Genomic DNA, 57671 nt, shown 5'->3' on the forward strand with positions numbered 1-57671 from the left:
CAGCGACCCGCGCGCCACTTACCGCGCCATCCGCACCGAATCGAGTGGTTCTCGCGTGTTCTCCACGGCGGCCACGCTAGGCCCGGCGGCCGCGCGCCGCGTGGGCCACGTTCACCCTCCACTGGTCGATTCTCACCACGGTGGCCGGCACGCGGGGTGGGAGGGTGGTGGTCCTGGAACGGCTCACGGACGCGGTGGTAGGAAAGGTGACCATGCACACGGCACTCGCCCACCTTGACGAGCCGCCCACTCTCGCCGCCGTCGGCATCGGCATGCACGGCCCGGCCGGCCACGTGGACATGTTCTCCCTGCCGAACCTCTGGCAGCTCCATCTGTACGACTACGAGGCCGACTTGACGGTGGACGGCACCGAGTACGCGATCCGCCCCGGCCGGGTCAGCCTCGTACCGCCCGGCGCCGAGGTTCGCTACCGCCACCGGGGCCGGTCCTCACACCTTTACGTCCACCTCCGCCTGGGCTCAGGTGGAACTCCCCGCAGCATCCCGGTGATCCAGCACGCTGGCCCCGAACTCACGTGGCTGACCGCCCAGTTGCGGCAGGGCACTGGCCGCCTGGCCGAACACCCCGGCACGGGCCGCGGCCGAGGTGTGGGCCGCCCTGTGGCGGGTCGCCCAGCTCGCGCCCGCGAGGGAGCGAAGCGCACAGGCCGCTCATCCGGCGGTCAGGGCCGCCGTGGCCCTGACCGAGGCGCGGCTGGGGCAGCCTCTCACGGTGCCGGACATCGCGGCGGCGGCCGGTGTCTCCCACAACCACCTGACGCGGCTCTTCCGCGCCGCGACGGGGGAGACGGTCGTCGGCTACATCCGGGCTCGGCGGATGGAACGGGCGCGCCACTTCCTGCAGGCCACCACACTCTCCGTCCCCGCCGTCGCCGCATCGGTCGGCATTCCCGACCTCCAGGCGTTCAACAAGGCTTGCCGCCGCGCGCTCGGAACTTCTCCGCGCGGCATCCGTGCCGCCCAGCCCGTTTCCCCGCACTCCCCCGCTCAGTGAGCGGACCGGTATGGGACCCCGCTGTCCGGCCGCCCTGAAGGACCCGCCGCGCGCCCGCTTCCTACCGTCGGCAACCTTTTCGCGTCCTGCGGCGACCAGGCAGTGCTCCTCGACTCGAATCTTCGAACGGACCGACATGCAGACTGCACGGCAGGCCGCGCGGCAGCGCAGGCGTAGACACAGGCTGATGCTGGGGACGGCAGGGATACTGACCGCCGCGGGCGTCCTCTTCTGCCTGGTGACAGCCATGCTCCCCGGCCCCAAGGCCGAGGCCGGCGCTGGGGCCGACGTGGCCGCCCCGGCCGCCACCCATGCGCGAGCCACACCCTCGGCCCCGACGAGCCCAGCGCCCCCGGCGGACAGCTCGCCTGCCGCGGCAACCCCGAGCGCGGCCGGCGCGACGGCCACCGCGCAGACGCCACAGCCTTCGGCGAAGGAAACCCCATCGGCGGCGTCCACCCCGGCACCGTCGGCAGGACGCATCCAGCCCGGGACCACCTACGAGGGCATCGCCACCGCCTACGCCGCCGCCGACGGCAACGGCGCCTGCCTGTTCGGCCCGAGCGACGACCTCATGATCGCGGCGATGAACACCACCGACTACGAGTCGTCCAGGGCGTGCGGCGCGTACGTGCGCGTCCGCGCCGCAAACGGCACTTCGATCACGGTCCGGATCACCAACGAATGTCCACTGCCCTGCGCACCCGGACAACTGGACCTCAGCGAACAGGCCTTCGCGAAACTGGCCGATCCCAAGCTCGGCCGTATCCCGATCACCTGGAGCCTGCTGAGCCCCCACACGTCCGGCGCGCTCTCCATCCGGTACAAAACCGGGTCCAGCCCCCACTGGTGCGGCATCCAGGTGATCGACCACCGAAATCCGGTCGCGCGGCTGGAGGTACGCACCGAGAAGGGCTGGCGGAGACTGCCTCGTACCGACTACAACTACTTCCTCTCCGCCGACGGCAGCGGGTGCGGCAGCGCGATGAGGATCACCGATATCTACGGAGAGCAGCTGACGGTCGAGGGGACCGCGCTACTGCCGAACGTCGCACAACCGACCCGGGTCCAGTTCGCCCCGCACTGAAACCACCCCGCGACCGGGTGGCGGATCCGGTGGGGCGGATCGGGTGCCCTGAGTCGTACCGGGCGCTGATACGCTGCCGCCCGGATGTTAGCGCACACATTTTGCGGAAGGGACGACCGACGGACATGGTCCCCGATGACGCGTCCGCGGAGTTCCACGACTTCTTCGAACGCCACTACGCCGAACTCGCCCGGTTCGCCCATCTCCTGACGGGCGATGCGCACGGCGGCGACGATCTGGCCGCGGACGCCCTGCTCGCCCTGTGGCAGCGCTGGGACCGGCTGCGCCAGGCCGAGTACCCGCTCGCCTACGCCCGCGGCGTGGTCGCCAACCTGGCACGGTCACGGATCCGCAGCGCGGTGCGCGAGCGCCGCCGGATCGCCCTGTTCTGGTCCCGCGGTGCGGAGCCGATGCACGGTCCGGACGTGGCCGCCGTGGTGGACGTGCGGACCGCTCTCGCCCGGTTGCCGTTCCGGAAGCGGACGTGCGTGGTCCTGCGGTACGCCTTCGACCTGTCGGAGAAGGACACCGCGCTGGCGCTCGGAATATCGGTCGGTACGGTGAAGAGCCAGACCTCGAAGGGAATGGCCGAACTGGAACGGATGCTGGACAGCACGGGATCAGCCGGGGAACTGTTCGTGGGGAGGAGGAGTCGTTGAACGAGGAGCTCACCGAGCGGCTGCGCGCAGCCGCCGAGGCCCACCAGCCCGACCGCGCCCGGATCCTGGCACGCGTGGAACGCGGCATGTCCGGCGCCCCTGCCCGCCACCGCGAGCGGTCCGGCGCGAGGCCCTGGCCCAGGGTCGCGCTCGCCTCCCTCACCGCGGTCGGCACTCTGGCGGTCGGTGGTTTCGCCGTCGCCGCCATCGTCCAGTCACCGCCGGCCCGGCCGGACATCTCGGCCACCCCCGCCGCGCCGTCCGCGCCGTCCGTGCCGTCCGCGTCCGAGACTCCCAGCCCGGCGCCGTCGGCGCCCGCCACCGGCGGCCCGACCACGCCGGACCGCTCGTCCTCGACGAGCCCCGGCCCTGCGGCGTCAGGCGGCGCGAGCTCGGCCCGGCCCGGCGGCGCACACGTTCAGGACGGCCCTCTGTCGTCGACCGGCTCCTTGGACGCGCACAGCAACGCCTACTGGGCGCAGAGCAACATCACCCTCAAGGCCACCCAGCCGCTCACCGCACTCACCGTGGAACTGCGCATCGTGCAGACCGGCGCAGTGCAGAGCACCGGCAGCTGGCGGACGCTGCCCGCCGACGACTTCACCGTCACCGTGCAGCAGGAGGGCGGAGCAGTGGTCTACCGCTGGATCCTCAAACCGGGCCGCACGGTCCCGGCCGGACAGCACGTCTTCGCCGGCCAGTACAACCACGCCGCCGGCGAGCGCGAGGTCAAACAGGACGGCTACCGCATCGACGCCAACGCTCTCCGCGGCGCCCTCTCGGTCTGGGGCGACTTCGCCCAGACACGATGAGGACGTGGCCGTAGCCGGGTCGAAGCCGCCCACGCAGCCGGCCATGCACCTGGCCATGCACCTGCGCGCCGCCTGCCTCACCCTCGCCGAGCGCCGTGTGGTACCGCTACCCCGGCCCGTGGGTGGAACGGCGCTGACCGCCGCACGCCCACGGGCCGAGGCGATCAGGACAGGTCGCCGTACACCACGCCACGGCCGTAGCCGCCCAGGTAGACCCGCCCGTACACGTCGGGGTCGCCACTGATGACGTTGATGGCGCTGCCGCCGAACTGGTGCTGGTCGTCGTTGATCCGCACCCAGGCCGAGCCGCCGTCGGTGGAACGGAACAGCCCGGCGACGCCCTTCACCTTCCCACTGAGGTAGAGCGCCTGGTACCCGGCTCCCGGGGCCGGCTTGCCGAAGCCGACGGCGGTCGCCTGCTCCACGCCGCCCAGCTTGCCGAAGCTCTTCCCCCCGTCGGTGGAGTGCAGCAGTCCGTTGCCCGCGCCGGCGATCCACAGGTCACCGGCGATGCCCGGAACCGCCTTGAGCTGCCCGTCGCCCAGGCCGGTGGCCCGGGCGCTGAAGTGCTTCCCGCCGTCGGTGCTGGCGTACAAGGTGCCGCCGCGTAGGGCGTAGAAGGTGTTCGCCGCCGACCGGTCGGCCACCACGGCCGTGTCCTTGGGCAGACCGGAGGCCGCCGCCCAGGCCGAGCCACGGTTGGTCGAGTAGAACGGAACCTGGCCCGCCGGGGTCCACACCACGGCGGCGCCGTCCGCCGAGACGGCCGCGGAACCGCCGCCCGCGTCGCGCACCGGCGCCGCGGCGAAGGGTTCCCAGTCGGCTCCGCCGTCGGTCGAATAGGCGCCGTGCTGCTCGCCACCGAGACCGACCCGCACCATGAACTGCGGCTTCGACTGGGCGAAGTCGATACCCGTGGTGTTGGTGAACAGCGGTCCGGACAACGCCTTGGCGGGCACCTTGGTGAGGTCCTCGTGCCGGAACCCGCTGACATCGCCGAGCGCACTGATCAGGGGAAGGCCGGGAGGCTTGATCAGTCCGAGCGTCGCGGTCTCCTCCAGGCCCTTGGCCGGGATCGTCCAGTGCGTCGCCCGCCCGCTGTCCGCCGCGGTCACGTCGCGGCTGCCCCACATCCCCGATCCCGTGCCGTACAGCACGTGCCCGGAGTCGAAGGGGTCGATGGCCAGGGCGCCCATCCAGTGACCGATGCCGGTGCCCACGTAGGGCGCTGCGGAGTTGTCCCGCACCGAGGTCGCGCCGAGCGCCTTCCAGGAGGCGCCGCCGTCGGCCGACCGGTAGATCTCGTCCGAGGGCCACCAGCGGTCCAGCGTGGTGACCATGACCGTGGACGGGTGCTGCGGATCGACCGCCAGGCCGGCGAAGCCGTAACCGCCGCTGGAGGGCGAGATGTTCTTCCAGCTCCCGGTGGACGGCGTGTACTTCCACACCGAGCCGGCCGTCACGCCGTTCGGGCCCGGCGCATTGGTGTACGTCAGGTAGAGCGAGCCGTCGCCGGACAGCAGACCGTGCTGCGGCAGCTGGCCCTTCGGCTGGCCGGGCACGGCCTGCCAGGTGCTGCCGCCGTCGGTGGACCGGTACAGCGAGGTGGTCTTGTCGGCCACCCCGACGTAGATCGTCCGGCTGCCGGACGGGCCGAAGGTCACGAAGGAGAGGCCGACTCCGCTGCTCGCACCGTCCTTCACGGGGAAGCCGCCGACCTGGCTCCACGTCACGCCGTAGTCGGTGCTGCGCCAGAGCCCGTTCTTGCGGGTGCCCAGGTAGAGCGTGCCGTGGTTGGACGGGTCCACCACCAGCCGCTCGCCCATGGACCGGCCGTCCTCGTTGCCGCCCAGTTTGAACGGCAGGTCGGTGCGCTGGAACGTCCTGCCCTGGTCGGTGGAGCGCAGGATCGCGCCGTTGCCCGCCCAGTCGTTGGTGTAGGTGCCGCTCGCGAGGTACAGGCGGTTCGGGTCGACCGGGTCGGTCGCCAGGCTCTCTATCCCCAGCAGGTTCCAGTCGGCTCCGCCGATCCAGTCGGTCAAGGAGGTCCAGCGGGCGGCGGTCGCGTCCCAACGGTAGGCGCCGCCGATATCGGTCCGGGCGTACAGCAGGTCCTTGCGGGCGGGGTTGAAGACCAGCCCGGTGACGAAGCCGCCCCCGACGATCTGGGCGTTGTGCCAGGCGTACCTGCCCGAGCCGCCCACCTTCACCAGCTTCCACTGCTGGTTGGTGCTGCCCCGGTCGGCGTACTGGATGAGCGGGACCCCTTCGCCAGTGGAGCCACCCCACACGTCCAGCACCATGCCGCTGCTCCGGGAGACGACTTTGACCGCCGCACCGCCGACGTCCTCGATCTTCCACTGCTGCGCGGCGGCGCCCTGGTCGCACTGCTGCTCGACGGCGGCCGCCGACTGTCTGGAGGCACCCCGCACACCGAGGACCTTCTTGCTGCTGCGGTTCTCCAGCTCGTAGTAGCCGTCCCCCGTCGGCCTCAGCCGCCATTGCTGACTCGCGGCACCGGGCACGCGGCTCTGCTGCCGTGTCCAGGCGCCGTCCGACGTGTCCTCCCCGGGCACGTCCAGCACCTTGTCGCTGCGCACGGACACCACTTCGTAGTAGGCGTCGGAATCCAACGTCGCGGCCTCCGAGTCGGCCTGTACGAACAGCAGGTAGGGGCCGAGCACACCGGGCACGCCCAGCGCCAATCCCATCGTCGTCCAGCGCCGGCGATGGCGTCCACGTGTACGTCGCTCGCCACCGGCGTGCGTGCGCCGACCGCGACCGTGCGCGGTGGGATCCGTCTCGTTCATGGGGGGTTGCTCCTTGCTCCGAGCCTGCCTCGCCCGCCCGCTCAGGTCAGCGGTGCGCAGCAGCACGCGGCGGTGTTGATCGGACGATCCCTAGGTGTGATCGTCTTCGGGTCGCCCGTCAGTCGCCACAGCTCCGCAAAAGGTTGCCGCCCGCCGAAGTCCTCCTTGGACCACTGACCGCCTGGCCCGGCGCGCGCAGATCGTGCTGGCGTACGCACGAGAGCGGTACAACACCGTGGTGGCCGCGCGCCTGGACACAGAGCGCAAGACATGAACCCCGGTCGGGCGTGCCGGATCGGCCCCTTCCCCTCAGCGGCGACAAACAGTCGCTGGTTCTACCCTGTACGCTCGCTCATCGCGAAGGTGCACCTGTTCGTGCGGCGGATCCGACCTAGACGCTCGTCCTCGCAGCTCAGGGGCGCCTTCTCCTCACTTGTCGTCAGATCACCCAGCCCGGTTGAATACCCGAGGCCAAGGTGTGGCGCCGTACTCGGCGGATCGCTCCCCTGAGGGAGGTGGGAATGGGGCTCATGGATGCGGACCACGCGGGGCTGGTCGTCGCGGCGCAGGCCGGTGACGATCTTGCGCGCGAGAAGCTGATCGCCGCGTACCTGCCGTTGCTCTACAACATCGTCGGACGAGCGCTGAGCGGACATGCCGACGTCGACGACGTCGTCCAGGAAACCCTGCTTCGCGTGGTGCGCGACCTGCCTGCCCTGCGTGCCCCGGAAAGCTTCCGGTCCTGGCTGGTGTCGATCACACTCCGTCAGATCAATGCCCACTGGCAGCGGCAACGCGCCTTCGCCGACCGGACCACGGTCATCGACGAGGCACTCCAGATACCGGACGCCGGCGCCGAACCCGAGGACGTGACGATCCTGCGTCTGCACGTATCGGATGAGCGCCGTCAGGTTGTCGAAGCCCGCCGGTGGCTCGACCCGGACCATCGGGTGCTGCTGTCGCTGTGGTGGCAGGAATGCGCAGGCTTGCTGAGCCGTGACGACATCGCCGCCGCGATGGGGCTCACTGTCGCCCACGTCGGAGTACGCCTGCAACGCATGCGCGAGCAGCTGGAACTGAGCCGGACGATCGTCGCCGCGCTGGAGGCCGACCCGCGCTGTCCCCGGTTGGACGAGACCGTCGTCGGCTGGGACGGTCTGCGTGCATCGGTGTGGCGCAAGCGGATCGCGCGGCACACCCGCGGCTGCCCGGTCTGCACGGCGACGACGACGACACGGGTGCCGGCCGAACTACTGCTCCTCAGGCTCACGCCGCTGGCCGTCCCGGCCGGACTCATCGCCGCGCTGGCCGCCAAGGGCCTGCTGTCGGGTACGGCCGCGAACGCCGCCGGGCTGGCCACGGCACACGCGGCCGTCGGCACGGCGACGGGGGGAGGCGGTCTGCACAGCGCGCTGGGCGGCAAACTCCACGCGGTGACCGCTCATCCGCTGGTGACCCTCGCCACCGGCGCGGTGCTCATCGCCGGGACCGCCACCTACGCGACCTGGCCCGAACCGGCGCATCGGGATCCCGGCGTCATCGCCGCTCCCACGGCCGGCAATCCCATGCCGGTCCCGTCGCGCACCACCACGTCGGCCGGGCCGTCACCGGTGAGTCCGTCCGCCGTCGCAGGCACTGTTCCGCTGGGCGCACAGTCGATGGAGTCCGTGGACGACCCCGCCCTGTACCTCACTTTTGCCGACGACTTCGCGGCGCTCGGCCGAGTCTCCACGTCCAGCAGCGCGCAGACGCGGCAGCGGGCAACCTTCACGGTCATCGGGGGGCTGGCCGATACACGGTGCGTCACCTTCCGTGCCGCCGACGGCCGGTATCTGCGCCATCGTGACCTGCGGCTACGGCTGAGTACCAACGACGGCAGCGAACTGTTCCGTGAAGACGCCACCTTCTGTCCGCAACCCGGGGCGGTCGCCGGGTCGGTAACCCTGCATGCGCACAACTATCCCGGATCGGTCCTCCGCCACCGCGACGGTGGCATCTGGCTCGATGGCTCCGACGGCACTCGGGCCTTCGCCGGCCAGGCTTCCTTCATCATGCGCAGGGCCTGGGCTACCGCTCTTTGAGCATTTTGGGACCGAGTCGCGCAGGACAGCTGGTGATCGTGCACCACGGTCCTGCACCACGCCGTTCTCGACCCGGCAGTGAACCGAGTGCTGCGCCGAATAACCCTCACTGAGGATCAGGCCGGCGTGCCCTTTCTCCAGGGACGACCAGACCGCGAAGCTTGGCATAACGCTTTTTGCCTGAGAGATGCATCACCGGGCAATCGTCCGGACGGCGCGACTTTTTTGTTACGAGACCGCGAGTTCGGAGGCCTCCATATCGTGGGGTGCTTCTCCCGCCGTTCACCATGAGTGCCGGCGTGGCAGGTTCCCCCGACTCTCCCGTTGACGTATCTCCTGAAGAAAGCCCTCCCATGACGCGACACACCCACGACCCCCGGGCGACCGCCACGCAGGAACGGCCCCACGTCCTGCACCGCACCCACCCCGCGGCGGATCAGGCCGTACCGGCCGATGCGCGCACGATCACGGCACCCAGGGTGACCCGCGCCCCCCGAGGAGAATCATGAAGGGCCTGCACCGGCTCGGCCGGCGTCGCCGGACATTGACGATAGGCCTGTCGGCCGCGGCGCTGGTGGCCGGTGTCGTAACGCTCCTCCCCAGCTCCGCCGGAGCCGCGAACCTGGGTACGCAGGCGGCCCCCTCGGGCAGGTACTTCGGCACCGCCGTGGCCGCCGGCAGGCTGGGCGACTCGACGTACGCCGCGATCCTGGACCGCGAATTCAACATGATCACCCCGGAGAACGAGATGAAGTGGGACGCCATCGAACCGTCCCGCGGCAATTTCAACTTCGGCCCCGCCGACCGGATCGTCAACCATGCCGTGGCACACGGCCAGCGCATGCGCGGCCACACCGCGGTCTGGCACTCGCAGCTCCCGTCCTGGGTCAGCTCCATCGGTGACGCGAATACGCTGCGCAGCGTGATGAACAACCACATCACCACCGAGATGACCCACTACAAGGGCAAGATCTATGCCTGGGACGTGGTCAACGAGGCGTTCGCCGACGGCTCCACCCAGCACCGCAGCTCGGTGTTCCAGAACGTGCTGGGCAACGGCTTCATCGAGGAAGCGTTCCGCACCGCCCGGGCGGCCGACTCCTCGGCCAAGCTCTGCTACAACGACTACAACATCGAGAACTGGTCGGACGCAAAGACCCAGGGCGTCTACAGCATGGTCAAGGACTTCAAGTCCCGCGGCGTGCCGATCGACTGCGTCGGGTTCCAGAGCCACTTCGGCACCGGCGGCCCGCCGTCCAGCTTCCAGACCACTTTGTCCAACTTCGCCGCCCTGGGCGTTGATGTCCAGATCACCGAGCTGGACATCGCCGGGGCGTCGTCCACCCACTACGCCAACACGGTCAAGGCCTGCCTGTCCGTGGCCCGGTGCACCGGCATCACGGTATGGGGCATCCGTGACAGCGACTCCTGGCGCGGCGGCGAAAGCCCGCTGCTGTTCGACGACAACGGCAACCCCAAGGCCGCCTACACCGCCGTCGTGAACGCCCTCAAGGCCGCCACCGGTCCCGCCACCGGCGGGACCGGAACCGGGGCGATCAAGGGTGTCGCCTCCGGTCGTTGTATCGACATCAACGGCTCCACCACCGTCAACGGCACCCAGGCGCAGCTGTGGGACTGCAACGGACAAGCCAACCAGCGCTGGACCTACACCTCTGGCAAGCAGCTGATGATCTACGGCAACAAGTGCCTGGAGGCCATGGCCAACGGCACCGGCAACGGCACCGCGGTGGTCATCGGGGACTGCAACGGCGGCGCCGGTCAGCAGTGGAACAGCAACACAAACGGCACGATCGCCGGCGTCCAGTCCGGGCTGTGTCTAGACGCCGTCGGCGCGGCCACCGCCAACCGCACCAAGATCCAGCTGCACTCCTGCTGGTCCGGCGGCAACCAGAAGTGGACCGGCCTGTCCGGGACGTCGACCCCGACAACGCCCGCGCCGACGGGCGGCACGTGTGCTCTTCCGTCGACGTACCGATGGACGTCGACGGGTGCGTTGGCGCAGCCGGCGAACGGGTGGGGCTCGCTGAAGGACTTCACCCACGTGGTGTACAACGGCAAGCACCTTGTCTACGGGTCGAACGCGTCGGGATCGTCGTACGGCTCGATGATGTTCAGCCCCTTCACGAACTGGCCGGAGATGGCCTCGGCCGGCCAGACCGGCATGAGCCAGGCCGCGGTGGCGCCCACGCTGTTCTACTTCGCGCCCAAGAACATCTGGGTGATGGCGTACCAGTGGGGTTCGTGGCCCTTCATTTACCGCACGTCGAGCGACCCCACCAACCCCAACGGCTGGTCCCAGCCGCAGCCGCTGTTCACCGGTAGCATCCCCAACTCCCCCACCGGCCCGATCGACCAGACCCTGATCGCTGACGGCCAGAACATGTACCTGTTCTTCGCCGGTGACAACGGCAAGATCTACCGGGCGAGCATGCCGATCGGGAACTTCCCGGGCAACTTCGGCTCGTCCTACACGACGATCATGAGCGACTCGGAGAGCAACCTGTTCGAGGCGCCGCAGGTCTACAACGTCCAGGGCCAGAACCAGTACCTCATGATCGTTGAGGCGAAGGGTGCGAACGGACGCTACTTCCGCTCGTTCACGGCCTCCAGCCTGAGCGGTTCGTGGACCCCGCAGGCCGCCGGCGAAAGCAACCCCTTCGCGGGCAAGGCCAACAGCGGTGCCACCTGGACCAACGACATCAGCCACGGCGACCTGGTCCGCAACAACCCCGACCAGACCATGACCATCGACCCCTGCAACCTGCAGTTCCTCTACCAGGGCAAGTCCCCCACCGCGGGCGGCCCATACGACCAACTGCCGTACCGGCCGGGTGTCCTCACCCTGAAGCGCTAACCTGCCCGATCCACGGTGATAGCGATTCGGGGCAGTCTGCCGACGCGGAGACGAGCGGTACTCGGCCCGGGCAACCCCACCTGCTGACCGATACCCACCGCTTCGAGGAACCCCAGCCGTGCGTCGGCTGGGGTTCCTCTCCTTTGTGGACTTCATCGTGGGTACGGACCGAAGCACTACGACGCCTCGCGGAGTTCCTGGTCAACGTCGTCGTCGTGCCCGATCTCTTGGACGGTCATGTCGGGCTGGAATCCGAGCCGTACCGCCAAACTCGTCTCTACTGTCGTCATGGGTGCCCCCTCCACTTCCGGAGCGAACACATCCACAGCGGTCGCATTCCGTATGCAATCAGATACGGACAGCGCCCGCCCGGTGGTCGGGGCAGGGCTTGCCATTCCGGTCAGCGCCGGGCATGTCCTTACGCACGAGCAGTTCCACACTCCTGCCGGTAGGCGCAGCGCTTTGCCGCCCGCGCACCGGATCCCGCGGCCGGGGAGCCACTCCATCACCGACTCGGCCGTGGCCCGTGCTCCTCGCACTGGCACACCGGGACCAGTCCACCACGGGCGGGCCGCTCGTGGCCGTCCGGCTCGTCGGACGCTCTGGTGGACCTCGTGGACCTCTCGCTCGTGGCCAGCAGGTGAACTGGAACGTGGTGGGACCCCGCTGCAACCCCGGCGGTGGTAGCCGGCCGGGGTCGGTGCGGTCGGTCAGGGAAGGATCTCGACGTACCCGTCGGTTCCGTGCACGCGGATCCGCTGGCCGTCCCGGATCAGCCGGGTGGCCTGCTCCACTCCGACGACGGCGGGCAGGCCGTACTCGCGGGCGATCACCGCGCCATGGGTCATCAGGCCGCCCACCTCGGTCACCAGGCCCGCGATTCCGACGAACAGCGGGGACCAGCTGGGGTCCGTGAAGGCCGTGACCAGGATGTCGCCCGCTTCGAGATCGGCCTCCGCCATGTCGAGGACGACGCGGGCCCGTCCCTCGACGGTCCCGGCCGAGACCGGTACGCCGACCAGGGCCCCGGTCGGCACGTCGTCCCGGCGGTACGCCCCGGTGAGGGCCTCGCCGTCCGAGGTGAGCACCCGGGGCGGCGTGAGCGCGTGGTACGCCCGGAACGCCTCCTTGCGCTGCTGGATGAGCTGCTGGTCGACGACCCGGTTCGCGCGCACGACCTCGTGGAGTTCCTGGAAGGTGAGGTAGAAGACGTCCTGCCGCTCGGCGATCACGCCCGCCTGCACGAGGCGCTCGGCTTCCTCCATCAGGGCCTGCTTGTAGACGAAGTAGCGGCTGATGATGCCGTACTTCGGGTACTCCCGGTACCCGATGAAGGTGCGGACCCGGTCGATCATCCGCTTGGCCTCTTCGGCCTTCCGCTCCCCGTCCGGCAGGGCGCGCAAGCGTGACAGCACGTCCTCTTCCTTCTGCTGCGCCTTCTGACGCCCCTGCTCGAAGCGCCGCTCGGCGGCGTCAGGCTCGAAGTTCCGTACGTTGTCGAGGATCACGGGCACCAGCGTGCTGGGGCGCTCGCGCCAACGCGGCCTGGTGATGTCGATCTCGCCGACGCAGCGCATGCCGTACCGGTCGAGGTAGGCCTCGATGGCGTCGCGCGCTGCGGTCCCGCCCGCGAACTTCGCCAGCCCGTCCAGGAAGTCCTCGTTCCGGGCACCCTGCAGGAAGGCCACCACCTCCGGCAGCGGACGGATCACGTCCGCCACGTCGAGCAGCGCCAGTCCCATCTCCGACGTGACGTTGTCGGGGGCGGAGAGCGTCAGCGTGTCAGCCGCGTTCTTCTCGCCCAGCCACTCCTGCAGCTTGTCGTTGAGCCACCACGTGGCCTCCATGCCCGCCATGATCGCCTGCATGCTCAGCGGATCGCTGAGGACCCTCTTGTGCTCCTCGAAGGCCTCCAGCAGGAAGTCGAAGAGCGCCGGTCCGCTCTTGCTCCGGATGTCGCGCTCCAGGGCGGCGATGGACACCCGGCTGCGCTCGATCAGCTCGGTGACGACGGCCGGATCGGTCTCGATCGGGGCCGGCGGGCCGCCGGCCAGCGGCCCGCCGGGACCCGCGTCCGGGAGCGACGGGACGAAGTCCCCACGGTCGAGGACGGTCTCCAGCGCGTCCCTGATCAGCGGATCGCCCTTCCCGAGCGCGTCCAGGAGGCCGGCGCGGCTCGCGGGAGAGGCCAGACGCCGGGTGACGTCCACGAACAGCCTCCCGCCGGCCTCGTGCATCGGCACCATGGCCGTCAGCTGCCACATGGAGAACCCCAGCGGCCTCATGGGGTCGGTCATCATCTGCCCGTGGCCGACCGAGACGTAGACGTGGTTCTCCTGATCGCTGCTCTCCGGGACAGGGAACAGCGTCGTGATCGGCCGGCTCTGCACGATCCAGAAGCCGTCGTCGACCAGGCACCATTCGATGTCCTGCGGGCAGCCGAAATGCGCTTCGATCCGCCGCCCGAGCTGTACCAGCCGCACGACCTGCGCATCCGTCACCGCCGGCTGCTCCTGCCGCTCCGCTTCAATCGTGACTTCGCGCGTACCTCCGGCCGGCAGGGCGGTCACGGCACGCTGTTTGGCGGCGATCGTCCTGACGACGACCTCGCCGTCCCGCACCGTGAAGACGTCCGGGTTCACCAGGCCGGAGACCAGGGCCTCGCCGAGGCCGAAGCCGGCATCCACGGTGGCGACCTTCCGGTTGCCCGTGACGGGGTCGGCCGTGAACAGAATGCCGGAGGCGTCCGGGAAGGCCATCTGCTGCACGACCACGGCCATGTGGACCGCGCGGTGGTCGATACCGTTGCGCCGGCGGTAGATCACGGCGCGCTCGGTGAACAGCGACGCCCAGCACCGGCTGACCTGCCGGAGGATCGCCGTCGGCCCCACGACGTTCAGATACGTGTCCTGCTGACCGGCGAAGGAGGCCGTCGGAAGGTCCTCCGCCGTCGCGCTGGACCGGACGGCGTAGGCGGCCTGCTCGCCGAACCGACCGAGCGCGCGGGTGATCGCCGCCACAAGATCGTCCGGGATCGCGATCCCTTCGACGGTCCGACGGATCTGCGCGCTGAGCGTGCGGATCGCCTCCCGGTCGTCCGGACTCACGCGCGACAACCGGTCGAGCAGATCGTCGACCGAGGGCGCTTCCGCGATGACCCGCCGGAAGGCCTCCGTCGACACGCAGAAGCCGCCCGGCACGCGGGTGCCTTCGATCCGCGACAGCGCGCCCAAGTGCGCGGCCTTGCCGCCGACGAGCGCGACCTGCGTCTCGTCCACCGTGTGAAGGTCCCACACGTACTGCTCGTTCACTGCGATACCTCCGGGGCGGTTGTGGCTTCGGTCGACGATTCTGCGCCCTGCCCCGGGCCTTGCGGCAAGCCCCCCGGCGCGCTATAACTTGAGAGTGGCAAGGAGATTCCTCTCCTTGCCTTTGTCATTTCCGTCGCACAGAGGAACGTCAGATCGGCGCCCTGGACAGGCTGCGCGGACGGGACGGCTCCGCGGCCGCAGCTCGCGGCACCCAGGCCTTGGCTGCCCCGTATGGGCGGGCACGGTACCCGCGGCGTCAGATGTCGCCGGTCCACACCTCGGGGCCACCGCCCTCCCACCGGATCGGCCCGTCCTCGGACAGGTCCACGTCCTCCAGGCCGGCCCGGCGCAGGAACTCCGGCACGTCCCCGGGCGTGAACGCCCGGCCGAGGTCCGCGTCCACGCCAAGCGCGTGCACGGTGACCTTGCGCCCGCCTCGCGGTGACACGGGGTGGATCACCATCTCCGTCTGGTCCGCCATGCATCCACAGTGCGGCGGGCCCACCGGTACGGCATCCCGGGTTCACCCCGCACACCGAACGGCAATGAAGTGACTCCGGCTGTGGTTCGCGAGAGCAGGAGCTCTTGACGCCTCCTCAAAAACCTTGGAGGAGAATGAGTTTGATAGAACAAGGCGGGGTTAGACGCGTGGATACCGGAAGCGAACACCCCGTAGGTGGGGGTGCTTCCGGAGCGGCCCCGCCATATGGCGCCACTCCCCCGGTGTCGTACGGCAGGCCCGCCCGCACGACGGGCTGCCGCCCGGATCCGTACGGAACCCGGACGCCCCACTTCCCGGCCCCCTCCCCGGCCGGGAACCCGGGGCCACCCGGCGAACCCCCGGCGCCGGCGCTCATACCGCCGCCCCCGGGCAACGGATCCGACGGCAGCGGCCCGGCACACGCTCCCCGTTACCTCTTTCATGGCCCTGGTCGGTGGCGCGCGGCCCGGCGTCAGCCGATCCTCAAGGCCACCAAGCAGGTGTCGTCCTCGTGCTCCTCGGGCGCGTACGCGTCCATGATCCGGTCGAGGGTGTCCTGGGGGACGAGTCCGCCGCAGGCCGTCAGCGGCTTGCGCAGGTTGTCGATGCCGTCCGCGATGTCCTCACCCCGGCCCTCGACCATGCCGTCCGTGTAGAGCAGCAGGAGGTCTCCGGGGATCAGCTCCGTGGCCGCGGTCTCGTACTCGTGCCCGGGCAGGAGCCCGAACAGCGGGCCTCGGTGCTTCGTGTCCAGCACGAAGGACCTGCCGTCGCGCAGCAGCAGCAGCGACGGATGGCCGGCACACGCCCATCGGAACCGCCGCTCCCCGTCGATGTGCCCGATGATTGCGGTCGCCGTCTCTGCAGCCGGGTCGGCTCACAGCAGCTCGTTGAGCCAGGTCGTCAGCTGGCCCGCGTGGGTCCCCGGCGCGTGGGCGAGACCCGCGAGGGCGTGCCGCTGCTGCGCCATCCGGGCGACCGCGCTCAGTCCGTGGCCACAGGCGTCGCCGATGGCGAGCAGGATCCGGCCGTCCGGCAGCAGGCGGCACTTGTACCAGTCGCCGCCCACCGCCGCGTCCGTTTCCGCCGGCAGGTACGCGGCCGCCACGGAGAGGCCCGCCTGGGCGAGCTCGGCGGAGTACGTCGGCAGCAGGGCCTCCCGCAGCGCGGCGGCGACCCGCCTCTCGGCGGCCGCCTCCTCCCGCAGCCGGTCCGACTGCCTGCGCGTCGCGGTGAGCCGCTGGCGACTGCGTACCTGAGACGTCAGGTCGCGCGCGATGATGTGCACCGACCAGGGAAGCCCGTCGGTCGCGACGACGGGATGCCCCACGAGGTGCAGGGTGCGCACCTCCCCGAGCACGCTGAAACGGATCTCGGTCCCCGACGGTTCCTCTCCGTCGACCAGCGCCAGCAGGAACTTCCCGAAGCGCGGCACGTCGTCCAGCAGGACCGTGTCACACAGCTCGGCGAGCGACAGGGGTCGGGACGGATGGTTGCGGAAGATCGACGAGAGCCCTTCCGACCAGGCGACCTCGCCGGACAGCAGGTCCCGGGTGCCCCAGCCCGTGGACCCGATGTACTTCGCGTCGAGCGAGAGCAGCTCCATGCGATTGTGGGCCGCACGCCATGTCGCCAGTACCTTGCCGCCGCAGGACGAGGCGTCGTACAGGAGTTTCGTGCTGTGCAGACCGTCGCCGCGCTGCTCCGCGTAGTCCAGTGCATACGCCTTCAGGGCACGGCCGGTGGCCAGTACGGAGTCCAGGGCGCCGACCAGTCCGCCGACCGCGGCGCCGGGCTGGACCTCCAGCAGCCGCCGGCCGATGTGGCGGTGCGGAGCCTCCAGCCACTCGGCCGCGCGCGGACGTGGTTGCCGGCCTGGACCATGAAGTCGACCGTCCGCCCGGCCTCGTCGCGCACGGGAGTGAACAGCGCGGCCGACAACGGAATGGCGGGCAGGGTCGCACAGACGCACTCCCACGGATCGTGCCCTTCGCCGCCGTCACCGCAGCCGTGCCCGGGCCCCGCGGTGCCGCACGCGCAGAACTCCTCGCCCTCCTCCGCCGACGGCGCACTGCCCGGTTCGGGATGTCCGGTTCGGGGTGTCCGTCGAGCCGGACCCTCACGGGCGAGGTGCTGCTTGAGCGTGTCGGGGTCCTGCGGGATCAAGGGGCTCATAGGTCATCACCGGCTGCGTAGGCTGGCCCGGGCCGTGCCGCCGCGGTCAGGCGGCGCCCGCGCGCAGTCTGGTCGGAATGCGGGTCAGGAGGCGCGAGACCTGCGTCTGGCTGACGCCGAGCCGCGTGCCGAGGTCGGACCGACTGGGTCATTGCCCGCCCGAACCTCAGGTACAGGATCTCCCGGTCCCGTTCACATGGCTCGCGTGAAGCGAGGGACTCGGTGGAGTGGCCGCCGACCGCGACGAGCCGCTTGATGACCGCGTTCCCGTGCATGCCGAGTTGGTCGGTGATCTCCCGGACGGGGGCGCGGCCGTGCTTGACGGCGGGTCGTCACTGGCCCTGGCGAGCTTGTGTGCGACATCCCGTGAGTTCCCGTGACCGCTGCTGAGGTCCTGAGTTACTGACCTGGGGCTTCTCCCTCGTTCGCGTGGTCGGCCAGCCAGTGACGTAACTTCGGAATTCCTGAAGCATTCTCATCCCATCCGACCAATCTGCGGCCTGGTCGAAGGCGAGGAGGCGCATGCCGTCGGCGCTGGTGGTGGTGAGGGAACTCAGCAGAGCTCTGGAGACTCACCGGATGTCGGCGAGGTTCCCGGCATGTCTCCTGCTTTCCCTGCGCTGCGCAGTCACGGAGGCGATTCTCGTGGGGAATGCGCATCCACGGCAGATGGTGTCGCCAGGACTGATGCGCCTTCGCTGAGCCCCGTCGCGTGCCAGGTCCTCACGAGCTTCTGTGGACCTGCGTGACCGCCACGGCAAGCGGCGGAAAACCTCTCCACGTCAAGATCCACCGGCTCAAGCGCCCGGGCGCTTGAGTCTCCAGCGGCTGGAGGGTCCAGGATCTCGCCCATGGAAGACGAACGCCCCGACGTGCTCACCATCGGCCAGCTCGCGCACTGCACCGGACTTTCGGTGCGCACCCTGCGCTTCTGGTCGGACGAGGGAGCGGTGCCGCCCGTGGCCCGCTCCGCGAGCGGCTACCGACTGTACGACGCCGAGTCCGTGGCCCGCGTCGAGCTGGTCCGCACCCTGCGGGAGCTGGGCCTTGGGCTCGACGACGTGTGCCGCGTTTTGAGCGGCCGCACCACGGTCGCTGAGGTCGCCGACGCGCACGTGGCCGCGCTCGACGCGCAGATCCGCTCCCTCAAGGTGAGCCGGGCCGTCCTGTCCACCGTATCGAAACGTGGTTCGACCGCTGAGGAGACAGCACTGATGAACCGGTTGGCACGGCTTTCCGCCGCCGAACGCAAGCAGATCATCGACGAGTTCAAGGAGGAGGTGTTCGGCGGTCTCGACGTCGACCCGCGCCTGCGTGACCGCCTGCGCACCTTCAGTATCGAACTGCCTGACGACCCCACACCCGAGCAGGTCGACGCCTGGATCGAACTGGCCGAGCTGGTGCGGGACCCCGGTTTCCGCGCCCGGATGCGCACCATGCTGGAGCTGAGCACCCCGGTCCCCGGGCAGAGTCGTCCCCCCGGGGCGTCCATTTGGTGGGCCAGGCAGATCGTGCAGACCGTCGCGGAGGTCAGAAAACGCGGGGTCGCTCCTGAGGGGCCGGCAGCGGCCGAAGTGCTGTCCGAGCTGTTCGGCGACGCCGATCGGGCCGCCGTGCTGTTGTGCCTGGAGGCCGGGATCGAGGCAGGGGCGGAGCGCTACCGCAGGCTCGTCGCCCGCGTGCGCGGACAGTATTCGTCTCCCGACGCGACCGAGGAGCTGGAGTGGCTGGCGCAAGCCCTGCGTCCACACGGATCAAGCCTGACCGGCCGTGCCGACCTGTCTGGTCTTCGGCTTCGAGACCCTCGGGCTGTCGGAGGTCGTTGCGTCGACGACCGTCAGCACTCCTCGTTCCCAGGCAGTGATGCGCCGGATCGGCATGACCCGGGATCCGGCTGACGACTTCGAGGATCCGAGCGTGCCCGATGGGCCGCTGCGTGCTGTACCGGACCCTCCGCAAAGATGCTCCCGGCCTACACCACTCGGCGACACGGCCAGGCCGACCCCGCGAGTTGACCCCGAACCCGCGGGTCTATTCCCCAGAAGCAGGGCACCGCACCCTCAGGTTCGCACTGAAAGACCCTCAGTTTTAGCGAACTCGCGGGGATCGTGGCCCTGCTCTCGTACGGCTACGGCCACGTGCTGTGTAGCGCTGAGTGACTGTCGTGGGCCTCGTCTTCCCAGCTCCAGCCGCCTCGTTGAGCTGAGCGGGTGACGGTGAGGGGTGGGGCTAGTACGGGTTCCGCGACCACGCGGCGCTACCGCACGGCGTCACTGCGCCCGGACGGCTTCGGCGCGCACGGACATGGCGTGCGCCGCCCGCACGGCCGGATCGCCGGCCTGCAGCAGCTCTGCCATGATCCGGCCGTCGGGTACCTCGAACTTGACCGCCTCGGGCGTCGTCCCCATGCGCAGGGTCCCGAAGCCCTCGTGGCACGCCGCCATCACCGCGTAGAAGCGCATCTCACGCTCGTACGCGACCTGCACGGCGAGCATGCTCTGCGGGTCGTAGTGGAGGGAAGACACGGGGACGGCGTTGTACCCCTTCGGGACCTTTCCGAACTTTCCCATGAGGGTGTCGATGTTCAACCCGTTCAGACCGAAGGCGCAGTGCAACCAACCGTGTTCCTCCAAGCGCGGCCAGACGGCGTACGTCTCCGGCTCGTTGGCGGAGGTCATCGCGCCGGCGACGGAGAACACGTGGCGCCGGACCATGGGGTGCGCGTAGATCCCCTCCAGATACGACCCCATGTGCTTGCGGTGGACGTCGAACAACGCGTACAACGCGGTCACGGCGTAGGACAACCTGAAGTACGCCGTGACCGCGCTGAATTCCCGCCCTCCTTCGAGCGCCGTGATCCGTCCGACGTCCTGGGCGAGCATCACCCAGTGCGTCGCCATGACATCCGCGTCCGTCTCGGCGAACCGTCTGAAGTACCGTTCGTCCTCGGGGGTGCGCACGACTCCGAGTCGCTTCATGGCGCGCAGCTGCGGGCCGTGCCGACGGTAGACGTGCGCGGCTTCGTGGCCGATGACGAACATCAGGGCCAGAGACGTCATGGACGCGACGTCGTAAGCGGCCTCCGGCGTGCAGACGTCGGAATGCAGCACCTCCAGTTCCTTCCGCCAGTCCGTACGCGTGTCCGGTGCACCGAACAGCGGATGCAGTCCCCGGGGCAGGCGCCACAAGGACTCCCACTTCGCGTCCACGTCTTCGAGGACCAGCATGACCGTGCTCCTCAGGAGGTATCCGCACAGGAGATCGGCGAGGACGTAGAACCGGCAGACGAGCCCGAGAGGAATCGTGATCACGTGGTGGTCCGGAGCGATCTCCTTGGCCCGGCAGGTGAAGAACGGAGAATCGACCAGTTCCACCGTGGTGCGGACCCCAACGGCGCGGTCGAAGTCCGCCAGCTGCGCCCGCATGACCATGAGCGAGAGCCGGCACGCCTCGACCGCGTCCTCGGACATGAAAGCGGGGAAGCCGGCCGGATCCACCGGGCCGCCCACGGCCGCCACGAACTCAGTCGCTTCCACTCTGGCCTTGCCCCGGCGTCATCCCGGTACCGCACAGCCGGTGGAGTCCCGCGTGTACGACCTTCACGGCCAGGACGGTGACCGGCACGTCGAGTTGGAGCTGTGCGTGCAGGAGGGCATCGACGACGGTCGCGGCCAGGAACTGATTGCCCTCACCGGGGTTTTCCGCGGCCCGCATCACCGCGGGATTGCCGCAGACGGCCTCGCGCAGCCGTCCCTGGAAGGAGGTGAACCACCGGCGTGCGATGAAGAGGCGCTCCTCGTCATCGTCCTCCCGGCTGCCGAAGTCCTCGCCGACCAGATGGTGGGCGATCAGCAGATCAATCTCATGTTCGGGCAGTTCCAGGAGCTCTGCCAGCCCGTTCCGCATGTTCCCCCCACAGGTGCGTGTTTTCCCCAGTGTGCCGTTGGCCGGGTGGCGGGCGCGGGCAATTCGGTGAAGCCACCGGCCTCACGCCCTGCGGTGACGCGCTGCCGCCAAGGAGGAGGGAATCGATCATGGCCATACCGCACTCGCGGAGGGAGCCGCCGCCTGTACGGCTGTCGCCGTGGTCGGAAGGGGAGGGCGTACTGTCGTCGGCCAGAGCCGGTGGTGGCCCTGCGGGCTCGGGCAACCCACCCAGCGGCACTCCGAGGCGACCGGCCGTGACGGCAGCTGCGGAGGCACGCGAACGCGTGGGCCGTCCGGCGGCACGGGCGCAGCCGGTGGTGACCGCGGCGTTCGCCGCCATGCTGATGAGCGCGAACCTGGCGACACCGCGGGTACGCCGTCTACGCCGAGGAGTTCGGATTCTCCACCGCCCGTGCTGGCCCTGATCTTCGCCGTGTACGCACTGGTGCTGATTTCCGCCCTGCTGCTGTTCGGGCAGGTCTCCGACCGGATCGGCCGGAGGCCGGCGATAGCGGTCGGGCTGGGGCTGGCCGTCCGTCCTGGCGCTGGTGTTCTTCGCGGTCGCGACCGGCACGGTGTGGCTGTTTGGCCCATAGCACGCTCGGTCTCGCGCAGGGAATGCTGCGCGGGGCTGCGACCGCTGCACTGGCCGAACTCGCCCCCTCGGACGACGCGCGCCGAGCCGCGCTGCTCGCGACGCTCGCACAGTGCGGCGGCTGCGCGGCGGGCGTGCTGGTGTGCGGAGTGCCGGCGCAGTGGGACCCGGCGCCGCAAGTCCTCCCGTTCGTCATCGGCCTGGCGGTGTGCATCGCCGTGGTCCTGGCACTGCCGCTGGTCCCGGAGACAGCCGACCGACAAACCGGCGCCCTGCGGATCCGTCAGCCGCGCGTGCCCGCCGAGATTCGTGCCGCGTTCATCAGGGTCGGGCTCACACCGTGTGGGCGGTCGTAGCCGGACTGTTCTTGGCCGTCATGCCGTCCTACGCCCGCCAATTCGTCCTGCACACCCAGAAATCTGGCGCTGCTCGCCCTGGTGACCGCGCTGGTGCTGATCGCACTGGGCCTGCTGGCCCTCGTCCTGGCCTCCCCGGCACAGAGCGGGATCCTGCTGGCGACCGGGTCGGTCTTGGCCGGGGCGGGGCACGGCATCGCGTATTTGGCGGCGCAGGACGACCTGACCCGGTTCGCGCCGGACGCGCAGCGCGCCGAGGTCAGCGCGGCTTCCTACGTCTGCATCTACCGGGGCGTCTCGTTTCCGGTCATCAGCATCGGGCTGCTCGCCGTGGCGACGACCCTGTTCATCGCGGTGGCCACGTTCGCGGCGGTGACGGGCTGCGCGGCGCTGGCGGTGGCCGTGGGGCACCTGCGACGCGGATACGACGAGCGGCACACCGGAGGCGTGTCCGCAGGCACCGGTTGCCGCCCCTGCCCTACGACTGCTCGGGGCAGTCCTGGACCCCCATCCGCGTACCCAGCAGATCCCCCTGGCGGCGAGTGCTGCTGGGGCGGCCCTGCGCGCGGCCCGGCGACGCGGCGTCGGACGCCGCTAACGGGTCGTGGCCGGGGCCGCCGCTCGGGTCCGGCCGGGATTCAGCGGCCGAGGGCGCGCTTGAGTTCGGCCTTGTCCATCTTGGATCGGCCTTCGATGTTCCGCTGCTTCGCCTCGTTGTACAGCTGTTCCTTCGTAGGGCCCTGCGAGCCGCTGTGGGAGCGCTGGCCGCCGCGCTTGGAGGACGACATGTCCTGGAGGGAAGACCGGCTCGCGGTCTGCGACTCGCCGGAGCGGGCGCGTTCCTTGTTGACGGTGCGCGCGGCGATCTCCTTGGCGCGCTTGGTGCTCTCGCCGCGCTCCTCGGCGCTCTCCTTGATGTGCTCGTACTGGCGTTCATGCTTGGGACTGGAACCGCGGGGCATGGCCACTCCTCGACTCGTCACGTGCGGGTCCGGTGGCGGATCCACCGGACCCGCACGGCGCCTGCCCGGACGAGGACGGTTCACACCGCCTCAGCCGGCCACACCGTCGACGCGGAGGCGTACCTGCTCCTCCAGGCGGGCGAGGCTGCTGTCGAGGGCGTCGTTCGCCGCCCTCTCCCCGGGATCGCTCTCCCCCGTGAGGAACGAGAGGTGGACCGTCACCTCGGCGGGGCCCCCGTCGTGGCCGGCCACCTGGAGCCAGCCGGTGTACCCGCCGTTCTCCCTGGTCCCCCACTCAAGCCGCATCTGGTCGTTCCTGGCGCGCAGAACGGCTGCCTTGTCGTCCTCGACACCGTCCTCGCGCACGCTCACGGCGGGCAACTGGTCGGTGTGTACGTGCAGTTCGCTTGGGAGCCACTGGTCCATCTGCCCGACGTTGGACGCCTGGTCGAAGACGTGTTCCGGCAGCGCGGGCATCGTGCGGGAGCGTTCGTACTCGGTCATCGGATCGTCACCCTCTCCTCTTCCGCATGGTCTGTACCGGCGTCTGCCCGCCCCGGCTGCCCCGCACACGGGCCGGATTCCCTGCAACTGTCCGCCCCGATCGCTATGGTGCTGGGCCTGCGAGGCGGGTCTCCGCGCCGTGGATGACGCGGCCCCGGACTCCGCGAGGGGCGAGGGGCGCGGTCTCCGTGCCCGACCCGACCCGCAGCCCGCAGAGGAACTCCTCGAAGGCCTCCACGGACGTGCGGCGGGGCTCCCACGCGAGTTCCTCGTGCGCCCGGGTGCAGTCCATGAGCGGCAGGAGCAGCACGGCGTCGAAGAGGTCGGGAGAGGCCGGGACCAGATGCAGTCGCCACCCCACGGGCGGCGGCCCTGCACCCCCGCCGTCGGCGTTCGTGAGCGGGTTCAGGCGGGAACCCGGCAGGGCAGCTCGGGGTTGACGCGCCAACCGCCGAGGGCTCAGCGGATCTGCTCGTACGCTAGCGCTGGTCTCTACGGCGACGGATCCCCACCGCCACCCCGATCAGCAGGGCCGCCCCGGCCAGGAGCATAAGCTCCAAGTCGCGGGCAACGGCGTCGGCGCGTCCGGCTTTCGCCCTCACCATCGCGGGGACCGCGTCCTGTACGAGGCGTCCCGCGTCGGCGGTCGTCCTGCGCATCCGGGTGGCGGTTGCGCTCGCCTGGGCAGCGACCCATCGAGGGACCTCGGCCGCCCGGTGTCCGGCCGTCCCACGCGGGGGCGTGCGAGCAGACTCGTATTTCATGCGTGTGTAGCCTCTCTCTCGATCGCCGGCATGGCGCGGCCCTGGGCACGCGCAATGCCGCGGGTCCTGCGCGGAGCTCGGGCATCCGGCGCCTACCCGCCCGTCGGGTCATCACTCCCCGCCGAACCCCGCCGGGGCCGGTCAGCGTGGTGGGCGACTTCAACGACTGGCGGCCCCCGGTCCACACCCTCACGACACGCGAAGACGGCGAGCCGCTCGGCGGACCCGGGGCCGTGCCTGACGCCCTGCCCCCGCGCCCGGAAGCAGGACCGTAGCCCCGCGCCCCGTAGTTGGCCGCTCTCCGCGGCCGGGCGGGCGGCCACTCGGGTAGGGGTCGGCCGCTACATGTGCGGCTGACGGTAGTAGCGGGCGAACTGTTCGAGGTGGGTGGGCTCACCCGTGTGCTTGGCCTCGTCGAACTCGGGAGCGCCCTTGATCTGATCCTTCGTCCGGTCGACGTAGACCGTCTCCTCGGCAGTGTCGATCAGCCTGATCGTCCCGGCAGGCAGCAGGACGTGCTTACCGAAGATCCATACACCGGACGACCAGGTACGAGGCGCCGACCTCTTCGGAATGCTTGCTGATCTTCCCGATGCTGCCGTCGGTGGCCTCGACCTTGTAGCCGATCAGATCTACACCTTCCTGATGACCTGTGTTCGGGCGGTAAACCCAGATATCGAACTCACTCACAGCCAGGCCTCTCTCCGGTTGATGGCAGATTGCAGGGACTCTCCCGGATTTCACTGGCCGCGAAACGGAAGCCCGGATCTCCCACCCGGCTGCCCTGCTCTGCTCCGCGGCGCCGCAGCCTTCGAGGTGCTCGGCGTTACGCGCCCGTGCATCGGGGAAGGCGCGGGAAGCAACGAAGACGAGGAAAGGCGAACCCATGCTGACCCCAGTCGCTCTTCTCGGCATCGGCGTGATCGTCACCGCCTTGCTGATCTGCGCCGTGTGGTGGGGAATCAGGCGGCGCGCAGCCCAGCCGCCTCCGGGCAGTACGGCCACGCCGCGAGGCCCCGCACGTGACGTGCACGGACCTGAGGCCGACGGCAGAGCGTTCCCCACCGATGGGGGTCGTCGTACGACCCACGATTTCAAGGGATACGGCAATCTCGGTACCCCAGGCAGGGAAGACGATCAGCGATGAGGATCTGACCGGCACCCCGGTGCCGCAGACACTGCCGCGGAGGGCGGCGCGCCGTCTACAGAGAGTCTTCAGCCGGCAAGGGCGACGAGCCTTCGGTACTCCAGCTGGTCCGTCCGTCTGGCCGTGAGGTGGACTTGGACGTCCGCGAGGTACTCCTTCAGGGTGGTGTAGGCGTCGGTGTAGGCCTCTTCCTCAACTCCGGCATCCGCCGGCATCCAGAAGACCAGCAGCAGTTCGCGTCTGCGCTCCCCTCCCGGGGTGGCGAAGAACAGCTCGTGGACGACCAGGCGCGCCTCGTCCGCGGGCAGAGCCTCAAGCAGCTCCTCATGGGTCAGGTTGCTCTCCGCCTCCACCACCAGCCCATCCGCTTCCGCGAGGCGGAGGATCACGGTATTGATCTCCCGGGTCTCCTTCAGGTGCTGCAAGGCATCAAGGCAGTCTTCCGAAAGACCGATCGGGACGTTCACGGAGACCTCGCTTCGCCTCATCCGGTGAGGGCCGGTAGCACCTTGTCGCGGTAACCCGCGAAGAAGGCTTCGGAATCGGAGCCGATCTGCCCGATGTACACCTCTTCGAAGCCCGCGTCCACATAGCCGCGTACGGCCTCCACGTGCTCCTCGACGTCGTCACCGCACGGTACGTTCTCGGACACCTGGCGGCGGGTGACGAGGCGGCTCGCCTGCTCGAAGTGCGCGGGCGTCGGCAGGATCTGGTTCAACTCACCGGGCAGGTGTTCTGTGGGCCACAAGCGGTGTGCGGTGTCCACGGCCTTCTCCCGGTCCGCGCCCCAGCACACCTTGAGACCCCCGATCACGGGCTTGCCCTCGCCTCCCGCGGCCCGGAACCGCCCCATGGCCTCCTCGTCGGGGCCCATGAGGACGAACCCGTCCCCGATCCGCCCCGCGAGCTCCGCCGCCTTCGGCCCGAAGGCCGACACGAAGACGGGAAGCCGGCCGTGAGGAGCGGTGTAAAGCCTGGCGTTCTCCACGGTGTAATGCCGCCCGCGGTGGCTCACCTCTCGGCCGGTGAAGAGTTCCCGCATGACTTCGACGGCTTCCTCCAGCATCTCGGCGCGCTCCGCGTAGGGCGGCCAGCGGTCGCCGAGGACATGTTCGTTGAGCGCCTCGCCGGTCCCCACGCCCAGCGCGAACCTGCCGTCGAGCAGCCTGCTCGACGTGGCCGCGGCCTGGGCCGTCACAGCGGGGTGCAGGCGCGTCGTGGGACAGGTGACCAGGGTGGTCACGGGCAGGTCCACGGTCTGTGACAGCGCTCCGATCATGGACCAGACCAGCGGGCTGTTGCCTTGTGCGTCATTCCAGGGGTGGTAGTGGTCGGAGATCGCCAGGCGGGTGAATCCGGCGTCGGCAGCGCGGCGCGCCTGTTCCAGGAGCTGGCCCGGAGTGAATTCCTCGCAGGCCAGGAAGTAGCCGTATGACGTCATCGGTCTCATGCCTCCGGGATGGGGAGAACGGCCTCCTCGTCGGCGCGTGCCCCTGGCCCCGCCGGACAAACATCGCGGCCGGTCCCCCGGCCGACCGCCGCCGCCAAACGACGGGGAAGGTCCACATCCTCTGAGGGGCACTGCATCTTTGAGGTCCCGAGCGGGAAGGTCGTGACCAACGTCCGGCCCGGTAGTTCGGGGGTGAGAGGGGTGGGTCAGACACTGCCGCGCCAGGAGCCCGTCGCCGTGCCGCGTTCCTCGATGAAGTGCTTGAACCGCTTCAGGTCACCCTTGAGCTGCCTGTCGAAGAAGCCGAACTTGTCACCGATGCTCTCCGCCATCCCTTCCGGGTCGAAGTCCATCATCAGCGTCACCTCCGTACGGCCCGGATCGATCGGCCGGAACGTGACCAGCCCCGACTGCTCCACCTTGCCGCCCACGGTCACCCAGGCCACCTGCTCGTCCGGGACCAGCCCGGTGATCTCGGCGTCGAACTCTCGCTCCACTCCGGCGATCTTCGTCACCCAGTGCGTCATCGTGTCCGTGCGCAGCTCGATGCTCTGCACACCGTCCATGAACTGCGGAAAGGACTCGAACTGCGTCCATTGGTCGTAGGCCGTCGCCACCGGCACATCAACCTCGATCGATTCCGTCACCGGCGACATCAGGGCAGCCCCTTCACGACTACGTGATCCGCCGGCGGCGGCCGGCGGTGCTCGGTTCATCCCTCCCCGGTCCAACGCGCCTGCCCCACTCCACCACGCCCACACCACCCGCTCGGTACCACCCGCCTCGGTATGTCCCCGGCAACCGGCCCAGCAGACGGACCTTGGCTCGTGGACCCAACCGTTGACCCAACCGCCTCGAAAGGCTCCCTATGGTGCAACGGGATCCCCTCGATCACTCTGGATGCATGGGGTCGATCATCGTGTTGTTCGAACTGGAAATGGACCAGGCCATCGGACCGGAGGGCGTGGAACCGGTCGTACGCGGGGTCCACGCGGCGGGCGCGGACCCCGACGCGCCCGAAGACCCGCTCCCGCAGACCCTCTGCGGCCTGGAAACCGACGCGATGGAGCACTCCCACTACCAGCCCGCCGGGCCGGGCGAGCCGTGGTATCCCCCGGCACTCCACGAGCAGCGGTGTCATCAGTGCGAGGCAGGGCTCCGTATCCCGTGAGGGCCGGGGCCGGGACACGGCCCCGTCGCGGCCGGGAGGCCGGACCGTGCCCCGGTACCGGTCCCCTACCAGGGGCCGGCCCTGATACGACAGCAACGGATCCCGCAGGTCCGGCCAGTCGACGGAGGTTTCGCAACGGAGAGGAGCCATCCGCTCCTGACCGTAAAGGCGGCCGCAGAAGAGCCGCCCCAAGGGCGAGCGTGGCATGCTCAAGTTATGAAGGGCGATGCCGCGCCTGTAGGAGAGGGCGCCACACCCGAGGTGCTGGCGCTCGCCAAGGTGGTGGTCAGGCTGCGATCGGAAATCGCGGACCTGGAAGGCATAGCCGCGACCACGGCCGTCGTCGAGCGGGCCAAGGGTGTACTCATGGCCCAGGCAGAGGTCTCCGCCCACGCCGCGTACGAGATGCTCCTCGCCAATGCCCGGGAGCGGCGCCGCACCCTTCTCGAAGAATGCTGGATCACTTTGGGGCAGGCCCGCTCCGGCCCGCAGCCGGGGGTCGGTCCACTCGCCCGCCCCAGGACCGTCGGACCGCTGAGGGAGCGAATCGATTCAGCCTTCAGCCGCGAACGCTACGTCGTCGGCCGCCGCGATGCCGACACCGGGCTGCGCCCGCTCCTCGCCCGGCTCGCCGACGGCCTGGCGACTACGCGGGGCGGCGACGACATCGCGGAGCTGCTGCGGACCGTCCTCGGCTCCGCGGTCGGCGTGGACGCCGTTATGATCTACTCGCTGACCCCTGCTGGAAGCCTGGAGCTGGCCGGCCGCGCCGGCATCGACGAGGCGCTCGCCGAGCAGTGGCGCCACGTCCCCCCGCTCAGCGGCGTCGCCGCCCTGGAAGCGATCGCCGGGCGCCGGGCCCTGTGGCTCGAGGACCCGGCCGAGGACGGACGCCGCTATCTGCTGATCGGGAACCCACCTGACCGGTGGCCTGCGCGCGCCTGGCTTCCCGTACCGGGCAACGGGTCCCCGAAGGCGGCCATCGGCTTCCTGCGGACGGAGCCGGGCCCCTTCGCCGCCGACACCCGGGCACTGTTGCGCCGGGCGGCCCAGTTGTGTGCGGGCCGGCTCGGCGCGCCGGAGCGGCCGAGCCGCACTGACGAGGCCGACGGCGCCGTGACGTCCGTACAGCGGGTCCTGGACGCGCTGGCCGGGCCCGCGGTCCTGCTGAGCCCGCTGCGCTCGAAGTCGGGCGAGGTCGAGGATTTCCGTATCGACGCGGCGGCGCCCGAGTCGGTGGACGTGGCCGGGCGGCGCGGCAAGGAACTCGTGGGCCGTCGGATCCTGGAGACGTATCCGACCGTGGCGGGCACTCCACTGTGGGACGGCTACCTGGAGACTCTCACCACCGGAAACAGATACGAGGGAGAGCCCTTCACCTACGAGGAGGTGGTCGCCGGCGTCCCCCGGCAGTCGGTCTACTCGGTCCGGGCATCGAGGCTGGACGACCACTTGGTGGTCTCCTGGATCCGGCACGACACCAGCGAGCGCGAGGAGCGGCGGCTCGCCGACATGCAGCGGCTGGGGAACCTCGGCTGGGCGGGCTGGAACCTGACGACGGACACCATCACCTGGTCCGAGCAGGTCTACGCCATCTTCGACCGCGATCCCCGCGAGGGCCCGATGACCCTGGAGGAGCTGCCGCTGCACCTCCTGCCCGAGGACCTTCCGGTCCTGGGCGCAGCCGTCCGGCGGCTGCTGAGCAAGGGCGAGGCGATCAACCAGCCGTTCCGGATCACCACCGCGCACGGCGTGCGACATCTGCGGATCGTCGCCGAGACCCAGACGGACGCCGACGGCACCCCGGTCGAGGTGCACGGCTTCTTCCAGGACCTCAGCGCGCAGCGCGGCGCCGAACTCGCGCTGCTGGAGAGCGAGCGCGCCGTCCTGCTCCAGCGCGGCATGCTCCAGGCAGAACGTACGCTCGCCGCACGCCTCCAGGAAACCCTGCTGCCGATTCCCGAGCAGTCCCTGGAGCTGGCCGGCTTGTGCATCGACGTCGCCTACGTACCCGCCGACAGCGGGGTCAACGTCGGAGGCGACTGGTACAGCGCCATCGAACTCCCCGACCGGAGCGCCCTGTTCGTGGTCGGGGACGTGGCCGGCCACGGCCTGGCAGCCGTCGGCACCATGGCCCAGCTGCGATTCACCACGAAGGGCATGGCGGTGACCGGCTCCCCGCTGCCCGACGTCCTGCGCAGACTCAACACCCTCCTGCTCCACACCGCTTCGGACCCGTCCACCAGCGCCACCGCCACCATGGTCATGGCCCGGTACCAGCCCTGGGACCGGCGCCTGATCTGGGTACGGGCAGGACACCTGCCTCCCTTGCTGATCCGCGGTGACCGGGCGGGCTTCCTCGATCAGCCGCAGGGCAGCCTCCTCGGTGCCACCTTCGAGACGTCCTACGCACAGGCCGTCATCGATCTGCTGCCCGGCGACCATCTGCTGCTCTACACCGACGGCCTCGTGGAGGTGCCGGGCGAGGACATCGGCGACGGACTCGACCGGCTCGCGGCCACAGCCCTGCGCCTCCTTCAGGAGGGCCACGGCGATTCCCTGGCCCGGACGCTGGCCGCGCAGTGCTCGGACAGCCGGGACGACATCTGCATCCTCGACATCCACGTCCCGGACGACGCCGCGCCATGGCCCCGGGCCGCACGGCCTCGCGGAATGGAGAGGAATGGAGAGGAATGGACGCGAACACACCAGGACATCCCCGGATGAGAGAGGAGCCTCAATGGCCACGGCGAACGAAGAGCGCTTGACCGTCGGCGTCAAGTCCGTCCCGGGGGCCACGGTCGTGACCCTGTCCGGCGAGCTCGACCACGACACCGCAGAGCCCCTGCGGCAGGCCCTTGAAACCGCGTGCCAGGACGGCGGGCGGCTGCTCGTCGACCTGAGCCGACTGGACTTCTGCGACTCCACAGGACTGAACGTGCTGTTGCACGCCCGGCTCGCGGTCCAGGAAGCCGGCGGCAGCCTCGAACTGGTCGGCCTGCACCCACCGGTCGAGCGCATGTTCCGCATCACTGGTGCGGACCGGTTCTTCCAGGTCCACACCGATGTGGAAGGTGCTTTGGCAACTGCCCGGCGGGGGTAGCGGAGCCACGTGCACGGGCCTGCGATGGCGGCCAGGCCGCCGGCGGAAGCCGGCCGCCGGGGTGCGCGGACCACGTCGCATCCCGCGGTGCCGCATCCACCGGGGAACCGGGGCGGTGAGAGCTTATGTCCGAGTGCAAGCGGCCCGACTATCGCACCGGCCACCGCGGCCGACACTGGACCCACGCTCTGCGCAGTGCCCAGAAGGCCGGGGCCGTGATCGTCACCGACGAGACCCTCGAACCGGTCGCGTACGCCCACGACGGAACCGGACCCGGCCGTTTCCGTCCCTGGGTCACCGCATCCGGCGTCCGCTACGACAGCCACGACGTCCACCCCGAGTGGTGAACGGACCGCCGTGCGTGTCCCCCCGCCCTCCGGCACGGTCGCCCCCGTGCAGGGTCGGCGGGCGTTCTCGGGAGTCCCAGCATGGCCGGGGCGTCGCGGGCGCGGCCGTCGAAGGCAGGGCGCAGTCCGCCCACACGCCCTCGGCCTCGCGGCAGAAGATGTCCGAGTCCGGAACGAGTAGGCTGCGGTCGCTTCGACGTCCAACCGTGCCAGCCGAACACGTGGTTTCCAGGGTCCCGGTCGCGTGGCTCCCCGCGGAGCACGCCCCGGGGCGGCATGCTCCGCGCAGAAGACCCGACGGGCGGAGGGCGCAGTGGCGCGGAACAGGACACAGGCCCGCGTGGCGCGTCGTGCCGGACGGGCGGCGCGCCGTTCGTTCCGCCGGCTGGACGAACGGCTGCCGCTCGCCGAGGTGACGAGGGGCGCCGTACGCAAGGCCTTCCCGGACCACTGGTCGTTCCTCCTCGGGGAGATCGCCCTCTACAGCCTGATCGTCCTGCTCCTGACCGGGACCTGGCTCACGTTCTTCTTCCAGCCGTCGATGCGGGACACCGTCTACGCCGGTCCGTACGCCCCGTTGCGCGGGCTACCGGTCTCCGAGGCGTACGCCTCCACCCTGCGCATCAGTTTCGAGGTGCGCGGCGGACTGCTGATCCGTCAGATGCACCACTGGGCGGCGCTGGTGTTCGTCTTCGCGATCGGCGCCCACCTGCTGCGCGTCTTCCTCACCGGTGCGTTCCGCCGGCCGCGCGAGGCGAACTGGGTGGTGGGGGTGACCATACTGGTGCTGGCGCTGGTGGAGGGCTTCGCGGGCTATTCCCTACCCGACGACCTACTCTCCGGTACCGGGCTGCGGACCGCCCAGGGGATCATGCTGTCCGTGCCGGTCGTCGGCACGTACCTGTCCTTCTTCGCCTTCGGGGGCGAGTACCCGGGGCAGGACATCGTCTCCCGCCTGTACCCGGTGCACATCCTCCTGGTACCCGGTCTGCTGGTCGGGCTGGTCTCGGTGCACCTGCTGCTGGTGGTCCACCTGAAGCACACCCAGTGGGCCGGACCCGGTCGTACCGGGCGCAATGTGGTGGGCAAGCCACTCTTCCCGCACTACACCGCCAAGTCCGCCGGACTGCTCTTCCTGACCGGTGCCGTCCTCTCGGGCCTCGGCGCGCTCGCGCAGATCAACCCGGTCTGGGCGTACGGCCCTTACCGTACGGACGTGGTGTCCTCGGGTTCCCAGCCGGACTGGTACGTCGGTTTCCTCGAAGGCGCGCTGCGCCTGATGCCAGGGTTCGAGACGCGGCTCTGCGGCCACACGCTCATGTGGAACCCGCTGTTTCCCGGTGTCCTGCTGCCCGGACTGCTGTTCACGGGCGTGTACGGGTATCCGTTCTTCGAGCGCTGGATCACCGGTCAGCGCGGTGAACGGCATGTGTGCGACCGGCCCAGGAACCGCCCCGCCCGCACGGCCCTCGCCGTCGCCGCCGTCACCCTGTACGCGGTGCTGCTGCTGGCGGGCGCCCAGGACATCGTCGCCTTCATCACGGAAATCCCGGTGCAGGCCATCACGTGGACCTTGCGCTGCGCGGTCGTGGTCCTCCCGCCGGTCGCGTTCTGGCTCACCCGGCGCCTGTGCCTCGCACTTCAGGCCCGGGACGCCGAGGTGCTGCTGCACGGGGTGGGGAGCGGCGAGGTGCGCATGAGTGTGGAAGGCGGCTTCGAGCCCCTGCACGTGCCGCTGCCGGCCGCGCAGCGCTACGTCAGCGCCGTGTACGAGGTGCCCGCTCCCTTGCCCGAGGAAGCGGACGGCCCGCTGTCGGCCGGGCGGAGGTGGGCGGGGTGGCTGCGCCGGGCGCTCAGCCGCTGGTACCGCGGCAGCCGGCTGCCGTCGCCGTTGACAGCGGAGGACCGCAGGCGGGTGGAGGACGTCATCGCCGGACCGGATCAGCCGGACCGGGAGCCGGCGGACCGGAGCTGAGCAGCCGGCTCAGGAGTCGGGCGCGCCCCCGCGGAAGACGAATCCGAACACCCCGGGCGCGAGGAGGCCGAAGCCGATCAGTGTCAGCCACAGACCTTGTGCGATTCCGAGGCCGATCAGCGCCGTTCCCGCCGCCGCGACCACGGGGGCGTAGCTGCGCGCGGGGAAGAGGAAACGGCGGTCGCCGCGTTCGGCCACTTCCGCGTTCTCGTCGTCCTCGGGCCGTTCGCCGTCCCGGCCGAACTGCCGCCACAGGAAGGCGGCGACGAGGGCGGACATCAGCAGCGAGACCATGAGTGCGGCGATGCCCGCAGGGTCGTCGGACAGCGCCGCGTAGACGCCCCCGGTCAGCGCGAAGAACACCGCGACGCCGGTGAAGAGCCAGGCCTCCGCCCTCATTGCGGTCTCACCTCGGGGTGGTGCAGATCGAAAGCGGGCGAGTCGGAGCGGATCCGAGGCAGCGCGTGGAAGTTGTGCCGTGGCGGCGGGCAGCCGGTGGCCCATTCCAGGGACCGGCCCCATCCCCACGGGTCGTCCGATGTGACCCGTACGCCGTGACGGCCGGTTCGCCAGACGTTGTAGAGGAAGGGGAGCGTCGAAAGACCCAGCAGGAACGCCCCGATCGTGGACAGCGTGTTCAGGGCGGTGAATCCGTCCGCGGCCAGGTAGTCGGCGTAGCGCCGGGGCATGCCCTGCTCACCCAGCCAGTGCTGGACCAGGAAGGTGAGCTGGAAGCCGACGAACAGGGTCCAGAAATGAATCTTGCCCAGTCGTTCGTCGAGCATCCGACCGGTGAACTTGGGCCACCAGAAGTAGAAACCGGCGAACGTGGCGAAAACGATCGTGCCGAACAGTACGTAGTGGAGGTGGGCCACCACGAAGTAGCTGTCGGTCAGGTGGAAGTCCATCGGCGGGGAGGCGACGAGCACCCCGGTCAGTCCACCCAGCAGAAACGTGACGAGGAATCCGATGCACCACAGTATGGGCGTCTCGAACGACAGCGAACCGTTCCACATGGTCCCGATCCAGTTGAAGAACTTCACGCCGGTCGGCACGGCGATCAGGAACGAGAGGAGCGAGAAGAACGGCAGCAGCACCGCGCCGGTGGCGAACATGTGGTGTGCCCACACCGTCGCCGACAGACCCGTGATCGCCATCGTGGCACCCACCAGCGCGACGTACCCGAAGATCGGCTTCCTGCTGAACACCGGCAGGATCTCGCTGACCACGCCGAAGAACGGCAGCGCGACGATGTAGACCTCGGGGTGGCCGAAGAACCAGAACAGGTTCTGCCACAGCAGCGCCCCGCCGTACGCCGCGTCGAAGACGTGCGCACCGAGCTTCCGGTCCGCCTCCAGGGCCAGAAGGGCCGCGGCGAGCACGGGAAAGGCCAGCAGCGCCAGGATGGAGGTGAACAGCACGTTCCAGGTGAAGACCGGCATCCGGAAGAGGGTCATGCCGGGTGCGCGCAGGCACACGATCGTGGTGATGAAGTTGACCGACCCCAGGATGGTGCTCAGGCCCGACACGGCAAGGCCCATGATCCACAGGTCAGCGCCGATGCCCGGGGAGTAGGCCGCTCCGTTGAGGGGCGCGTACGCGAACCATCCGAACGCCGCTGATCCGTTCGCCGTCAGGAACCCGCTCACCACCATGAGCCCGCCGAACAGGTACACCCAGTACGTGAACGCGTTCAGCCGCGGGAACGCGACATCGGGCGAGCCGATCTGGAGGGGCATCACGGCGTTGGCGAATCCGGTGAACGTGGGGGTGGCGAACAGCAGCATCATGATGGTGCCGTGCACCGTGAACAACTGGTTGTACTGCTCGGACGAGACGATCTGGAGCCCGGGACGCGCCAGCTCCGCCCGCATCAGCAGCGCCAGCACTCCCGCGAACAGGAAGAATCCGAAGGCCGTGACCAGGTACATGTATCCGATCACCTTGTGGTCGGTGGTCGACAGCAGCTGCTGCACGCGGGCCCCGACGGCGGCTCTGCGGTGCGCCTCGGCGGCCTCCGCTGCCTCCGGAGGCGCTGCACTCTCCTCGACCGACACCATGGGCCTCCTCGCAGGACGCGCGTCGGCCGCCCCGTCGTCAGCCGCTCACCAACCCTGGCAGCCGCAGGGCCCTCCCGGCTGTAGGCGGACGGCGAGCCGTGCCACCGTTAGCCGAGTGCCGGACAAAGGCGCCCCGGGCCGACGAGCAGTACGTCCCCGATGCCGGCGTCCGCATCACCCTTGCGGTCTCAGCCAGCGACATCAGCTGCACGACTACCCGATTCCCGTCATCACCTCGTGTACTCGTCGGGTCATCGATCCTCCCGACGCTGGAAGGGGGCCTTGCGCTGGAACGTCTACCCGCCGTCGCCCGGGGTGAGCACGGGCTTCGGTGCCCGGGCCTTGGGGATTGGCCGCGTGCACTGCGGGTACGCGCTTCTCGACGACTCTTTTGCGGATGCCTTCGCCGTTTCCCGCAGGCAGGGCGCGATCACCCACCGACACACCCCCACCGGAGGCGGTCTCATGATCAACGTCACGATTCCGCTCATCCCGGGCGACGACGGCGTTCCGCTGATTCCCGCCGACCAGGTCACCGCCCTGCTGCGCACCATCGCCGTCGACTGGATGCAGTCGGCGGACGCCGGCGAGCCGGGGGTGGACCGTCAGACCGTCGACAGTCTGGCGGGCGTACTGGACGAGCTCGCCGACAGCATCGACGTGGAGTGCATCGCCTTCGCGTCGGCCCCGCAGGGCTGGGGGCTCGGTGGGGAGTGACGCGAAGCGGTCACTCTGTGCTGTCGGCCGGCCCGGACGGGGGTAGCCGGTGAGCGGCGGCCAGCTGTTCGGCGGCGCGCAGGGCTCCATGTGCGTTGCGCTGCCCCATCAGCACGCACAGGGTGTACGCGGCGTCCTCCAGCTCGGCGCGCTGCGCGGGATCGCCGGGCGCGCTCAGGGTGCGGCGGCGCGCGGCCCGCAGGTGGTCAAGGTGGCCTCTCAGAACGAAAGGGGCAGGCAACAGCGCGGCGGCCTCGGACGGCAGCGGCGCCGGAGGTGTCTGGGCATGGCCGATCTCAGTGCGCAGGACCCGTTCGAGCGCCGGATCGGATTCCTCGGCGAGGTTGTAAGCCGCAGCGGCAGCACGCGCCATGAGGGGGAGGGTGGTACCCGCCGTCAGGGCCGCGTTGAGGAGGATGCGGCGCGCAGTCTCGGCGGTACACGGCACCAGCGCCATGACCACCCCCGTAGCGCGTCCGAGGACGGCACGGGGCGTGACGGCATCCGCGGCGACCTCTTCGCCGAGTGGAGAACGGTGGTGCGCCGGTGTCTCGTTCATCCGCCCGCTCCTCGGGTCCGGTGGAGGTGAAGCCGCTGTCTAACACCGGCGTGCCCGCCTGCCGCCGGTACACGCGGCGGCTGAGAGTAATGGTCACTCGATCTGATGAGCCGGGGCCCTCGCCATTGCCCCCACGGGTGACGCTGCCAGTCCTGCCAAACCCGGAATACACCGCCCGGAACCGGACCCCGGGCATGATCCCGCCTAGTCGTTCTGCTGACCATCCTTGCTTGCCGTTCTGGCGGTGGTTGCGTCGCTCCGCTCCTCCTTGTACGTAGCCGCTGGACGCCCCCTTTGAGGAAGCGGCGCGGCCGTGGGCGTCAGGCGTCAACCCCATCCCACGGGATGCCGGCTGCACTGTGCGCCAGATCGTCAGCCCACTCATGCTCGTCTCAACCGGCGTCGGCCAAGTGGGAACCCATCGCAAAGAGCGCCCTGCACGCCATCGAACGCGCTGGCGCCCTGGATGCGTTCGATGAGCACGGCGAGCAACTCCCCGGCGAATGGGTCGACATCACCCACCGGATCCGCACCGTCTGCGCATATTTGCCATGCACACGTCAGCAATCTTAGAGTCGGCGCATTCTGATCATTGACACTGGAGCCCCGGCCACCATACGCATCCAACGACTCGTCACCGCCACGACAGCGGTTCTGCTCTCTCTCACGACACTGACCGCGTTCGGGAGCGACACTGGAGCCAGTTCTGTCGATGGCTCCCTGGGCATTCCGACACCCGCGAAGAACGGCGGCGCCGACGGACTGCCCGACCTCGAAGGGAGCGGCAAGACCGGGCTGCCCAAGGCGGGCTCGATCGCAAAGGCCGCCCAGATCCGCACGACGACGACTTCTTCCCCGGCGACGAGACGTACGACCAGAAGTGGGGCGTCACCGAGCGCGGCGCCTGCGGCAGGGGAACCCGCATCTTCATGTTCAAGGACCTGAAGACCTTCCAGGCCAGGTACAAGGCCGAACTCGACGAGGACCGCAAGGAAAGCCCGAACAAGGGCCATCGCGGCAAGTTCCTCCTCGGCCAGGACTTCGCCGTCCTGCCCGACCAGAAGCCCGTCATCCGCAACGCGATCAAGCCCGGCGGCCTCCTGATCCTCAACTGCCATCCGGACTTCAACCCGCCCAGCGGCTACCGCAAGGACCCCGCACTCGTGAAGGGCTGCGTCCTGACCAACTACTTCGAAGACTGATCCGCCACTCCACGCCGCGGCGAGCCCATCCGCGACGAGCGGGCGCTGAGCGGGCCGGAGGAGCCGGCGGCGCCTGCACGGCGAGCGTGTTCAACCGTTCCCCCACAAGGTCCAGAAGCTCGGCCAGTTCGGCAGGCAGCGGCGCCGTCCGCGCCTCAGCCTCGTCAAGGTGCGGCCCCGGTCATCCGGCGGTCCGGGGGGCGAGCGCGGTCCTGGGCAGCGTATCTCGCCGACCTGCGATGTCCAACGTGCCGATCACGGAGGGGGGCTTGCCTGCAGACCGGTCAATGTGACTTCGTTGAAGCATCGCGGGAATGGAGATCCGCCATGAGTTGTCGGCGTAGGCCCCTGAACTCCCCAGCCGCGTACGGATGAACGTCCTCAGAGGTGCTCTCCCCTTGGACTTCGTCCGGTAGCAACCTCGTCGGCGGCGAAGGGCATGGCCGCGAGGGCTTCGGCTCCCAGGGACCGGACCTCGGCCAGCAGGCGGGCGTTGGTGATGCGCTTGACCAGGTAGCCCGCGACGCCGACCGATGCCATCTCGGTGCGCGGGCCCTGGTCGCCCTAGGCGGAGAACGCCAGGACGCGGACGCCGGGGACGGCGCGGATGATCTGCTGGGCGGTGTACGGGCCTCCACCGGGGAAGCGCACGTCGAGCACCACGACGTGCGGCTGTCGGGCGGTGGCGAGTCGGATCGCCTCGTCGACGTCGGCCGCGCTGCCGGCCAGGGTGAGGTCGGGCTGTGCCGCGACGACCTCTGCCAGCGCCGCGCGCAGCATGGTGTTGTCGTCTCAGATCAGCACCCGCAGGGGGCTCCCGGGCGTGGGGGGCTGCGTCACGACGGCTCCTGGGGGGCAGTACGGGAGTCGAAGGTCCTGACGGGTCCACCGGGCAGCGGTTCGTCCAGTACACCGGTCGGCAGGTCGGGCACCCAGAATTCCACGGTGGTGCCGGTGCCGGGCTCGCTGCGCAGTGTCCACCAGCCTCCGGCGGTCTCGGCCCGCTCCCGCATCTCCATCAGCCCGAAGTGCTCGTCCAACCTGGGGGCGACCGCCGGGTGCCCGGTCCCGTCGTCGGCGACATGGACCAGCAGGCCCCGGTTCTCGGTGGTGACGCTGACCCGTACGGTGCGTGCCTGGGCGTGCTTGCGCACGTTGAGCAGCGCCTCCTGCACGATGCGGAAGATGGTGATCGCGGTCTCGGGGGCCGGCTCCTTCGCCAGGTTGTGTTCCAAGGACGGCTCAAGACCCCAGCTCCCGGCCACCACGTCGTTGAGGTGCTGGGACAGCGACTCGACCAAGCCGTGCCGGTCGATGCCGGGGGGCTGGAGCCTGAAGGTGAGGTTGCGCAGGCGGCCCACCGCCTCGCGCACCGACTCGTCGAGCTGGGAGAGTTCACGCGCGTAGTGCTCGCAGGCCTGGTCGGCGAGGAGCTCCAGCCGCATGCCAACGGCGACCATGGCCTGGATGGCCGGTGAAAATCGACGTTGGTCTTGCTTCGCCCTGTGACGGTGACTAGGGCGTGTTCTAGAAGTTGCTGGTGTGCTGGGTGGGTCGTCCGGGGAAGTCGCGGGCGGCCATCCAGATGGTGAGGTCACGGGCGATCTGGTCGATGCTGGTCTCGGTGGCGACTTCGTGTTCGCGGCGGGTGGTGTCGCGGCGGACGACGTCGTAGCCGCCTTCGTCCAGGACCGCGACTGAGGTGACCAGGCCGGGTCGTCCTCGTCGGGCTGGATGACGACGAAGGTGTTGTCCGAGGCATTGAGGTCATCGATAAGCATGAACAGCGCGTCCTCGGACGGGTCCTCGATGTGGTCGCCGCTCTCGCTCTCGGCCGGTAGTACGCAGCCCCCATCGGCCCTGTCTCCCCTCAAACCGCTGACCTGATCGCGGCCAGAATGACATGCCGGACAGACACTTCCGGCAGGTCACAGCCATTCGTTGATCGCGGCGATGAGGACGGTTGCTTCGAAGCGAACCGCGAGCTTGTCGAACCGGGTGGCCACCGCCCGGTTCCGCTTCAGCCGGTTGATGCCGCACTCGACCGCGTGCCGGGCCTTGTAGTCCTCGCGGTCGAAGGCCGGGGGCCGCCCGCCGGTCGTGCCACGGCGCTTGCGGTGGCCGGACTGGTCGGCAGGTTCCGGGATCGTGCAGAGGATCCCGAGCCGACGCAGATAGGCACAGTTCGCGCGCGATGAATACGCCTTGTCGCCACGGACCCGCAACGGACGAACCCGTGGCTGGCCCAGTCCGAGGCGAGGTACCCGGATGGCTTCCAACACGGCTGCGAACTGCGGGCTGTCTCCCCACTACCCTGCTGTGACCAGCAGCGATAACGGCTTCTGCCCTTGTTCACAGGCCAGGTGAATCTTCGTGGTCCAGCCGCCGCGGGAACGGCCCAGGCCGTGATCGTCGGGTTCAGCCCGCCGGCCGCCCGGCGGTTCCTTCTGGGTCTCGCCGTCGCGCCGGGCACCGGCCGCATTCTGATGGGCCCGGCAGAGGCCCCGGTCCGCACCCGCCAGCGGATCCCGTCGATCAACCGCCGCCGGCATACCGACGGCCTGCCCAACACCGTGACCGGCAACAACGCACCCAGCACCGCCCACTGGTCATCTGAAAGATCCCCTCGCCCCACACCGAGATCATCACGGCACGAGGCGAGACACGGACCCCAGTTCTAAAACACGACCTAGCCGCAGCCTCATACAGTTCCGCCCGCGCCACCTCGCCATCGCCGGGCAGAACCGTGAGCTCCGCGGCATCGGCCACCATCGCGACTCAACTCATCCCGGTGACACCGGCTACACCGCATCAGACCGTCCCCGCGAGCCGTTCCTCGCTGGCCTGAGCAGACCAGAAACAGAACACGGCCCGGAAGGGCACCGGGCCGCGGTTTGCTGCACAAGCACCTGCGGTGTGCGGTGTCGCAATGCGGAGAGCGAGGCGGGGCTTGCGCTGCTCGACCACGGAACGTCGGACCGACCGCTGCGCCGGAAAGTTTGACCCTCTGACGGAAGGAGTTCAGGGCGCGATCATCTCGGCTTCTTGTGTGATGTGAAATATCACATCACACAAGGCGGGTTGATGGCCCGTCACGCACCGACGAAAACACAAAGGAGAGCACGTCCCCATGAACCGCTTAGCCCTTCTCGCGGTCGGCGTTGCCGGCCTGACCGTTCTGGCCGCCGGCCCGGCCTCCGCGACCCCCGAGGCCGCCGCCGACCAGACCGTGACCACCTGCGGGAACTCGGGCCTCCAGGCAGGCCTGCTCACCCGGCTGTGCGCGGAGGTCACCGGTAACGCGGTGCAGTTCTATGGCAGGGTCAGCCTCGCCGGGCCGCCCTCTCCCGGCAGCCCGACGCCGGCCACAAGGGAGCTGTCCACCACGCTGTCCGCCGAGGTCCTGGGCGCCGGCGCCCCGCCCCTCACGCAGGACAAGCCTGTCGTCTTCACCACCACGACGCTCGAGGTGCGCGGCCCGGCGAGCACCGTCCCCTGTGGCACCACGGTCCGCGGCACGTTCGGCGTGGCCTCCTTCCCCTGGTCGCCCCAGCCGGTCGTGCACGAGGTCACCCTCACCTGCTGACGCCCGGCCACCCGGCAGACCCGTCACGGTCGGCCCGGCGACTCGCCCGAGCGGGTCGCCCGGCCGGTCACACCGCCCGTAGACCGTTTGGCTTGGTGGCGCGGTGCGCGGGCACCGCAGGCTCCGCAGCAGGCGCTGCCTGGCCGGGGGCTGCGCCGGTGGGGAGTGGTGGAGGAGCGGGAGCGGGCGGCGGAGCCGGAGACGCGGGGCCGTGGGGAACCGGGGCGCCGGGCGGGGTGGTCAGGGCGCGCAGGACTTGGCCGACCATGCAGCCCGCGAGTGACCGGACAGGGGTTGGGCAGCAGGTGGTTCGGGATGAACCGCCTGCGGGGTCTGGTAGTTGGGGCGATCAGTTTCCGTGCGGGCTCGGCCATGCAGTGCTCGTTGGCAGGGGCCCTCTCCAGCGAATGCGGAGGAGCCGTCGCCCACCCCGAAAAGGAAGGCGAGCATCAGCAGAACGGTGGCAACCGTCAGGGCCACCCCCACGTCACCGCTGAGCGGCCGGGGAGGGCCAAAGGGTTCTTCGTCCGGCGGTAGACGACGTATGCGACCCTCGACGCCCTCCAGAACATCCTGAGGTACTGGACCGGCATCTGCACCACCTGCCACCACCCCCTCCCCGACAGACCGGGCTCCACCCAAAGATCAAGAAGGACCTAACGGAGTCCTATTAGGCGTGAAGCCCCCGATCAGAGAGCAACCTTGAAGATCTTGAAGAAGAGGCCTTCCTTGCCGGACGGACGCCACTCTGGTTCACCCAATTCCCAGACCTCAAAGAATGCAATCAATCCCGACGTGCTCGCCATCACACCGCGGGGGCTGTGCCCTACACAACGAGATCACTCACCAGGAATGAAAAACTCGTGATCCGAGACTGGAGCTCCTGCATCCCTGGCCTGGCGATACACCTCATCCATGATCTCCACGAACCGCAGGCGACGCGGATCCTCCAGCGCAGCCATATGGTCACGCCACATGGAACCGCTGTTCTCCCAATGCACTCGTGCCACTTCCCCGCGGAAGTGCGCCCTCAGCACCACGCGCAGCGCGCCGTCATTCAAGCGCCCCAGGTGATGATCACTGGCCCACATGCTCACGATCAAGTTCGTGACGATGGCCTGCTTCCACCTGGCCTCAGTCATCGGGACCCTCGGCGGCTCCCAACAACGGAGCAGCGCCGAGTCGCCCAGCGTCACCATGGTCAGCTCCCGGTGTCCCGCGCGGAACGTCTGCTCCCCTTCGATGCGAGCCTGCTTCGCCTGGAATGCAATCGACGTGACGACCCCGAGAAGGGCTGCAGCGGAGATCACTAGCGATACAGCGCCATACGACTGGCTGATATCACTCAACCGACCCCAATCCAGGGTCTGTGGTGCAACCAGGTTTAAAACGAAGGGTGTTACTGCGACACAGGATACGAAGACGATTAGCGCACCGATCCATATGAGAGCGCGACGAGCCACTCGTAACCCGGAAGTGCCTGCCATCCCACGACCCCCTTCATCGACGGGCGCTCGCCGGGCCAGTCGACACGCTCATACCGCCCGGCCAACAAACTGAGAGCATGTCAAAGCTCCTTTACCACGACAACCCTGGCAAGAGGCCCGGCATCGCACCCGGCGCCCACTGCCCATGCCGCGAGGCTACGCGCGCGTGATCACGGCAGGTGATTGCCGCTATCGCGTTCAGGATCTGGAGCCGACCGTCACCGGAGACCTCGAACGAGTCGAACCCGCGCAGCTCGGCGGGTGCCAGAGGGAGGGTGTCGCCCGCGAGCGCGCAGGTTGATGGTTCGGGGTACCGGAGCCGCCCGAGTTGGAGCGGGTCGGCGCCGTCAGGTGCGGACGCGAACCGGCTTTCGGCCCTGGACCGACCATGCGCGGGCGGTGAGCGCGATCGACCCGTCCGGCCGCGTCGGCACGGTATCGCGGAGCGTGTCACGCAACCGGTCTCGGGTGGGCGGGGTGAGGTCGGCGACATAGGCGGGCGCGGGGCCCTGCCCGGCCGTGAACGGCTCCCACAGATCCGCGAAGCCGGAGAAGACGGTTGCCACCTCGATCGGGGCGACGGTCACGTCCACGAGCCCCGCCTCTGTCCACAGAGCGCTGAGCGGCTCTGGGCGGCACATCGGGAACCGGCGCCCCTCGTCCATAGCTGCGGCCGCAGGGTCCACCGCAATCGCGGCCTCCCAGAAGTGGCGTAGCAACGCCATGCCCTCGGCGTAATCCCACACGTACGCGGCGATCAGCCCGCCCGGCCCCACGACGCGCGATGCCTCGGCCACCGCCGCACCCGGCGCGGAAAAGAAGTTGAGCGCCAGTCCGCTGACAGCCACGTCGCACCCCGCGTCGCCTACCGGCAGCGCCAGCCCGTCGGCCACAACGAAGCACGCCGGCGCGGGAGCGGCCGCGCGCGCCGTGGTCACGAACCCTACGGACCCGTCCAGCCCCACCACCATCCGGGGCCGGCATCGGGCAGCCACCGTCGCGGTCAACGCGGCCGTACCGCAGCCCACATCCAGCCACCGCAGGCTGTCAGCGCAGTCAAGCCACGCCACGAACTCATCCGCGACGGTACCGCTCGTAGGCGTCCCCAGCTGCCCACATGTCGAACCGCTGCTCCTTCATGCCACCACGATCCCCGATCGGGCCCGACAGGAGCCACAGACGCGCGGATACCGGCCCCGCATCCCCCGGACCGCTTCGTCGGCCCCGCCAAAGGTCTACACGGCCGCCCTTACCGAACCGGGCGACGCTGTTTGCCCTTGCTCTCATGACCCATTTCAAGATCCAACGGACTGGGGCGAAGAGCGCGCCCGGCCGTTTTCAGAGTCCCATCAGCTTCGCGGGATGGACGGGCTTGAGCTGCCTATTGGACGGTCCAGGTCTGCTCGCGGATGTCGATGACGGGAATGCCGGCGGCGCGCGCCGAGGCGATGCCTTCGGCGGTGTTCTCGAAACCAGGCAGTGGCGGGGGTCGGTGGCGGGTCGGTGGCCGGCTTTCTCCGGTCGGTACCGGTGCCGACGGCGTGCGGAGAGCCGCTACCGGTGGGAAGGAGGTGGGGTCGGCCCTCCTTCCTTGAACGCCTTCCAGATCGTGGCCAGCGCTACGAGCTGCGCCAGGCAGAACGCCACCGAGGCGAAGCGCATCTGGTAGACGTACAGGACGAGGCCGGCGTTGGACGGCCAGTAGCGCCGTTCGCTCTGGAACGTCTGGAGGTCCATGACCAGGCCGGTGCAGGTCATCACGGACGCGAAGGCGGCGATGGCTGCGATCGTGCCCTGCATGGCGTCGCCAGTGATCTGGGCGATGAGCTGGTGGAATCCGACCGGGACGCCGAAGGCGACGGACACGTAGACGGCCTTCGTCGGCCCGTGTCGGCCGGGAAGATCACGCCACAACCCGCCCAGGAAGAAGCCTCCGCCCACCCATGTCATGTGCCAGTAGATGACGTCAAGGACCGCTAGGAGGAACCCTGTGGGGTTCTCCGCCATCACGCCCCAAGAGTCGCCGCGGACGAAGTCGATCCAGTACATCAGCCCGGTAGCGGGGAGGCCGATGATGCAGGCGATGAGCGCGCACCGGCAGGCGTTGCCCCACCACGTGGCCATGGGGCCGATGGCGAACGGCAGGTCGATGGGTCTGACCCCTTCCGGCAGGCACTGGTCCAGCTGGTCGATCTCCCGCTCGACGGCTTCCTGCGAAGCGGACTGTTCGGCCGCGGATCCGGAACCGGGGTGGTGCAGCCGGGCCTGCAGCTCCCGGTAGTGGCGTGCCAGGCGCATCCATTGCGACCGGTCGGTCCGTGAAATGACCTTGCCCAGCGGGGAATTGCTTTCGGTTGGCTGTTCCAGCACGGACTTCGACAGCCCCATGGCCAGCAGGGCCCACGCCGCGGCGATGGCTAGGATCAGCGTCGTGATGTAACCGGAGAATCCGAAATACCATGCGAAATTGGGCACCACGACGATGGCGAAGAAGATCACGAACACGGATTTCTCCGCCGCATTGGGCGTGAAGGAATCAGCCTCGTGCTGTTCGGCCCTGCACACCCGCAGGGCTCCCACCAGGGCCAACGGCGTCAGGAAGAGGGCGATGTCCGCCAGCGCGGGCAGCGCGTTCGCCGAGAACCACCACCACCACGTGTCGTAGGTCGTGACCCACGGCGACCCGAAGGGGGCCGGCACGGCGTCGTTGAGCCAGGACCCGCGCTCCCAGCTGCGGTCCAGGGAGACGAACGCCCAGAGCATGGCCATGGCCGTCGTACCGGCCGCGACCCACACCTGCGCCCCTTGCGACAGGCCCCTGCCGCCCAGGATCAGGAGGCGCTGACCACTGGCGACCATGCCCAGGCAGCACAGGAAGACCGGCAGGGAGTCGAGCAGCACCGCCAGCCCCAGACCGGTACCGCGGATCTCGACGTCACTGGTGGGAAGCAGCCCGGAAGGGGACATTTCGGCGGCTACGCACAGGGCGGCCGTGCAGGCGGCGAGTGCGCACACGACGACGAGCAGCCATCTCTTCAGCCGCCCGAAGAAGCACAGGACGAGTCCGATGAACAGTGCCGAAAACAGGTCGACCGTCGCCTCGTACTCGCCCTTCCACCCGATCTGGTCCTGAAGGAGCCGGTAGAGGTCGTCGCCCATGTACGCAACCAGAGTGATCAGCGTCAGGACCAGGGACCACGAGCACAGTCCGCTTAGCGCCTCCTTCTCTGCCGGAAGAGGACGGCGCCCCATGCCCCGGCGCAAACGCCTGCCGGCGACGAAGGCGAGCACGGCGGTCGCGACCCCCGAGAACGCCCCTGATGCGCCGAAGACACCCAGGGCTTGCCAGGCATCCCCGTCTGTCTGGGTCAAGGCCGCCCACTGTTGCGCCGCAGGTGGTCTGAAGGCGACGTCGGGTACGCCGGGGATGGCGATCTGCGTCCTGTTGTGCCAGGTCAGTTCCGTGCGGTCCCCACCGAACGTCGGCGGCGGCCAAGCCGACATGGCGGCGGGCCCGCCCAGCCGTACGCGTACGTTCTCCCACGTCGCCTTGGCCAGACTCGGGGGAGCTCTCAGCCGGATCTCCCACTCGTCCTTGCCTGCCGTCAGGGTCCACAGGCCCACGTCGTAGGTGTCGAGTCCCTGGACCCAGTTGACGGCCTCGTAGTGGACGGCGACCCATGCGCCGGAGAGCTTCACCGAAAGCGGTTTCAACCGCCATTCGCTGTCCTCGTACGGCTTCCCGCGCAGGTACGCCTGGACGGTAGCCCCCTTTCCCAAAAGGCAGCGCAGCGCGTCACGGTAGAGGGGTGCGTGCGTGTCGAGGAGCAGGTCAGGGGTCCGCTCCCAGCCTGCCGGGATCTTGATGTCCGCGACGCTGGTGAGCACGCTGTTGTCCTGGCCGCGGTGGACGAACTCCGCCGACGTGGTGACCTTCGCACCGGCGAGCCGGTCAGGATCGCACGAGTGGCCCCGAGGGGGATCTGCTGCGTACACGGGGCTCAGCAGGAGCAGGGACAGGAGCAGCACGAGCACGAAGAGCAGCATGTGAGGCCTGAGGTGGAGCACCCCTCCAGGATCTTCCCCGGTGGCCCCGCAACGCTCCCGGCAGCGCGGCTAGGCACGCCCAGGTTCACCTTCTCGGGCGAGTGCGGGGCGGCCGCGGTGCGAAACCGGTTCAGAAGAGGTGAGCTGCACTGTCAGTCACCTTCTGACTGGTCGGTCACCGTTGGGTAGGCTGTCGGTCGTGGCGGGGATTGTTGAGCGGCTGGTGCCGGATGAGTTGTGGGAGCTGTTCCAACGGGTGGTGCCGGAGGCGCCATCGCGGCCTCAGGGCGGTGGCCGGCGTCGGCATGGTGACCGTGAAGTACTGGCCGCGATCGTCTTCGTTGCCACCTCGGGTTGTACCTGGCAGCAGCTGCCAGCGGCATCGTTCGGGCCGTCGGGGGCGACAGCCCACCGACGCTTCTCCGAGTGGACGAAGGCCAGGGTGTGGGCCAAGCTCCACCGCCTGGTCCTCGACGAGCTCGGCGCCCGCGGCGACCTGGACTGGTCCCGCTGCGCGATCGACTCCGTGAACATGCGGGCCCTGAAAAGGGGAACCTGACAGGTCCGAATCCTGTCGACAGGAGCAAGTTCGGATCGAAGATCCACTTGATCACAGAGCAAACGGGTCTGCCCCTGTCCGTCGGAATCTTGAGGGCCAATCTGCCGACAGTCAGGCAATCGAACCCCTCGTACGCGGCATCCCGCCCATCCGTTCGCGCCGCGGACGCCGTCGACGCAAGCCCGCCAAGCTCCATGCAGACAACGGTTACGACTACGCCACCTGCGGAAATTGTTACGTCAGTGCGGCATCAAGCACCGCATCGCCCGCAGAGGAATCGAGTCCTCACAGCGGCTGGGCCGCCACAGCTGGACCATAGAACGGACCATGGCTGGCTCGCCGGCTGTCGCCGACTCCATCGCTGCTACGAACGCAAAGCCGAGCATTTCCTCGCCTTCACCAGCATCGCCTGCACCCTCATCTGCTGCCGCAGATCCACCAAATGAGATGACGTCTAATACTGCAACGGTGTTTGCCGTGACGGTTGGGCAGGTCGGTCGTTGGTCAGTTCATGGGTGGGGAACTTGCTGAGGCCCGGTTGTGGGCTGGTGAACTGAAGGCTTTGCATGAGCGTTTCGTGCATCGTTTCTCGAGGTTGGAGCCGCGGGAGTCGGCTCTTGCCTATATGCGGGGGCTGATAGCTCCGCTGGAGCGGAAGAACGGCTGGACGCTTGCGGAGGAGGCCGGGCATGCGGGTCCGGACCGGATCCACCGGCTGCTGAACCGGATCGACTGGAACGCGGACGAGGTCCTGGACGACGTGCGGGCTTACGTCGTCGAGCATCTCGGCGACCCGGATGCGGTGCTGATCGTGGACGACACCGGTTTCCTGAAGAAGGGTGTCCGCTCGGCCGGGGTCCAGCGCCAGTACTCCGGAACCGCCGGTCGGACGGAGAACTCCCAGATCGGGGTGTTCCTCGCCTATGCCGGCGGCCGTGGCCGCACTCTGATCGACCGGCGCCTCTATCTGCCCACGTCATGGACGGATGACCGGGACCGGTGCCGGGCCGCCGGCATCGACGACTCGGTCGCCTTCGAGACGAAGGTGGTGATGGCCAAGGCCATGGTCCACCGGGCGATCGCCGAGAAGATCCCGTTCCGGTGGGTGACCGCCGACGCCGCCTACGGCTTCTCCAAAGGCTGGCGCACGGAGCTGGAGCGGGCGGATGTCTTCCACGTCATGGCCACCACCCGCCACGACACCGTCGTCACCCGCTGGGCCATCGACCACCCCGTCCACGACCTGTTCCCCGCGCTGCCCCGGCAGAAGTGGAAACGCCGTTCCTGCGGGAACGGAGCCCACGGCCCGCGGGTCTACGACTGGGCCAGGGTCGAGGTCCGCCCCTGGCACCGTGAGGACCGACGCCATTGGGTGATCGCCCGGCGAAGTGTCCGCCTGCCGGAGGAGATCTCCTACTACATCGCCTACTGCCCGGCCGAGACCACACTCGACGAGCTCATCCGCATCGCCGGCGCCCGGTGGGCGGTCGAGGAATGCTTCCAGACCGCAAAGCAGGAATGCGGCCTGGACGACTACCAGGTCCGCCGCTACGACGGCTGGCACCGCCACATGACCCTGGCCATGGCCGCCCACGCCTGCCTCACCGTCCTGCGGGCCCGCGAACTCGACACCGGGAAAGCAGAAACGGATCCCCCCAGCTCATACCCCTCACCCTGCCCGAAATCCGACGCCTGATCCACCGTCTCACCCGGCCCCGCCCGGACGTCGACCATGTCCTGCACTGGTCACACTGGCGACGCAGACGCCAGTTCCAGGCACGCGTCAGCCACTACAAACAACGCGGCCACACACCACCAGAAACCAACAAACCGTCACGGCAAACACCGTTGCAGTACTAATGCGGTGACCACGAACGTTCACCGGGCCGTGACGTCCTCGATCGCCGGACGGTTGGAGAAACCGGCTCGCGCGGGGATCGCCGTCCTCAGGTCCTCCCACGGCGGGTGCGGCCTCATCCGCAGGGCGGATACGGTCCGCCGCAGAGGACGAAGCGCGGCTACCATGTCCCGGGCCAGCATGTACGTCATGACGACAGAGACCACCGCAGTTCCCGCCTCCGCGCCTGTCTGGGCTCGCCGCGCCGCCCACGCCATCGCTCTGTGCGCCGTCCCGTCCGGCCTGTGGCGCATCGCCATGGCATCCGGTGTCTATGTGGGCTACAGCGATCAAGTACTGCGCGACGTCTTCGACATCCCAGGCTGGGGCATCGCGTACGTCGTCGGACTCTCCGTCCTTGCCGAGCTGGCCGCTCTGTTTCCGCTGCTGCTCGTCAGCGACCGGTGGCGTCCTCTGCACCCCAGGGTCCTCGCCTCTCTGGCCTGGACCGCCTCCGGCATCCTAGTCCTGGTAACAGTGTGGCAACTCGCGGTCGCCTTAACCGTCGAGAGCCAGACGTACATGTCGAGCGGTACGGCAGAGACCGTCTGGGGTTTCGTTTTCGCCCCGCTGTTCGCCATACCGGCCCTGATGACCGCGGTGACCTGGTCGTACACGAAGCGGCATCGGGCACGGGGACAGGCATAACCCTGCCGCGTTCTCGACATCGGCTAGGGCCTGTTGCGAAAGTTGGTGGCCGACTCCTGGATGGCGGGTGGAATGCCGAGGCGCACACGGAAGTTGAGCATGTCATGACTCAAGGTCCAGCACCCCGCTCCCTGTCCGACGATGCTCTCTCCGAACTGCTGAGCACTCAGCAGTTCGGCACCCTCGCCACCAATAAGCGCAGTGGCCATCCTCATCTCACCACCATGCTCTACAACTGGGACGCCGAAGCGCGCATCGTGCGGTTTTCCACCACTGCCGACCGCATCAAGGTCAAGCAACTCCGGCGTGACCCACGCGCGGCCGTGCATGTTCCGGGCGGCGACGTATGGTCGTTCGCCGTGGCCGAGGGCGAGGCCGACGTCTCCGAGATCACGACCACGTCGGGGGATGCGGTCGGGCGAGAGCTGCTCGCGATGGTGCCAGGGGCTGCGAAGCCACAGGATGAAGATGCGTTCTTGGAGCAGTTGGTCGCCGAGCGCCGGGTGGTCATCCGACTGAAGGTATCTCGGCTGTACGGGACGGCACTCGACATCAACGGCTAAAAGCGCCTCATTCAACAGCTCGTGGAAGGGCTCGGGTGCAAACCGCATGAGGGGTTCAGGTGCCGGGGTCCCAAGCCTCTCAAGACCTACCACTCCGCCCGACAAAACCCCCAAGGCGTAACGAGTTGTCCTTCGCAGCGCGACCAGCCGGTCGACCTCAGCGTCCGCACGGGCCTGACGACGCAGCCGCTCACCTCCCTTGAACTGAAGGATCGATGCCGTAACAGCACCTCCTGCTCCCAGCACGGCTCCCCCGATAGCTCTGATCAGTCCGTATAAGAAGCCGTTGCCATACTGATCACGGTGGGCGTGAGTTCGAGTGTGACTGCCCGGCCGGGTGATCTTTCGGCGGTCTGGGTATCAAGCCAAGGGTGATAGGCGAGCGAGGGGGCGGACTTCGAATGGGGGCAGCGGACGAGCAGGACCATCAGGACGGGGAAGGCTGGCTGACGAAGGCCGAAGTCCGGGAGATCTGGCCGCAGATCAGGCCGATCAGCATCACGGCCGTGGCGCGGGCCAACAGCGTACGTACCTCGGCTGCGCCCTCCCCGGACCTGACCCGCGAGCCGACCTACCACGCGGCCGACGTACGCCACGTGGCCGCGCGGATCGCCCGGGGTGAGGCCGATGTCGCGCCCTGGCAGGGCGCCGATTCCGACGCTGCACGCGACGACGCCACACCCGGCCCACCGGTTCGGCAGCCCGTCGGTTGGGGGCCCGAGAACGTGCCGGGACTGATCCTGCTGGCAATCATCGTGGGACTGATCCTCTGGGGCCTGAACTCTCCCGACAACCACGGCACAGTAACGGACTTCGTGCGCTGAGTGCGCTAACTAGCAGTTTGCTCTATCGATCTTGGTGATCGTGAGTTCGAGTCTGCCGACTCGGTCGGGCTTCGCCGCGACCACCTCCAGACCCAAGGCCGCCGCGAGCTGCCGGCAGTCCATCTCCTCCCCGCTCCCCGCCAGGACCTCCACGAGCCGTTGGTAGTCCGGCGCCAGCGAGTCGAGAGCGAGCCCTTCCCTCCAGGCGGGAACCACCGAGCCGGGCACCGCCCCGGCGACCCGCGCAGGCCGTTCACCGGCCACCCCGCCAGCGACGCCTCGCCCATAGGAGGTTCTGCCAGGACTTTGGCCAGCGCCTGACGGGCAATCACGAACCGCTCCCACGCGGCTTCCGCCTCCTGGAGCTCTGCCTGCAGGACCTCCACCCGCTGCCGAGCAGCCCGCTCGCGCTCCTCAAGCAGCCCCATCACCGACGGCATCCGGCACCTCCACCGAAGAGACGACACGACACCCCGCCTCTGCCACCGAGGCGCCGTCACTATGCCTGACCAGCGGAAACGCACCCGTCACTATCGGAAAGACAACGGCTTCCAACGCTGCACCATCTGTCATGCACGTATCTTCATGGCGGAGAGGTGATCCGTCCGGCGTTCAATCGAACGGATCCGCATGAGGCAAGAGTGCCATTCTGTATGGCTACTGATCCGTAGGTTTGCCACTGGTCGGGTTGCGGCTGGTCAGCCGGGTGGAGGTGCCGGCGGGGCTGTACGACAGATGTCGCGCACGCATCCGACTTCCATCAGAAGCTGTGCAAGAAGCTCTGATGAGAACGTTGCTGCTGAACCGAGCATGCCAAGCAGACTCGCGGTTGTCGGCGGTGCCGCCGCCGTACCCTTGGCATTTCCAAGAAACAGCGGGGGTGGGCAGTGAAGCCAGGGGAACTGATCGCGGGTCGGTACGAGCTGGTCAAGAAACTTGGGCGGGGCGGGATGGGCGAGGTGTGGGCTGCGCGGGACCATAGTCTCCGCCGTGACATCGCGCTCAAGCTGCTCGACCTCGGCGGGGCTGTCCACCCGGACCTGCCTCAGCGGTTTGAACGCGAGGCGGTAGCCGCCGCGCAGATCAACCACCCCAACGTGGCTGCTCTCTACGACCGGGGCGTCCACGAGGACATCCTGTTCCTGGTCATGGAGAAGGTTGAGGGTACGACGCTCACCGATCGCCTCCATGCGGGGAGCTCCATGACCCTGGCCCGCGCTCTGGAGATAGGCAGCGAGATTTGCGCGGCGCTGATCGCCGCGCACCGGGCCCAGGTCATTCACTACGACATCAAGCCCCAAAACGTCATGATCACCCAGGACGGGCAGGTCAAGGTCGTCGACTTCGGGATCGCGGGGTTCGTCCAGACCGCGTTCTCCGTGGCGCGCTCCTCCCAGCTACAACCCGCCGGCACTGTGGAGTACGGTGCGCCGGAACAGTTCCTGGCCGAGCGGGGGGATGAACGGTCGGACCTGTATGCACTCGGTGGGGTGCTGTTCGCCTTGCTTGCCGGTCGACCTCCCTTCACCGGTCACAACTGGCTCGCGGTCATCCGGCGCAAAGACGAAGAAGAAGCCCCACGCCTGGACGTGCTCCGCCCGGGCCTGCTGCCCGAAGTGACCGCGCTCGTCGCCGAACTTTTGCGACGCGATCCCGGACAGCGCCCCCAGACGGCGCGACAGGTCTACGACCGTCTCCAACAACTGCGGGCGACCCTCGACCCAAGAGACGCGGGCAGGCTGACTCCGCCGACCACCGTGGCACCGCCGGATTCCATGAGCGCCAAGGCTGCTCCCAGGATCCACGTGGCCCACGTGGCGCAGCGAGACAGCTCGCTGGACCGAGGAAACTACAGCTACCACCGAATCCGCGTCTTCCTTGAAGGGGATGATGACGGCGATCTCGATCGCCTCACCAAAGTCGTTTACCACCTTCATCCGACCTTCCCCGAGCCGGACCGTGTCGTCACGGACCGGGCGACAGGGTTTGAACTGACGATGTCGGCCTGGGGAGAGTTCACGATTACGGCAGACGTCCATGTGCAAGGCCAGCAGGAGCCTTTCAGGCTTGAGCGATACCTCAACTTCTGACCGTGCCGGATGCCGGGTCGGGTTCGTGACCTGCCCGGCATAGCGTGTCAGTGCGCGATCACCGGAATTCCGCTTCTCAGGGCTTGCCCTTCGGAGGTGTTGTGGCTGGCGATGAGCTGGCGGTTCGCAGCGCGAGCTGCGTCGAGGCGTTGTTCGAGGTGGCGGATGCGGCTGTCCTGGCGGCGGATGCGGTCGGTGAGGTTCGCCGCGTTCGCTGTCCTGGCGCCCGGCGACGGTGAGGCACCGTGGTTCTTCCGCGAATGAAGCAGAACGCCAACATTCCCACGGCCCGTGTAGGCAGGTTCAGAAACAGGCACTCAACTTGTTCTTTATGGTCTGAGGTCGATCTTCAACCTCCATACGGTCAGCTGGTGTCCAGGCCGACCAGGAGAGAGGCGACATCAAGGCCTGTGGCGAGGTACTCCTCGAGCGTCTGATTGTTCAAGGCCCAGGGCGACCGCCTTTCCCGGATGAGCTGGATCGCTGTCATTGCGGGCTGGCTCAGCTCGATGAGGGTTTGCGCCACCACCAGGCCGGAGCGGTTGTAGCCAGCGTTGCAGCGGACCAGAGCCGTACGTCCGCGCCGTATCGCGCGGGCTGCGGTATTGGCCAGCTGCTGGACGGTCTGGATCTGCTCGGCAGTGAGCGGGCCATCGGGGATCTCGGCGATCAGATGGTCAACGCCCGGCCCAGGGCCATGGCCAGGTCGGGTGAACAGGCTGATGACCAGGTCAAACTCGGTGCCGACGACCGCAGCATGGCTCTGCCCAAGAGCGTCGGTCCACTGATGGCCGCCCATCCACAGTCTCGGCGCGACCTCGCTCCATGGAGTCGGCGGCTCAGGTGTGCCCCCGCGTTTCTGACGCGTCCTCATCCGAGATCCCCCTTCAACCAGGCAGCCGGGATAGGCGGCAGCCCCTCCCTCAACTCGAATGGTCCCTCGAACATGCTCCTCCCGTGAGGACTCTCCGGACAACTGAGCGGCCTTCGTCCGATTCTGTGCTCCGACCAAGGAATGCACCGAACCAGAACGAAGGCCGTAGGGATGAGCCTGCCGCACCTTGCCACGCCAGGGGAAGCGTTCGCCGAAGCGTCACGCTTCCGGGGCGACTTCTTCTCGTGCCTGGACGCGCACCGCGACGAATTGTTCGAGCTCACGGATGCCCTGCTCTGCGCCGACGGACGGGTGATGACACCGGTGGACCTGACCCTGCTGCCCGCGCACCGGCGTGGGCACGGCGCGTTGTACGCCGCTCTGAACGACGGTCGTATCAACACTGCACGATTGCGGCGGGTCCTGGCCGCTCTGCCGCAGCCCAAGGCCGCGGACCATCGGCTCGTCCTGGCCGTGGACGTGACCAACTGGCTGCGGCCCGACGCCGAGTGCAGCCTGGACAGATTGTTCTGCCATACCTTCGGCCGCGGCCGGGACCAGCACCCGATGATCCCCGGCTGGCCGTACTCGTTCGTCGCCGCACTCGAGTCGGGGCGCATGTCGTGGTGCCAGCTGTTGGACGCGGTCCGGCTCGGACCCGAGGACGATGTTTGAGGTCACCGCTGCCCAGGTCCGCCGCGTGGTCCAGGACCTGATCGCGGGCGGCCAGTGGCGCCAGGGCGACGCCGACATCGTGGTCGTCTTCGACGCCGGCTATGACGCCCCGCGCCTGTCCAATCTCCTTGACGGCCTGCCCGTGGAGGTGCTGGGCCGGCTGCGGTCGGACCGCGTGATGCGCAAGCCCGTACCCCGTCCCTGGATCTGTCCGCCCCAAGGCGGGCGGCCCCCGAAGCACGGCAAGGAGTTCCGCTTCGCCAAGCCGGAGACCTGGGGCGAGCCTGACGCGGCAACCATGCTGGTCACCGACCGATACGGCACCGCCCAGGCGATGGCCTGGGATCGGATCCACCCCCGCCTCACCACCCGCTCGGCCTGGATCGACCACGACGGCGAACTGCCCCTCATCGAAGGCACCCTGATCCGTCTGGAGGTCGACCACCTGCCCGGCGGCGGAGAGCCCCTGCCAGTCTGGCTGTGGTCCTCGGGGACGGGCATGACCGGTGCCGACGTGGACCTGCGCTGGCAGGCGTTCCTGAGGAGGTTCGACCTGGAACACACGTTTCGGATGATCAAGCAGACCCTCGGCTGGACCCGCCCGAAGCTCCGCACCCCCGAGGCGGCGGACCGCTGGACCTGGCTGATCGTCACCGCGCACACCCAGCTCCGACTGGCCCGTCCGCTGGCCGAGGACCTCCGCCGTCCGTGGGAGAGGCCCGCCGACCCCGGCCGACTGACCCCGGCCCGCGTCCGGCGGGGGTTTCGGAACCTCCGTGCTCACTTGCCATGCCCGGCCCGTGCACCGAAACCCAACCGGCCCGGCCCCGGCAGGCCCCTCGGCTCCAAGAACCAGCAGCCCGCCACCCGCTACGACGTGGGCAAAGCCGTCAGACGCCCAGAGACCGTCATCGAACGTGACCAGATCAGACCATAAAGAACAAGCTCAGAGGGCGTTCCTGTCGGTCTGTGATCCCGTGCTCGACCGTCAGTTGGCCGCGAGGACCTCCACGCCGAGCGCCTTGAGTTGCCCGATGACCGTGTCGTTTGGATCGACATCGGTGATCAGTCCTCTGACTTTCTCCCAGGGCAGGACACGGAACCGCGAGGCCGTGCCGATCTTCTCGGAGGAGGCGAGGATGTAGGTGTCTGCGGCACGCGCTGACAGGGCGCGCTTCATCGCGGCCTCCTCGGCGTCTGCGGTCGTCAGTCCCGCTTCGGGGTGCACGCCGGTGACGCCGAGCAGGCAGAGGTCGGCGGAGATGTTCTGCGCGGCCTCGACCGCGGCGGCACCGCAGGCGACCGCCGAATGCTTGAAGACCCGACCCCCGAGCACGAAGAGCTCCACCTGCGGATGGTCGAGCAGGGCCGCGGCGATCGTCGGACTGTGGGTGATCACAGTGCAGGCGAGGTCTTTCGGGAGCGCACGGGCTACGGCGAGGGCGGTGGTGCCACCGTCGAGAATCAGCGCACTGCCGGGCCGTACCAGTCCGGCGGCCACCGCAGCGACCTTCCGCTTCCCGTCGGGGGCCACCTTCTGTCGAGCACCGTAGTCCGCCACCGCTGGAGATGCGGGCAGCGCGCCACCGTAGACCCGTTGGCACAGTCCCTCGGCGGCGAGATCGCGCAGATCGCGCCTCACGCTGTCCTCGGAGATCCCCAGATCGGCGGCGACGTCCTTGGCGACGATCTTTCCCTTGTGAGCGAGCAGACCGAGCAGGTGGTCGCGCCGTTCAGCAGCCAGCATCCGCATTCTCTCCTGATCTTGCACGTTTCTGCATGTATCGTAGCGCCCCATGACCGACAAGCCCATGCTCATCCTGATCTCAGGTCCCTACCGCTCCGGCACCAACGAAGACCCCCAGGCCATGGCCGTCAACCTGGCCCGCCTCGAAGCCGCCGCCTGGCCGGTCTTCGCCACCGGCCACCTCCCCGTCATCGGGGAATGGATCGCCCTGCCCGTCCTGCGCTCCGCCGGCGCGGGCCCTACCGACCCCTTCGCCGACCAGGTGCTCTACCCGACCGCCGAGCGCCTGCTCGCCCACTGCGACGCCGTGCTCCGCCTGCCTGGCGACTCCACCGGAGCCGACCAGGACGTTGCCACCGCCCACCGCCGCGGCCTTCCCGTCTACCACGACGTGGCCGAGATCCCGCGCCGCGTCCCGCAGGAGTCGGCGTGACAGGCCGCCCGGGCATCGACAGCCCCGACCACCGCGGACGGACCGGTCTCGACCGGGCCGGACGCGGCCTGGACCGCAACCCCGCAGTCCGCGTGCA

46 protein-coding genes and 7 pseudogenes (1 of these 53 only partly in view) are annotated in these 57671 nt (G+C 69.0%); 26 read left to right on the forward strand and 27 right to left on the reverse strand.

The window, feature by feature from the left end; genetic code table 11:
- Window positions 1-732: 732 nt before the first annotated feature.
- The 4 genes from OG509_RS00515 (at window position 733) to OG509_RS00530 (ending at window position 3572) form a co-directional block, all read left to right on the forward strand.
- On the forward strand, window positions 733-1014 hold the full coding sequence (locus tag OG509_RS00515) for a helix-turn-helix transcriptional regulator (protein ID WP_406179112.1): 282 nt from the start codon (window positions 733-735) through the stop codon (window positions 1012-1014).
- Between the two features lie 187 nt (window positions 1015-1201).
- Window positions 1202-2101, forward strand: a complete 900-nt coding sequence (locus tag OG509_RS00520; RefSeq protein WP_406179113.1) for an expansin EXLX1 family cellulose-binding protein — start codon at window positions 1202-1204, stop codon at window positions 2099-2101.
- A gap of 125 nt (window positions 2102-2226) precedes the next feature.
- On the forward strand, window positions 2227-2760 hold the full coding sequence (locus tag OG509_RS00525) for a SigE family RNA polymerase sigma factor (RefSeq protein ID WP_406179114.1): 534 nt from the start codon (window positions 2227-2229) through the stop codon (window positions 2758-2760).
- Window positions 2757-3572: a hypothetical protein gene (locus OG509_RS00530; RefSeq protein WP_406179116.1), complete on the forward strand. Its 816-nt coding sequence runs from the start codon at window positions 2757-2759 to the stop codon at window positions 3570-3572. The genes OG509_RS00525 and OG509_RS00530 overlap by 4 nt, the downstream gene beginning before the upstream one ends.
- Before the next feature lie 164 nt (window positions 3573-3736).
- Here OG509_RS00530 and OG509_RS00535 read toward each other — a convergent pair whose 3' ends face one another.
- The gene (locus OG509_RS00535; RefSeq protein WP_406187437.1) at window positions 3737-6283 is read right to left on the reverse strand and encodes an RICIN domain-containing protein; all 2547 of its coding nucleotides are present in this window, start codon (window positions 6281-6283) and stop codon (window positions 3737-3739) included.
- 620 nt (window positions 6284-6903) lie between these two features.
- Here OG509_RS00535 and OG509_RS00540 point away from each other — a divergent pair.
- Together OG509_RS00540 and OG509_RS00545 are read left to right on the forward strand one after the other, a co-directional pair.
- On the forward strand, window positions 6904-8463 hold the full coding sequence (locus OG509_RS00540) for a sigma-70 family RNA polymerase sigma factor (RefSeq protein WP_406179118.1): 1560 nt from the start codon (window positions 6904-6906) through the stop codon (window positions 8461-8463).
- Between the two features lie 505 nt (window positions 8464-8968).
- The gene (locus OG509_RS00545) at window positions 8969-11338 is read left to right on the forward strand and encodes a non-reducing end alpha-L-arabinofuranosidase family hydrolase (RefSeq protein ID WP_406179120.1); all 2370 of its coding nucleotides are present in this window, start codon (window positions 8969-8971) and stop codon (window positions 11336-11338) included.
- A 182-nt stretch (window positions 11339-11520) separates the two neighbouring features.
- Here the strand turns inward: OG509_RS00545 and OG509_RS00550 are convergent.
- The 4 genes and pseudogenes from OG509_RS00550 to OG509_RS00565 form a co-directional block, all read right to left on the reverse strand.
- Window positions 11521-11628: pseudogene (locus tag OG509_RS00550) on the reverse strand (DUF3052 family protein); the annotation flags it as partial.
- Window positions 11629-12048: 420 nt separating this feature from the next.
- Window positions 12049-14649, reverse strand: coding sequence for a rifamycin-inactivating phosphotransferase (gene rph / locus OG509_RS00555; protein ID WP_406179122.1), 2601 nt, complete (start codon window positions 14647-14649; stop codon window positions 12049-12051).
- Between the two features lie 256 nt (window positions 14650-14905).
- Complete coding sequence (locus tag OG509_RS00560; protein ID WP_406179123.1) at window positions 14906-15130, reverse strand: hypothetical protein; 225 nt, start codon at window positions 15128-15130, stop codon at window positions 14906-14908.
- Between the two features lie 472 nt (window positions 15131-15602).
- Window positions 15603-16736, reverse strand: a pseudogene (locus OG509_RS00565) (PP2C family protein-serine/threonine phosphatase).
- A 1420-nt stretch (window positions 16737-18156) separates the two neighbouring features.
- Here OG509_RS00565 and OG509_RS00570 point away from each other — a divergent pair.
- Complete coding sequence (locus OG509_RS00570; RefSeq protein WP_406179125.1) at window positions 18157-19203, forward strand: MerR family transcriptional regulator; 1047 nt, start codon at window positions 18157-18159, stop codon at window positions 19201-19203.
- 372 nt (window positions 19204-19575) lie between these two features.
- On the opposite strand, the gene OG509_RS00575 is transcribed toward OG509_RS00570, so the two are convergent.
- Entirely contained in the window at window positions 19576-20841 is a 1266-nt protein-coding gene (locus tag OG509_RS00575; RefSeq protein ID WP_406179126.1) for a hypothetical protein, read from the reverse strand.
- Window positions 20828-21211, reverse strand: a complete 384-nt coding sequence (locus OG509_RS00580) for a hypothetical protein (protein WP_406179128.1) — start codon at window positions 21209-21211, stop codon at window positions 20828-20830. Before OG509_RS00580 ends, OG509_RS00575 begins: the two co-directional genes overlap by 14 nt.
- A 606-nt stretch (window positions 21212-21817) precedes the next feature.
- On the opposite strand from OG509_RS00580, the gene OG509_RS00585 reads away from it, so the two are divergent.
- On the forward strand, window positions 21818-22183 hold the full coding sequence (locus tag OG509_RS00585; protein ID WP_406179130.1) for a hypothetical protein: 366 nt from the start codon (window positions 21818-21820) through the stop codon (window positions 22181-22183).
- A 638-nt stretch (window positions 22184-22821) separates the two neighbouring features.
- On the opposite strand, the gene OG509_RS00590 is transcribed toward OG509_RS00585, so the two are convergent.
- The 4 genes and pseudogenes from OG509_RS00590 to OG509_RS00605 all read right to left on the reverse strand — a co-directional run bounded on the left by OG509_RS00590 (window position 22822) and on the right by OG509_RS00605 (window position 25103).
- Window positions 22822-23145 (reverse strand): plasmid stabilization protein, encoded by a 324-nt coding sequence (locus tag OG509_RS00590; RefSeq protein WP_406179132.1) that lies wholly within the window; start codon window positions 23143-23145, stop codon window positions 22822-22824.
- 90 nt (window positions 23146-23235) lie between these two features.
- Window positions 23236-23649: an SRPBCC family protein gene (locus OG509_RS00595; RefSeq protein ID WP_406179133.1), complete on the reverse strand. Its 414-nt coding sequence runs from the start codon at window positions 23647-23649 to the stop codon at window positions 23236-23238.
- Between the two features lie 103 nt (window positions 23650-23752).
- Window positions 23753-24010, reverse strand: a complete 258-nt coding sequence (locus OG509_RS00600) for a hypothetical protein (protein WP_406179134.1) — start codon at window positions 24008-24010, stop codon at window positions 23753-23755.
- A gap of 744 nt (window positions 24011-24754) precedes the next feature.
- Window positions 24755-25103: pseudogene (locus OG509_RS00605) on the reverse strand (PRC-barrel domain containing protein).
- Window positions 25104-25299: 196 nt separating this feature from the next.
- Here OG509_RS00605 and OG509_RS00610 point away from each other — a divergent pair.
- Window positions 25300-25560, forward strand: coding sequence for a DUF6479 family protein (locus tag OG509_RS00610; protein WP_406179136.1), 261 nt, complete (start codon window positions 25300-25302; stop codon window positions 25558-25560).
- A gap of 68 nt (window positions 25561-25628) precedes the next feature.
- Here the strand turns inward: OG509_RS00610 and OG509_RS00615 are convergent, their stop codons facing one another.
- From OG509_RS00615 to OG509_RS00625, 3 genes are all read right to left on the reverse strand, one after another.
- Entirely contained in the window at window positions 25629-26027 is a 399-nt protein-coding gene (locus OG509_RS00615; RefSeq protein ID WP_406179137.1) for a cofilin family protein, read from the reverse strand.
- A gap of 17 nt (window positions 26028-26044) precedes the next feature.
- Entirely contained in the window at window positions 26045-27001 is a 957-nt protein-coding gene (locus OG509_RS00620) for a TIGR03557 family F420-dependent LLM class oxidoreductase (RefSeq protein WP_406187438.1), read from the reverse strand.
- Between the two features lie 215 nt (window positions 27002-27216).
- Complete coding sequence (locus OG509_RS00625; RefSeq protein WP_406179138.1) at window positions 27217-27666, reverse strand: SRPBCC family protein; 450 nt, start codon at window positions 27664-27666, stop codon at window positions 27217-27219.
- A 248-nt stretch (window positions 27667-27914) separates the two neighbouring features.
- Between OG509_RS00625 and OG509_RS00630 the strand changes: the two genes are divergently transcribed.
- From OG509_RS00630 to OG509_RS00650, 5 genes are all read left to right on the forward strand, one after another.
- A complete protein-coding gene (locus OG509_RS00630) occupies window positions 27915-28181 on the forward strand; it encodes a hypothetical protein (RefSeq protein ID WP_406179140.1) in 267 nt (88 codons plus the stop codon).
- 216 nt (window positions 28182-28397) lie between these two features.
- Window positions 28398-30908 carry a SpoIIE family protein phosphatase gene (locus OG509_RS00635; protein ID WP_406179142.1) on the forward strand — a complete coding sequence of 837 codons (2511 nt, stop codon included), beginning with the start codon at window positions 28398-28400 and terminating at the stop codon, window positions 30906-30908.
- Window positions 30909-30921: 13 nt separating this feature from the next.
- Complete coding sequence (locus OG509_RS00640) at window positions 30922-31284, forward strand: STAS domain-containing protein (protein ID WP_406179144.1); 363 nt, start codon at window positions 30922-30924, stop codon at window positions 31282-31284.
- Between the two features lie 125 nt (window positions 31285-31409).
- Window positions 31410-31631, forward strand: a complete 222-nt coding sequence (locus OG509_RS00645; protein ID WP_406179145.1) for a hypothetical protein — start codon at window positions 31410-31412, stop codon at window positions 31629-31631.
- A gap of 313 nt (window positions 31632-31944) precedes the next feature.
- Window positions 31945-33606, forward strand: a complete 1662-nt coding sequence (locus OG509_RS00650; protein WP_406179147.1) for a cytochrome bc complex cytochrome b subunit — start codon at window positions 31945-31947, stop codon at window positions 33604-33606.
- A gap of 9 nt (window positions 33607-33615) precedes the next feature.
- Here the strand turns inward: OG509_RS00650 and OG509_RS00655 are convergent, their stop codons facing one another.
- Entirely contained in the window at window positions 33616-34005 is a 390-nt protein-coding gene (locus OG509_RS00655) for a cytochrome c oxidase subunit 4 (RefSeq protein WP_406179149.1), read from the reverse strand.
- Window positions 34002-35666 (reverse strand): cytochrome c oxidase subunit I, encoded by a 1665-nt coding sequence (ctaD, locus tag OG509_RS00660; RefSeq protein WP_406179150.1) that lies wholly within the window; start codon window positions 35664-35666, stop codon window positions 34002-34004. Before ctaD ends, OG509_RS00655 begins: the two co-directional genes overlap by 4 nt.
- 465 nt (window positions 35667-36131) lie before the next feature.
- Here ctaD and OG509_RS00665 point away from each other — a divergent pair, with 465 nt between their 5' ends.
- Window positions 36132-36383, forward strand: coding sequence for a DUF6213 family protein (locus tag OG509_RS00665; RefSeq protein WP_406179152.1), 252 nt, complete (start codon window positions 36132-36134; stop codon window positions 36381-36383).
- 10 nt (window positions 36384-36393) lie between these two features.
- On the opposite strand, the gene OG509_RS00670 is transcribed toward OG509_RS00665, so the two are convergent.
- Window positions 36394-36942: a DUF5133 domain-containing protein gene (locus OG509_RS00670; RefSeq protein WP_406179153.1), complete on the reverse strand. Its 549-nt coding sequence runs from the start codon at window positions 36940-36942 to the stop codon at window positions 36394-36396.
- 929 nt (window positions 36943-37871) lie between these two features.
- Between OG509_RS00670 and OG509_RS00675 the strand changes: the two genes are divergently transcribed.
- Window positions 37872-38144 carry a hypothetical protein gene (locus OG509_RS00675; RefSeq protein ID WP_406179155.1) on the forward strand — a complete coding sequence of 91 codons (273 nt, stop codon included), beginning with the start codon at window positions 37872-37874 and terminating at the stop codon, window positions 38142-38144.
- Window positions 38145-38525: 381 nt separating this feature from the next.
- Here OG509_RS00675 and OG509_RS00680 read toward each other — a convergent pair whose 3' ends face one another.
- The 5 genes and pseudogenes from OG509_RS00680 to OG509_RS00700 all read right to left on the reverse strand — a co-directional run bounded on the left by OG509_RS00680 (window position 38526) and on the right by OG509_RS00700 (window position 40779).
- Entirely contained in the window at window positions 38526-38684 is a 159-nt protein-coding gene (locus OG509_RS00680) for a hypothetical protein (protein WP_406179157.1), read from the reverse strand.
- A 24-nt stretch (window positions 38685-38708) separates the two neighbouring features.
- Window positions 38709-38924, reverse strand: a complete 216-nt coding sequence (locus tag OG509_RS00685; RefSeq protein ID WP_406179159.1) for a hypothetical protein — start codon at window positions 38922-38924, stop codon at window positions 38709-38711.
- 56 nt (window positions 38925-38980) lie between these two features.
- The gene (locus OG509_RS00690; protein ID WP_406179160.1) at window positions 38981-39604 is read right to left on the reverse strand and encodes a sensor histidine kinase; all 624 of its coding nucleotides are present in this window, start codon (window positions 39602-39604) and stop codon (window positions 38981-38983) included.
- A gap of 67 nt (window positions 39605-39671) precedes the next feature.
- A pseudogene (locus OG509_RS00695) lies at window positions 39672-39999 on the reverse strand (hypothetical protein).
- Between the two features lie 73 nt (window positions 40000-40072).
- Window positions 40073-40779, reverse strand: a pseudogene (locus tag OG509_RS00700) (IS5 family transposase).
- Between the two features lie 495 nt (window positions 40780-41274).
- Here OG509_RS00700 and OG509_RS00705 point away from each other — a divergent pair.
- Window positions 41275-41730: a hypothetical protein gene (locus OG509_RS00705; RefSeq protein ID WP_406179162.1), complete on the forward strand. Its 456-nt coding sequence runs from the start codon at window positions 41275-41277 to the stop codon at window positions 41728-41730.
- Window positions 41731-42569: 839 nt separating this feature from the next.
- Here the strand turns inward: OG509_RS00705 and OG509_RS00710 are convergent.
- The 3 genes from OG509_RS00710 to OG509_RS00720 form a co-directional block, all read right to left on the reverse strand.
- Window positions 42570-43217: a DUF6082 family protein gene (locus tag OG509_RS00710; protein ID WP_406179163.1), complete on the reverse strand. Its 648-nt coding sequence runs from the start codon at window positions 43215-43217 to the stop codon at window positions 42570-42572.
- Between the two features lie 347 nt (window positions 43218-43564).
- Window positions 43565-44287: a class I SAM-dependent methyltransferase gene (locus OG509_RS00715; RefSeq protein ID WP_406179164.1), complete on the reverse strand. Its 723-nt coding sequence runs from the start codon at window positions 44285-44287 to the stop codon at window positions 43565-43567.
- A gap of 484 nt (window positions 44288-44771) precedes the next feature.
- Entirely contained in the window at window positions 44772-47285 is a 2514-nt protein-coding gene (locus tag OG509_RS00720; protein ID WP_406179166.1) for a DUF6185 family protein, read from the reverse strand.
- 169 nt (window positions 47286-47454) lie between these two features.
- Here OG509_RS00720 and OG509_RS00725 point away from each other — a divergent pair.
- The 6 genes and pseudogenes from OG509_RS00725 (at window position 47455) to OG509_RS00750 (ending at window position 53845) form a co-directional block, all read left to right on the forward strand.
- A pseudogene (locus OG509_RS00725) lies at window positions 47455-48269 on the forward strand (IS5 family transposase).
- Window positions 48270-48334: 65 nt separating this feature from the next.
- Window positions 48335-49519, forward strand: a complete 1185-nt coding sequence (locus tag OG509_RS00730) for an IS701 family transposase (protein WP_331741684.1) — start codon at window positions 48335-48337, stop codon at window positions 49517-49519.
- Window positions 49520-49861: 342 nt separating this feature from the next.
- A complete protein-coding gene (locus OG509_RS00735) occupies window positions 49862-50368 on the forward strand; it encodes a hypothetical protein (protein WP_406179168.1) in 507 nt (168 codons plus the stop codon).
- A gap of 104 nt (window positions 50369-50472) precedes the next feature.
- Entirely contained in the window at window positions 50473-50931 is a 459-nt protein-coding gene (locus tag OG509_RS00740; protein WP_406179170.1) for a TIGR03618 family F420-dependent PPOX class oxidoreductase, read from the forward strand.
- A gap of 401 nt (window positions 50932-51332) precedes the next feature.
- On the forward strand, window positions 51333-51755 hold the full coding sequence (locus tag OG509_RS00745; protein WP_406179171.1) for a hypothetical protein: 423 nt from the start codon (window positions 51333-51335) through the stop codon (window positions 51753-51755).
- 887 nt (window positions 51756-52642) lie between these two features.
- Window positions 52643-53845, forward strand: a complete 1203-nt coding sequence (locus tag OG509_RS00750) for a protein kinase domain-containing protein (RefSeq protein WP_406179173.1) — start codon at window positions 52643-52645, stop codon at window positions 53843-53845.
- Between the two features lie 364 nt (window positions 53846-54209).
- Here the strand turns inward: OG509_RS00750 and OG509_RS00755 are convergent, their stop codons facing one another.
- The gene (locus OG509_RS00755; RefSeq protein WP_406179175.1) at window positions 54210-54644 is read right to left on the reverse strand and encodes a protein phosphatase; all 435 of its coding nucleotides are present in this window, start codon (window positions 54642-54644) and stop codon (window positions 54210-54212) included.
- 246 nt (window positions 54645-54890) lie between these two features.
- Here OG509_RS00755 and OG509_RS00760 point away from each other — a divergent pair.
- A pseudogene (locus OG509_RS00760) lies at window positions 54891-56331 on the forward strand (NF041680 family putative transposase).
- A 51-nt stretch (window positions 56332-56382) separates the two neighbouring features.
- Here OG509_RS00760 and OG509_RS00765 read toward each other — a convergent pair.
- Entirely contained in the window at window positions 56383-57141 is a 759-nt protein-coding gene (locus OG509_RS00765; RefSeq protein WP_406179177.1) for a DeoR/GlpR family DNA-binding transcription regulator, read from the reverse strand.
- A gap of 49 nt (window positions 57142-57190) precedes the next feature.
- Here OG509_RS00765 and OG509_RS00770 point away from each other — a divergent pair, with 49 nt between their 5' ends.
- Together OG509_RS00770 and OG509_RS00775 are read left to right on the forward strand one after the other, a co-directional pair.
- Window positions 57191-57574 carry a DUF4406 domain-containing protein gene (locus tag OG509_RS00770; RefSeq protein WP_406179179.1) on the forward strand — a complete coding sequence of 128 codons (384 nt, stop codon included), beginning with the start codon at window positions 57191-57193 and terminating at the stop codon, window positions 57572-57574.
- Window positions 57571-57671, forward strand: partial view of an NUDIX domain-containing protein gene (locus tag OG509_RS00775; RefSeq protein WP_406179181.1) — the beginning only. 574 nt of this gene lie beyond the right edge of the window; the window shows 101 of its 675 coding nt (coding positions 1-101); it begins with the start codon at window positions 57571-57573; its stop codon lies beyond the right edge, outside the window. Before OG509_RS00770 ends, OG509_RS00775 begins: the two co-directional genes overlap by 4 nt.

Origin of the sequence: Streptomyces sp. NBC_01006 (assembly GCF_045162725.1) — a bacterium.
Taxonomy (GTDB): Bacteria; Actinomycetota; Actinomycetes; order Streptomycetales; family Streptomycetaceae; genus Streptomyces.

What these genes read in the sequence shown, in the direction of transcription:
- OG509_RS00520 (WP_406179113.1), top strand. Translation starts at nt 1,202, where the DNA reads ATGCTGGGGACGGCAGGGATACTGACCGCCGCGGGCGTCCTCTTCTGC.
- OG509_RS00525 (WP_406179114.1), top strand. Translation starts at nt 2,227, where the DNA reads ATGGTCCCCGATGACGCGTCCGCGGAGTTCCACGACTTCTTCGAACGC.
- OG509_RS00535 (WP_406187437.1), bottom strand. Translation starts at nt 6,283, where the DNA reads ATGGGATTGGCGCTGGGCGTGCCCGGTGTGCTCGGCCCCTACCTGCTG.
- OG509_RS00540 (WP_406179118.1), top strand. Translation starts at nt 6,904, where the DNA reads ATGGGGCTCATGGATGCGGACCACGCGGGGCTGGTCGTCGCGGCGCAG.
- OG509_RS00545 (WP_406179120.1), top strand. Translation starts at nt 8,969, where the DNA reads ATGAAGGGCCTGCACCGGCTCGGCCGGCGTCGCCGGACATTGACGATA.
- OG509_RS00560 (WP_406179123.1), bottom strand. Translation starts at nt 15,130, where the DNA reads ATGGCGGACCAGACGGAGATGGTGATCCACCCCGTGTCACCGCGAGGC.
- OG509_RS00570 (WP_406179125.1), top strand. Translation starts at nt 18,157, where the DNA reads ATGGAAGACGAACGCCCCGACGTGCTCACCATCGGCCAGCTCGCGCAC.
- OG509_RS00580 (WP_406179128.1), bottom strand. Translation starts at nt 21,211, where the DNA reads ATGCGGAACGGGCTGGCAGAGCTCCTGGAACTGCCCGAACATGAGATT.
- OG509_RS00590 (WP_406179132.1), bottom strand. Translation starts at nt 23,145, where the DNA reads ATGCCCCGCGGTTCCAGTCCCAAGCATGAACGCCAGTACGAGCACATC.
- OG509_RS00595 (WP_406179133.1), bottom strand. Translation starts at nt 23,649, where the DNA reads ATGACCGAGTACGAACGCTCCCGCACGATGCCCGCGCTGCCGGAACAC.
- OG509_RS00610 (WP_406179136.1), top strand. Translation starts at nt 25,300, where the DNA reads ATGCTGACCCCAGTCGCTCTTCTCGGCATCGGCGTGATCGTCACCGCC.
- OG509_RS00620 (WP_406187438.1), bottom strand. Translation starts at nt 27,001, where the DNA reads ATGACGTCATACGGCTACTTCCTGGCCTGCGAGGAATTCACTCCGGGC.
- OG509_RS00625 (WP_406179138.1), bottom strand. Translation starts at nt 27,666, where the DNA reads ATGTCGCCGGTGACGGAATCGATCGAGGTTGATGTGCCGGTGGCGACG.
- OG509_RS00630 (WP_406179140.1), top strand. Translation starts at nt 27,915, where the DNA reads ATGGGGTCGATCATCGTGTTGTTCGAACTGGAAATGGACCAGGCCATC.
- OG509_RS00635 (WP_406179142.1), top strand. Translation starts at nt 28,398, where the DNA reads ATGAAGGGCGATGCCGCGCCTGTAGGAGAGGGCGCCACACCCGAGGTG.
- OG509_RS00640 (WP_406179144.1), top strand. Translation starts at nt 30,922, where the DNA reads ATGGCCACGGCGAACGAAGAGCGCTTGACCGTCGGCGTCAAGTCCGTC.
- OG509_RS00645 (WP_406179145.1), top strand. Translation starts at nt 31,410, where the DNA reads ATGTCCGAGTGCAAGCGGCCCGACTATCGCACCGGCCACCGCGGCCGA.
- OG509_RS00655 (WP_406179149.1), bottom strand. Translation starts at nt 34,005, where the DNA reads ATGAGGGCGGAGGCCTGGCTCTTCACCGGCGTCGCGGTGTTCTTCGCG.
- ctaD (WP_406179150.1), bottom strand. Translation starts at nt 35,666, where the DNA reads ATGGTGTCGGTCGAGGAGAGTGCAGCGCCTCCGGAGGCAGCGGAGGCC.
- OG509_RS00665 (WP_406179152.1), top strand. Translation starts at nt 36,132, where the DNA reads ATGATCAACGTCACGATTCCGCTCATCCCGGGCGACGACGGCGTTCCG.
- OG509_RS00670 (WP_406179153.1), bottom strand. Translation starts at nt 36,942, where the DNA reads ATGAACGAGACACCGGCGCACCACCGTTCTCCACTCGGCGAAGAGGTC.
- OG509_RS00675 (WP_406179155.1), top strand. Translation starts at nt 37,872, where the DNA reads ATGTTCAAGGACCTGAAGACCTTCCAGGCCAGGTACAAGGCCGAACTC.
- OG509_RS00680 (WP_406179157.1), bottom strand. Translation starts at nt 38,684, where the DNA reads ATGGCATCGGTCGGCGTCGCGGGCTACCTGGTCAAGCGCATCACCAAC.
- OG509_RS00685 (WP_406179159.1), bottom strand. Translation starts at nt 38,924, where the DNA reads ATGCTGCGCGCGGCGCTGGCAGAGGTCGTCGCGGCACAGCCCGACCTC.
- OG509_RS00690 (WP_406179160.1), bottom strand. Translation starts at nt 39,604, where the DNA reads ATGGTCGCCGTTGGCATGCGGCTGGAGCTCCTCGCCGACCAGGCCTGC.
- OG509_RS00705 (WP_406179162.1), top strand. Translation starts at nt 41,275, where the DNA reads ATGAACCGCTTAGCCCTTCTCGCGGTCGGCGTTGCCGGCCTGACCGTT.
- OG509_RS00710 (WP_406179163.1), bottom strand. Translation starts at nt 43,217, where the DNA reads ATGGCAGGCACTTCCGGGTTACGAGTGGCTCGTCGCGCTCTCATATGG.
- OG509_RS00730 (WP_331741684.1), top strand. Translation starts at nt 48,335, where the DNA reads ATGGGTGGGGAACTTGCTGAGGCCCGGTTGTGGGCTGGTGAACTGAAG.
- OG509_RS00735 (WP_406179168.1), top strand. Translation starts at nt 49,862, where the DNA reads ATGTACGTCATGACGACAGAGACCACCGCAGTTCCCGCCTCCGCGCCT.
- OG509_RS00740 (WP_406179170.1), top strand. Translation starts at nt 50,473, where the DNA reads ATGACTCAAGGTCCAGCACCCCGCTCCCTGTCCGACGATGCTCTCTCC.
- OG509_RS00745 (WP_406179171.1), top strand. Translation starts at nt 51,333, where the DNA reads ATGGGGGCAGCGGACGAGCAGGACCATCAGGACGGGGAAGGCTGGCTG.
- OG509_RS00755 (WP_406179175.1), bottom strand. Translation starts at nt 54,644, where the DNA reads ATGGGCGGCCATCAGTGGACCGACGCTCTTGGGCAGAGCCATGCTGCG.
- OG509_RS00765 (WP_406179177.1), bottom strand. Translation starts at nt 57,141, where the DNA reads ATGCTGGCTGCTGAACGGCGCGACCACCTGCTCGGTCTGCTCGCTCAC.
- OG509_RS00770 (WP_406179179.1), top strand. Translation starts at nt 57,191, where the DNA reads ATGACCGACAAGCCCATGCTCATCCTGATCTCAGGTCCCTACCGCTCC.